Raw genomic sequence first — 56645 nt, forward strand, 5'->3', positions numbered from 1 at the left:
GACCCGGTAACCGGCCAGGTCCGACTCCTTGTTGGCCGTCCACCACAGCGTCACGCTGTTCAAGGACCCGTCGTAAAAGACGACCGGCTTGGCCGGGGCGGCCGGGGCGGTCTTGTCGACCGTCGTGACGTAGACGTCGGTCGAACCAGCGGACTCGTTGCCCGCCTTGTCGACGGCACGGACCTCGTAGCCGAACTTCGCGCCGGTCCGCGGCGCGGACTTGTCGGCGAAGCCGGTCTTGGTGACCAGGCTCGCACCGCTGACCTTCGTCCACGTCGTGCCGGGCGACGGACGCCGGTAGACCCGGTAACCGGCCAGGTCCATCTCCTTGTTGGCCGTCCACGACACCGTCGAGGTGTTCGTGGAGCCGTTGTAGGAGACGCCCGGCTTGGCCGGGGCGAGCGGCTTCACCTTGTCGACGGAGGCGGTGGTGCGGGGGGTGTAGGCGAACTTCACGTTCGCCTTGCCCTTCCACGCCACGAAGTCGACGCGCAGGGTGTGCTTGCCCTTCGGGACGGTGACGTTGACCGACTTCTTCTTGGTGGAGGAGACGTCCTTCCACAGGTCGATCTTGCGCGAGCCGTCCAGGTAGACCCGGATGCCGTCCTGCGTCTCGGCGGCGAAGGTGAAGGGGCCGCCGGAGCCGAAGTCGCGGGTCAGCGACCAGCGGACCGAGAAGTTGTCGTTGGGCAGGCTCACCCCGGACGGGTGGCCATAGCCGTAGTTCTCCGAGATCGCCGCGTCGCAGGCGGTCTTCTTCGGGGTGCCGCTGAACTTCGTGTTGGCGAAGAACTGCACCTTCCACACGGGGGAGTTGCAGGTCACCGTCGCCGCGGCGGCGGGTGCGCCGGCGGCGGTGACGATGCCGGTGGCGGAGACAAGGGTGGCGAGGCCGGCCAGGGCGGCCGGGATCCTCGTCCGGATGGGGGTGTTCACAGGCGTACGAGCCCTTTCCGGGACCGTGGAGGAGACGAACGGACAGGAGGGGCGTGGGGGTGGTGGCGCCTGGTGCGCGGCGGCCGTCGGGGTGGGGCCCTTCGTACGGCTGTGCGACCAAGCCGTACGACTCTACCTGCCGTGATCACCTGTTCGGGGCGATTTATTTACCCGGGCATTGCTCGCGCATTGCCTGGGTGGGGGCCGGGCAGGGGCCGGACCCGCGTGGCCTCGGCCCCCGCCCCGCCCCCGTACGACCGACCCTCCCCCTACGCCCCGCCCCTCAGTACCGCCCCGCCCCTCAGTACCGCCGCGGCGTCCACGTCAGCGTCCGCCCGTCCGCGCACTCGGTGACCCGCGTCCGGGACGATCCGATGAGGAGAAGAGTGCGCATGTCGACCTCGGCGGGGTCCAGGGTCTTCAGGGTCAGCACGCGCACCGACTGCTCCGGCCCGCCGACGTCCCGCGCGACGACCACCGGGGTGTCGGGCGAGCGCACCTCCAGGAGCAGTTCGCGGGCCGCGGCCACCTGGTGGGTACGGCTCCGGGAGCCCGGGTTGTAGAGGGCGAGGACCAGATCGGCCTCGGCGGCGGCGCGCAGTCGGCCGGCGATGACGTCCCAGGACTTGAGGCGGTCGGAGAGGGAGATCGTCGCGTAGTCGTGGCCGAGGGGCGCGCCCGCGGCGGCAGCGGCGGCGTTGGCGGCGGTGACGCCCGGGAGAACCCGTACGGGGACGGAGGCGTACCGTTCCTCCGCCGCGACCTCCAGGACCGCCGTCGCCATCGCGAAGACGCCCGGATCGCCGCCGGAGACGACGGCGACCCGCCGGCCGCGCCGGGCCAAGTCAAGGGCGAACTCGGCGCGTTCGGACTCGACCTTGTTGTCGGAGCCGTGCCGCCGCTGGCCGGGTCGCAGCACCGGGACGCGGTCGAGATAGGTGGTGTAGCCGACGAGGTCGTCCGCCTGGACGAGCGCGCCGCGCGACTCGGGGGTCAGCCAGGGCGCGCCCGCCGGACCGGTGCCGACGACCACGACCTCGCCGTGCTCCCGTACGGCCGGCCGCTCGTCGATCCGGGACGGCAGGACGGCGACGGAGAAGTACGGGACGGTCGACGGGTCGACGTCCGCGAGCCGCCCGGTGCGCTCGCCCGCCATGAACGCCCGTTCCACATAACGGGCTTCGTCCAGTCGCCCGGCCCGCTTCAGGGCGCGGCGCACGGTGGGGAAGGTGCGGCCGAGCTTCATCACGACGGCCGAGTCGGCGCCCGCGAGCCGCGCGGTCAGCTCGTCCTCCGACAGGGTGCCGGGGACGATCGTCAGGGTCTCCTCGGCCTCGCACAGCGGCTCGCCGAGCCGGGCGGCGGCGGCGCTCACGGAGGTGACGCCGGGGATGACGGTGGTGTCGTAGCGGTGCGCGAGCCGCTTGTGCATGTGCTGGTACGAACCGTAGAACAGCGGGTCGCCCTCGGCGAGGACGGCGACCGTGCGGCCCGCGTCGAGGTGCGCGGCGAGCCGGGCGGCGGCCTCCTCGTAGAAGTCGTCGAGCGCGCCCCGGTAGCCGCCGGGGTGGTCGGTGCTCTCCACGGTGAGCGGGTACACCAGCTGTTCCTCGACCTGCTCGGGCCGCAGGTGCGGGGCCGCGATGGAGCGGGCGATGGAACGGCCGTGCCGGGCCGAGTGGTACGCGACCACGTCGGCCTCCGCGATCGCGCGGACCGCCGCGACCGTCATCAGGTCGGGGTCGCCGGGGCCGAGCCCGACCCCGTACAGCTTGCCGGGAGTGGCGGGGGCGTCAGGGATGTCGGCGGGAGTGGTGCTCATGCCTGGATCTCCGCTTCGTGCGCGAGGGCGTTGAGGGCTGCGGCAGTCATGGCGCTGCCGCCGCGCCGGCCCCGCACCACCAGGTATTCGAGGCCGAGTTCGTTGGCGGCGAGCGCGTCCTTGGACTCGGCGGCGCCGATGAAACCGACCGGGATGCCGAGGACGGCGGCGGGCTTCCCGGCGCCGTTCGCGACCATCTCCAGGAGATGGAAGAGGGCGGTGGGCGCGTTGCCGACGGCGACGACCGAACCCGCCAACTTGTCGCGCCACAGCTCCAGGGCGGCGGCCGAACGCGTGGTGCCCAGCTCGGCGGCGAGCGCGGGCACGGACGGGTCGGAGAGCATGCACAGCACGTCGTTGTCGGCGGGCAGCCGCTTGCGGGTGACACCGCTGGCGACCATCCGCGCGTCGCACAGGATGGGCGCCCCGGCGCGCAGCGCGGCGCGCGCGGCGGCGACAACGCCGGGCGAGTGGGCGATGTCCCGGACAAGGTCGGTCATGCCGCAGGCGTGGATCATCCGGACGGCGACCGTGGCGACGTCGTCGGGCAGGCCCGCGAGATCCGCCTCGGCCTCGGACCGGATCGTGGCGAAGGAACGGCGGTAGATCTCCGCGCCGTCCTTCTCGTACTCGAACATCGTGGGGCTCTCGCTCATCTCGTGGGGGTCGGGGAAGCCGCGCGGGCGGTGGGGGCGGGTGGGGCGGTACGCGCGGTGGCGACCGCGCCGGGCAGGGCGGTACGGGGGGTGGGGGCGCCGTCCACCAGGTACGCGCCGCCCTCGGTGGTCGCGGTCCCGGTCTCGGCCCGGGCCCCGGCCTCAGTCCCAGCCCCGGTCGCGAGGACGTCGACCCAGGTGCCGTGCGGGTGACCGCAGCGCCGGGCGCAGCCGGCGACGTGCACGGGCAGCGCGCCGGCGGGTACGGCGAGGGCGCGGGCGGCGTCCGCCCGTACGTCCGCCAGGGACTTGGCGCAGCCGGGCAGACCGGTGCAGGCGGTGACTCCGGCGCCGGGGGCGTCGGGGCGGGTGATCAGGCCGGCCGAGGCGAGGTGGTCGAGGCGCGCGAGCAGTTCGGGCGTGCGCTCGGGAGCGGGCTCCGCCCCCTGCTCCCGCGTCACAACGACGGCCCCGCGCCACGGCGTCAGCCGTACCTCCGCCGCGGGCAGCAGCGCCCGCAACTGCGCGGCGGTCAGCCGCCCGAGGGGGGCGAGGACGGACACGGCGCGCGGGCCGAGCGGGCCGGGTGCGGGCGGGGGACCGGAGGGCAGCGGGGGCGGTACGGGTACGGGCTGCCCGCCCGTACCGCTCAGGTCGACGGCCTCGGCCGCCCCGGCCGGCAACTCGCCGACCCGCCACGCCCCGGTACCGGCCGTCTCGGCGGCGTCGAGGAAGGCGAGGGCGGCGGCGAGCGCGACCCGGGGCGCGTGGCCGGCGGCGATCCGCCGCACCTGGCCGCCGACCCGGAGCAGGGCGGACGCGCCGCCCGGTTCTGCGATCAAGGTCACATCGCCGCCGAGCCCGGCGACATCGCCGCGTCCGTCGTCCAGGACGAACAGGAAACGTCCCGAGAGGGCGGCCGCGCGGGGCTCCGCGCACAGCAGTCCGTCCAGTTCACGGGCCCAGGCGTGCACGTCGGCACGGCCGGTTCCGTCGAGTCCGGCGGCCGGTGAGGCGACGATGTTGCGGACCCGTTCGTGGGTCGGCGAGGGGAGCAGTCCGCCGCGTCCGAGGCGGTCGGCGAGGGTGGTCGCCGAGCCGTCCGACAGGCCGCGCAGCTCCACGTTGCCGCGCGAGGTGATGCTGACGGCGCCGTCCCCGAGGGACTCGGAAACGGAAGCCAACAGCTCGATCTGATCTTGCGTCAACTTGCCTGCGGGCAAGCGCAGTCGGGCGAGGGAACCATCGGCGGCGGCATGCAACCGGAGCGCCCCGGGGCACGCGTCGCCACGGTCCCGTATGGGAGGTTCGCCCGGTTCGGGCGAGGTGTCGGGAGTGGGCGGCATGGCGGCGAGCATACCTATGCGCGATGGCCCGGCAACCGGGGGTGACGGACCGCCCCTCCCGCTCCGCCGACCACTCGTTCTAGGATGCAGACCGGCATGGGGTCCCAGGACCCCGGGGAGGAAGCCCGGTGAGATTCCGGCGCGGTCCCGCCACTGTGAGCCGGCCCCGAGCCTCGGGTGTCCGGTGAGTCAGGAACTCCCGCCATCCAACGACCACCCGGGGCGCGGATACCCCGAGGAAGGGCCGAGCCTCGCCATGCTCGTTCTGCTGTCGCATTCCGACACCGACCTGCTCAGCGCCCGTGCGGCGAACGCCGCCGCGCCCGCCGCGCCCGCGTCCCCGTCCGCCGCCACCCCGGCCGCCGGCCCCGACCCGGCCACCGCCACGGAACCCACCACCCCGGCCACCGCCACCACCGAAACCGCCGCCGCCGACACCTCGGCCACCCCCCTGACGTACCGCTTCGCCAACCCCTCCCGCCTCCCGCTCGCCGACCTCCCGGCGCTCCTCGACGGCGCCACGCTGGTCGTCGTCCGCCTCCTCGGCGGGGTGCGCTCCTGGCAGGAGGGCCTGGACACGGTCCTCGCCAGCGGCCTCCCGGTGGTCGTGCTCAGCGGCGAACAGGCCCCGGACGCCCAGCTCATGGCCGCGTCCACGGTCCCGATCGGCGTCGCCACCGAGGCCCACGCGTATCTCGCGCACGGCGGCCCCGGCAACCTCGCCCAACTGGCCCGGTTCCTCTCCGACACGGTCCTGCTCACCGGCCACGGCTTCGAGGCCCCGGCCCCGGCGCCCGCCTGGGGCCCCCTCGACCGCACCCCCCGCACACCCCTGCCCGAGCTGGTCGGCACAGCCCCCGCCATCGCGGTGCTCTACTACCGCGCCCACCACATGAGCGGCAACACCGCCTTCGTCGGCGCTCTTTGCGACGCGATCGAGGACGCGGGCGGCCGGGCGGTCCCGCTGTACGTGGCCTCCCTGCGCGCCCCCGAGCCCGAACTCCTCGCGGCGCTCGGCGACGTCGACGCGATCGTCACCACGGTCCTCGCGGCGGGCGGCACCCGGCCCGCCGAGGCGCAGGCCGGCGGGGACGAGGAGGCGTGGGACGCGGGCGCGCTCGCCGCGCTCGACGTACCGGTCCTCCAGGCGCTGTGCCTGACCGGCTCCCGGGCGTCCTGGGCGGAGAACGACGAGGGTCTGTCGCCGCTGGACGCAGCGAGCCAGGTCGCCGTCCCGGAGTTCGACGGCCGGCTGATCACCGTCCCGTTCTCCTTCAAGGAGATCGACGAGGACGGTCTGCCCGCGTACGTGGCGGACGCCGAACGCGCCGCCCGGGTCGCGGGGATCGCCGTCCGGCACGCCCGGCTGCGGCACATCCCGAACGCGGAGAAGAGGGTGGCCCTGGTTCTCTCCGCGTACCCGACCAAGCACTCCCGGATCGGCAACGCGGTCGGCCTCGACACCCCCGCCTCGGCCGTCGCGCTGCTGCGCCGGCTGATCGCCGAGGGGTACGACTTCGGGCCCGCCGAGAACATCCCGGGTCTGATCTCCGGCGACGGCGACGAGCTGATCCGCGCGCTGATCGACGCGGGCGGCCACGACCAGGACTGGCTGACCGAGGAGCAGTTGGCCGCGAACCCGGTGCGGATCCCGGCCGCCGACTACCGGCGCTGGTACGCGGCGCTGCCCGCCGAGCTGCGCGCCGGGGTCGAGGAGCACTGGGGCCCGGCGCCCGGCGCGATGTTCCTGGACCGGTCCCGGGCGGCCCAGGGTGGCGACCCCGACGGCGACATCGTGCTCGCCGCGCTGCGGCGCGGGAATCTGCTGGTCCTCATCCAGCCGCCGCGCGGCTTCGGCGAGAACCCGATCGCGATCTATCACGACCCGGATCTGCCGCCCTCGCACCACTATCTCGCCGCCTACCGCTGGATCGCGGCGCGCGCCGACGACGGCGGCTTCGGCGCCGACGCGATGATCCACCTCGGCAAGCACGGCAACCTGGAGTGGCTGCCCGGCAAGAACGCGGGCCTGTCCGCCGCCTGCGGGCCGGACGCGGCGCTCGGCGATCTGCCGCTCGTCTACCCGTTCCTCGTCAACGACCCCGGCGAGGGGACGCAGGCCAAGCGCCGTGCGCACGCCACCCTCGTGGACCATCTCGTGCCGCCGATGGCCCGCGCCGACAGCTACGGCGACATCGCCCGGCTTGAGCAACTCCTCGACGAGTACGCCCAGATCAGCAGCATGGACCCGGCGAAGCTGCCCGCGATCCGGGCCCAGATCTGGACGCTGATCCAGGCCGCGAAGCTCGACCACGACCTGGGCCTCGCCGACCGCCCGGACGACGACGGCTTCGACGACTTCCTGTTGCACGTCGACGGCTGGCTGTGCGAGGTGAAGGACGCGCAGATCCGCGACGGACTGCACGTCCTCGGCGGGGCGCCGGCCGGGCCGGAGCGGGTCAACCTGGTGCTGTCCATTCTGCGGGCCCGCCAGATCTGGGGCGGTACGCAGGCCCTGCCCGGACTGCGCGAGGCGCTCGGCCTGGACGAGTCGGCGACCGACCGGACCCGCACCGACGCCATCGAAGAGCGGGCCCGGCGGGTGGTCGAGGCCATGGAGGCGGCCGGCTGGTCGGTGGACGCGATCGAGGGCGCGATCGAGGACGCGGCCCGACTCGGCCTGGACGACGGCCAGTTGATGGAGGAGGAACGAGAGGGGCGCCTGGAGCAGGTGACGGCGGTACTGCGTTTCGCCTGTGAGCAAGTCGTGCCCCGGCTCGCCGCCACCACCGACGAACTCGCCCACTCCGTCCACGCGTTGAACGGCGGCTTCGTGCCCGCCGGGCCCTCCGGCTCGCCGCTGCGCGGCCTGGTCAACGTGCTGCCGACCGGCCGTAACTTCTACTCCGTCGACCCCAAGGCCGTGCCGTCCCGGCTCGCCTGGGAGACCGGCCAGGCCCTCGCCGACTCCCTGCTCGCCCGCTACCGCGAGGACAACGGCGGCTGGCCCACCTCCGTCGGCCTGTCCCTGTGGGGGACGAGCGCGATGCGCACGGCGGGCGACGACGTCGCCGAGGCGCTGGCGCTGCTCGGCGTCCGGCCGCTGTGGGACGACGCCTCGCGCCGCGTACGCGGACTGGAGCCGATCCCGCTCGCCGAGCTCGGCCGACCCCGGATCGATGTGACCCTGCGCATCTCCGGCTTCTTCCGTGACGCGTTCCCGCACGTCATCGGGCTGCTCGACGACGCCGTCCGGCTGGTCGCGGGGCTCGCGGAGGAGTCCGCCGAGGACAACCACGTCCGCGCTCACGCCCAGGCCGACCTCGCCGAGCACGGCGACGAACGGCGCGCCACCACCCGTATCTTCGGCTCCCGGCCCGGTACGTACGGCGCGGGGCTGCTCCAGCTCATCGACTCCCGCGACTGGCGCACGGACGCCGATCTCGCCGAGGTGTACACGGTGTGGGGCGGCTACGCGTACGGGCGCGGGCTCGAAGGCCGCCCGGCGCGCGCCGAGATGGAGACGGCGTACCGGCGGATCGCGGTCGCCGCGAAGAACACGGACACGCGCGAGCACGACATCGCCGACTCCGACGACTACTTCCAGTACCACGGCGGCATGGTGGCGACCGTGCGCGCGCTGCGCGGCACGGCCCCGGAGGCGTACATCGGCGACTCCACCCGCCCGGAGACCGTCCGCACCCGCACCCTCGTCGAGGAGACCTCGCGGGTCTTCCGCGCCCGGGTCGTCAACCCGCGCTGGATCGCGGCGATGCGGCGGCACGGCTACAAGGGCGCCTTCGAGCTGGCGGCGACCGTCGACTACCTCTTCGGGTACGACGCGACGACGGGCGTGGTCGCCGACTGGATGTACGACAAGCTCACCCAGGAGTATGTGCTCGACCCGGAGAACCAGACCTTCTTGAAGGAGGCCAACCCCTGGGCGCTGCACGGGATCGCGGAGCGGCTGCTGGAGGCGGAGTCGCGCGGGATGTGGGAGAAGCCGGACCCGGGGACGCTGGCGGCGCTGCGGCAGGTGTTCCTGGAGACGGAGGGCGACCTGGAGGCCGGCCCGGAGGACGGCGAGGACGACTGACGGGGGCGACTGGCAGGGCCGGTCCGGCCACCGGGTTACGATCCCCGCCGCACGAACGGCGTGCGGACGACAGGGGTGGGGTGGTGGGCATGCGTGCCCGAGGCGCGGTGACGGCGACGACGACCATGGTGGTGCTGGGGCTGACACTGGTCCTGGGGGCCTGTTCGAGTCCGGGCGGCGGCGCGGACGGGGCGAAGCCGGAGTCGAAGCCGGACTCCTCGGCCTCCTCCTCCCCCGCCTCGGCACCTGCCGCGACCGACTCCCCGGGACCCTCCTCGGCCGCCCCCTCGGCCTCCTCGGCCCCCTCGGCCGCTCCCTCGCCTTCCGCGTCCGAGGAGCCGGCCCGGGCCGACGATTCCCGGGCCGCTCGCCCGGGCCTGGGCAAGGAGGGGGATACGGACGAACCCCGGCGCGCGCCGCAGGGCGGGCCGGGGTCCAAGGCATCGCCCAAGCAGTACGAGCCGGTCACGAAGTCGGAGTGAGCACGGCGGGAGCCGGAGTGAGGCCCAGACGGCGGCCCCGGAATCCCGCTCGCAGCCGCCGGTCGTGGCTGACCACCACGAGCGTCCCCGGGTAGCCGGCGAGTGCCGCGTCCATCTCCTCCACCAGGCCCGGGGCCAGGTGGTTGGTCGGTTCGTCGAGAAGGAGCAGCTCGACGGGCCGGGTCACCAGACGGGCCAGCGCCAGTTTGCGGCGCTGCCCGGCGGACAGCAGGCGGACCGGGACGGCGAGGTCGCGGGCGGCGAACAGACCGAGCGCGAGAAGTTCCTCCTCCCGTCCCGCGCCGAAGGCGACCGCCAGCGGGCGCGGGTCGGCGGCCCCGGCCGTGTCCTGAGGGAGCAGTCCGACCCGTTCGGGTCCTGGGCCGGTCACGGTTCCGGCGTCCGGGACGAGTGCTCCTGCCAGGAGCGCCAACAGGGTTGATTTTCCTGCCCCATTGGGTCCGGTGACGAGGAGTCGTTCACCGGGTTCGAGGTGAAGCGTGTCGACGCTCAGCCGCCCGTCGACCCTAACTCCCTTGAGGTCGACAGTAGTTGTAGGTGATGCGGCCGCGGCCGGCGTGTCGAAGCGGGCGGTGAAGCGCAGGGGGTCCGGGGGCCGGGGCACCGGGTGCTCGTCGAGGACGCGCAGTCGGGTGCGGGCGGTACGGATCCGGCTCATCACCCCATGGGTCCGCGACCGGGCCCGGAACGCGCCGGCGCCGCTGAAGCCGCGCGGTCCCTTGCGGGGGATGGCGGCGAGACGTCCGGCGTCGCGTTCGGCGAGTGCGGCTCCCCGTTCCCGTTCGGCCCGCCACTCCTCGTACTCCCGCTCCCGCCGTGCCCGGTCGGCGGCGCGGCCCGCGAGATAGCCCGGGTAGCCGTTGCCGTACCGGCGCACCGTGCGGGTCTCGTGGTCGACTTCCAGGATCGCGGTGGTGACCCGGTCGAGGAAGGCGCGGTCGTGGGTGACGGCGACGACCGTGCCCCGGTGTCCGCGCAGCCGGTCCTCCAGCCAGGCCACGGCCTCGTCGTCGAGATCGTTGGTCGGCTCGTCGAGGAGGAGCAGTTCGGGATCGGCGGCGAGGGTCGCGGCGAGGGCGAGCCGGGAGCGCAGGCCGCCGGAGAGGGCGGCGAGCGGGCGGGCGCGGTCGAGGGGTTCGCGGGCGCCGAGCCGGCGCAGCACGGTGTCGACCCGCCGGTCGGCGTCCGCGCCGCCGCGTGCCTCGTAGACGGAGGTCAGGGCGGCGTACGCGTCGAGATCCTCGGCCGTGACGGCGTCTCCGGCTGCGGCGAGAGCGGCCTCCGCCGCCCGGATGCGCGCCTCCCACTCCCTTATCTCACCGAGCGCGTGGTCGATGGCGTCACCGACGGTGGCGGTGCCGGGGTCGGTGGCGCCGGGCAGCTCCAAGGTCTGCGGGAGGTAGCCGAGTCCGCCGGGGGACTCGACGGTGACGGTGCCATGGACGGGTGTCTCGCGGCCCGCGAGCAGCCGCAACAGGGTGGACTTTCCGGCTCCGTTGTCCCCGACGACGCCGACACGTTCGCCCGCGTGGAGGGAGAGGGAGACCCGGTCGAGGACGAGCCGGCCGTGGACGTACCGGTCGTCGTAGCACTGGGTGACATCGGTGAGTTGGACGCGGAACAGGGCGGCCTCCGGGGCTGGGCGACAGGGACGTGCGGCGCATGGGACGCATGAGATGCGCGAGGCGTGTGACGAGACGTCTCGTCTCATCACATCCTCACCGTACGCCCACCCCTGCTCCCCCACAAGGGGAAAACCCACCCGCACAACACCTCATTGTTCTAGTAGAGTGCTAACAACTAGAACCGAGGGAGGGTCTTGTGAACCGTCTCCGCGTGCTCGCCGCCGCGCCGTTCGCGCTCGTGCTCGCCGTCTATCTGTCACTCCTCGCCACCTGGTACGACCGTCTGCCGGACCCGCTGGCCACCCACTTCTCCGGGGCCGACGGCCGCCCCGACGGATTCACCGGACTCGGCGCCTACGCCGTCGGCAGCACGGTCGTGCTGCTCGCGTTCGGCGCCGGCTGGGTGCTGTGGGTCCGGCGCTTCTCGCTCTGGGGCGCCTGGGCCACGGCCGGGTTCACCGGCACGCTGGCCCCGCTGCTCCTCCGGGGCAACCTCGACATCGCCGACGCGGCCGGGGCCGACTTCCCGTTCGCCCTGGTCGGCCTCGGCAGCGCCGCCGGCGCTCTCGCCGCGCTCGTGGGCCTCGGCCTGACCCGCCTCGTCCCCAAGGACCCGGCCGCCGGGTCCGCAGACGACTCGGCGGCGGACCGGATCGACCTGGGCACGGGCGAGATCGCGGGCTGGTCGCGCGGCGTCGCCTCCCCCTTCCTGAGCGTGCTCGCGATCGCCTTCATCGTCGCCGGGCTCGGCGCCCTCGTCCTCGTTCCCTGGCCGTCCGCCCTGCTCGGCCTGCTGGGCCCGGTCATCGGTGTGCCCGGGCTCGCCCTGGCCCGGGTCCGGGTGACGGTCGACCGGCGCGGCCTGACGGTCGTCTCCTCCGTGCTCCCCCGGCCCCGGATCCGTGTCCCGCTCTCCGAGATCACCGCGGTGACCGTCCGTGACATCAACCCCGTGGCGGACTACGGGGGTTGGGGCTACCGGGTCCGTCCGCACGGCACGGGCCTCGTGCTGCGCGGCCGCGAAGCGCTGGCCATACGGCGGCCGAGCGGCCGCGAGTTCGCCGTGACGGTGCCGGACGCCGGGACGGCGGCCGCGCTGCTCAACACCCTTCGTGAGCGCGCCGCTTCCGGTGACGGGACGACCGACGGGCCCACGGGCCCATCCGCTCCCGGTGAGAGGATCTGACCGTGCTCTTCAGGGTCGACCCCGCCTCCGCCGTTCCCCTCGGCGACCAGATCGCCGCCTGTGTCCGCGGCGCCCTCGCCGACGGCAGCGCCGAACCCGGCGAACGCCTGCCCGCCGCCCGCGAACTCGCCGACTCGCTGGGCGTCAACGTCCACACCGTGTTGCGCGGCTACCAGCGGCTGCGCGAGGAGGGCCTGATCGAGCTGCGCCGGGGGCGCGGTGCCGTGATCATGCAGGGTGCCGAGGCCCCCGACCGCGCCCATCTCGTGGAGCGGCTGCGGGCCTTGGTCGGCGAGGCTCGCCGACTGGGCGTGACAGACGAGGAGTTTCTGGATCTCACGCGCACCAGCCTGAATTGACAGTCCGTCACACTGCCCTGAAGTCAGACCACTTCGGCATCGAGTTGAAGATTCCACCGGCCGGACCGGCCGGTGAGCGCGACGCGTGAGGCCGGGCGTACATCCAGCCGCCAGAAAGTCTCCTCCGGCGCGCCGAGCGCGTGGGCGATCGCCGCGCGGATCACCTCCGGCTCGACGACCGCCCACACCAGTGCCCCCGGGTCGTTCGCGGCCAGAGCGTCCATCCACTCCGCGACCCGGGCGCGCACCTGGCGCAGCGACTCGCCGCCGTGCGGCGCGGCGCCCGGGTCGCCGAGCCAGGCGGCCACGGCCTCCGGTTCGGCGGCGGCCACCTCGTCGAGCCGGCGGCCCCGCCAGCGCCCCATCGCGCACCCGGCGAGCGCCGGCTCCTCCTCGTACCGCTCCAGACCGAACACGGCGGCCGTCGCCCGGCACCGCCCGGACGGCGAACAGACCACCCGCGCCCTCGGCCCGACGTACAGCGACTGCGCCCGCGTCTCCACCGGTCCCGCGTCGTCGAACCGGGCTTCGCGCAGCGCCGCGTTCATGCCCGGGGCTACCAGAAAGAGCTGTACGGCCATGGGTGATCCATCCCTCAGCGTCCGGCTTCCCGGGGGCTCTTGGCGCACCGTGGCGGGCACGGTACGGTCGGTTGACATTTCCATAGAACGACGACGGCGAGACGGAAGTCCGGTGTGAATCCGGCACGGTCGCGCCACTGTGAGCCGCCCCGGACCACGCGCCCGGCATGCCCCCTCCGGCATCCCGAACCGTGCGCCCGACGGCGGTGAGTCAGACCCGACGACCGTCGTCGCGCACCACCGTATGGGACGCGAGTTCCCGAGGAGGTTCCACCATGGCCGAGGCCATCGCGGCGTCCACCGCCGTTCCGTCCACCCCCGCCGTCACCGTTCCGGTGTCCCTGCCGGTCCGCTCCGTGCTGCCCTGGGCGCTGTTCGGCGGGCTGCTGATGCTCGTCGCGCTCTACTTCGTCGGCGCCGAGCAGGGCGCGACGTCCGTGTTCGCGGGCAGCGACGTGCACGAGTGGGTGCACGACGGACGCCACCTGCTCGGCTTCCCCTGCCACTGACGGGACCTCACGCACATGTCGTCCTCGTCTTCGCCTTCGTCCCCCGCCCCTTCGACCTCTTCCGCCCCGTCCTCCGCCGACGGCGCGAAGACTGGTGCCGGTACCCCGCTGGGCTCCCTCGTCGGGAAGCTGCTGGCCCGCGGCATGCTCGCGGGCCTGCTCGCCGGGCTGTTCGCCTTCGGTGTCGCCTATGTCGCCGGTGAGCCGTCCGTCGACGCCTCCATCGCCGTCGAGGAAGCCGCCTCCGCGCACGAACACGCCGCCGCCGCTCACACCCACGGGGATGCGGCCGCGGAGGAAGCGGGCACCGAGGACGCGGAGGAGGAGATCGTCAGCCGTGACCTCCAGTCCACGGCGGGTCTCGCCACCGGCGTCCTCGTCTACGGTGTCGCCCTCGGCGGCATCGCGTCCCTCGCGTTCTGCTTCGTGCTCGGCAGGGCCGGCCGCTTCGGCCCGAAGGCCACCGCCACGCTCGTCGCGGCGACGGCCTTCACCACGGTCACCCTGGTGCCGTTCCTGAAGTACCCGGCCACCCCGCCCGCCGTCGGCAATCCGGACACCATCGGGCAGCGCACCACGCTGTACTTCCTGATGATCCTGTTGAGCGTGCTGCTCGGCATCGCCGCCGTCGTCGCGGGCCGCCGGCTCGCCCCACGCCTCGGCAACTGGAACGCGACGGTCGTGGCGGGCGCGGGCTTCGTCGCCGCGACCGTGCTCGCCTGTGTGTTCCTGCCCGACAACGGGGACGCGGTCCAGCCGGAGTTCCCCGCTGCGGTGCTGTGGGAGTTCCGGGTCGCAAGCCTCGGCGTCCAGGCGACGCTGTGGGTGGTGTTCGCGCTCGCGTTCGGTCTGCTCGCCGAACGGCTGCTGGCCCCGGCCGGCACCCGTACACCGGACCCGGCACCGACGGCCTGATGGCTTGACGGCCTGATCGGCATCGGCGCGACGGCCCCGGTCGCGTACCCCTTCACGGGTACGGGACCGGGGCCGTCGTGTCATATGCCAGGCCGCGACCGGCTGCGACCCGTCATATGCCGGCCCCACCAGCGCGCGGACGGTCATATGCCGGACCCCGACCGCCCTGCGACCGCCCTGCGACCGCCCCGCGGCCGACATGCGGACGCCAAGCCCCGCACCTACGCTGGCCAGGGGTGGGCCGGGCGGTCCACCCCGCTCATCGTCCGTGGTCCCGACGCAGGGAGGACGCCATGTCGACGCGAGGCAACAAGCGCCGTGCGCGCAAGAAGAAGAAGGCCAACCACGGCAAGCGGCCCAACACCTGAGCCCCGAGCCGGACGCCCGGAAACCCCCTGGCCCCCGGCCCCCTGACCCCCGTATCAGCGCTCCAGGGTCCGGGGGTCAGCAGGTGTGGCGGTCCCGGGCCGGGTCGTACAGGTGGCTGTCGCGGAACTCCGACGCGGCCAGCGTGCGCCCCACCAGAATCACGGCGGTCTTGGTGATCCCGGCCGCCTCCACCTGCTGCGCGATGTCCGCGAGGGTGCCGCGCAGCACGATCTCGTCCGGCCGGCTGGCCATCGCGACGACGGCGGCGGGGCAGTCCGCGCCGTAGTGCGGCAGCAGCTCGGAGACGATCCGCTCCGCGTACCGCGCGCCCAGGTGCAGGACGAGCAGCGCACCGCTCCTGCCGAGGGTGGCCAGGTCCTCGCCCTCGGGCATGGGCGTGGCCTGCTGCGCGATCCGGGTGAGGACGACGGTCTGGCCGACGGTCGGCACGGTCAGTTCCCGCTTGAGCGCCGCCGCGGCGGCGGCGAAGGCCGGGACGCCGGGCACGACCTCGTACGGGATGCCCGCCGCGTCCAGGCGGCGCATCTGCTCGGCCATGGCGCTGAAGACGGACGGGTCGCCGGAGTGCAGCCGGGCCACGTCCAGGCCGGCCGCGTGGGCGGCGGCGATCTCGGCGACGATCTGGTCGAGGTCCATGCGCGCGGTGTCGACGAGCCGCGCGTCCGGCGGGCACTCGGCCAGCAGTTCGCGCGGCACGAGCGAGCCCGCGTACAGGCACACCCCGCACGCCGCGAGGGTCCGCGCGCCGCGCACGGTGATGAGGTCGGCGGCGCCGGGGCCCGCGCCGATGAAGAAGACGGTCATGCTGCGGGGGAACCCTTCGTTACGGACCACTGGGTGACGGGCATCGCCTGGCGCCAGCCGGTGAAGCCGCCGACCGGCACGGCGGCGGCGACCGCGAGCCGGACCAGTTCGCCGCCGAACCGCCGGTAGCGGTCAGCGAGCAGGGCCTCGGACTCCAGGGTGACGGTGTTGGCGACCAGCCGGCCGCCCGCCGGGAGCGCGTCCCAGCAGGCGTCGAGGAGGCCGGGTGCGGTGAGTCCGCCGCCGATGAAGATCGCGTCGGGGGCGGGCAGCCCGGCGAGGGAGGCGGGCGCGGGGCCGGTGACGACCTCCAGCGCCGGTACGCCGAGCGCCGCCGCGTTGCGCGCGATGCGGGCGGCGCGCTCGGGCGACTTCTCGATCGCGATCGCGCGGCAGGAGCGGTGCGCCCGCATCCATTCGACGCCGATGGAGCCGGAGCCGCCGCCGACGTCCCAGAGCAGTTCGCCGGGGGCGGGCGCGAGGGCGGCGAGGGTGGCGGCCCGCACGTACCGCTTGGTGAGCTGCCCGTCGTGCTCGTACGCCTCGTCCGGCAGCCCCGGCACGGCGCCGAGCCGCAGCGCGTCCGGGTCGCGGACGCAGTCGAGGGCGAGGACGTGGAGCGCGTCCACGCGCGCGTACGGCCAGTCGGCGGCAGTGCCGTCGACGATCCGTTCGGCGGGCCCGCCGAGCTGCTCCAGGACCCGGATCCGGGTGCCGCCCCAGCCGCGCTCGCGCAGCAGCGCCGCGACCCGCGCCGGGCTCTCGGGCCCCTCGCCGAGCAGCAGCAGCCGTCGGCCGTCGTGCAGGGCGGCGGTGAGCGCGTCGAGGGGCCTGCCCACCAGGGAGACGGTCTCGGTGGCGTCCAGGGGCCAGCCGAGCCGGGCGCAGGCGTACGACACGGAGGAGGGGTGCGGCTGGATGTACAGCCGGTCGTGGCCGATCAGCTCGGTGAGGGTGCGGCCGATGCCGTGGAAGAACGGGTCGCCACTGGCCAGGACCGCGATCCGGCGGCCCTCGCGCGCGTACCCGTCGATCAGCCCGGGGACGGCGGGGCGCAGCGGGCTGGGCCAGGGGACGCGTTCGCCGGGGCAGGCGTCCTCGGGCAGCAGGTCGAGCTGGCGGGGGCCGCCGATCAGCACGTCGGCGGCGCACAGGATGCGGCGCGCGGGGGCGGCGAGCCCGGGCCAGCCGTCGGCGCCGATGCCGACGACGGCGACGGGTTCGGGGCGGCGGGCGGCGCGGAGCGCGCGGGCCACGGGGGTGAGTGCGGGGGCGGCCGCGGCCGTGGGCACGGGGGCCGAGGGTACGGGGGCCGAGGGTTCGGCAGCGGCTGCGGGTATGGGGGCCGAGGAAGCCGCAGCGGCCGTGGGTACGGGGGCTGCGGGCACGGAGGCCGAGGGCACGGAGGCCGTGGGGGTGGACGCGGGAGCCGTCGCGGGCTTCACCGGGGGCGCGGCGTCCGGCGCCGGTATCTCAGCGTTCACATCCGCGACTCTACGTGAGCCCCGCACCCGCCCGCAGTGCTCCTCCTCACGCCCGGGGGAGGCCATGTTCCGGCCCCCCGGCCCGCGCTACTTCGAGGCGTGGCCGCCGACCCAGAAGAGCAGCCCGATGAACCCCGCGAAGAGATGCGTGGCGAACACGTAGACGAAGACGCGGAGCATCACGCCCCGCTCCTTCCAGCGTTCCAGGTCCTGGGTCATGCCTTCAGGGTACGGCCGGTGCGGGCGGGAACCGGGGCGGCCGGGAATAGGGCCGAAGGGCGCACCGTTGAGCGAGATGGTTTAAGGTTCAACCAAAGCGGGAGCCGGGACGACCGGAGACCGGGAACCACCCAGCAGCCTCCAGGCAGAGAAAGGCGAGAGGTGAGCGCGATGCAGTTCGGGATCTTCACCGTCGGCGACGTCACGACCGACCCCACCACCGGCCGTACCCCCTCCGAGAACCAGCGGATCAAGGACACGGTCGCGATCGCGCTCAAGGCCGAGGAAGTCGGTCTGGACGTCTTCGCGACCGGCGAGCACCACAACCCGCCGTTCGTGCCGTCCTCCCCCACCACCCTCCTCGGGCACATCGCCGCGCGCACCGAGAACCTGATCCTGTCCACCTCCACGACCCTCATCACCACCAACGACCCGGTGAAGATCGCCGAGGACTACGCGACCCTCCAGCACCTCGCCGACGGCCGCGTCGACCTGATGATGGGCCGGGGCAACACCGGCCCGGTCTACCCGTGGTTCGGCCAGGACATCCGCCAGGGAATCCCGCTCGCCATCGAGAACTACGCGCTGCTCCACAGGCTGTGGAGGGAGAACGTGGTCGACTGGGAGGGCAAGTTCCGCAGCGCGCTCCAGGGCTTCACGGCCACCCCGCGCCCGCTCGACGACGTACCGCCGTTCGTGTGGCACGGCTCCATCCGCTCGCCCGAGATCGCCGAGCAGGCGGCCTACTACGGCGACGGCTTCTTCGCCAACCACATCTTCTGGCCCAAGCAGCACACCGAGAAGATGGTCCGGCTCTACCGCCAGCGGTACGCGCACTACGGCCACGGCACCGCCGAGCAGGCCATCGTGGGCCTCGGCGGCCAGGTGTTCATGCGCAAGAACTCGCAGGACGCGGTACGGGAGTTCCGCCCGTACTTCGACAACGCCCCGGTGTACGGCCACGGCCCGTCCCTGGAGGAGTTCACCCGCGAGACCCCGCTGACCGTCGGCTCGCCGCAGGAGGTCATCGAGCGGACCCTGTCCTTCCGCGACTACGTCGGCGACTACCAGCGCCAGCTGTTCCTGATCGACCACGCCGGACTGCCGCTGAAGACGGTCCTGGAGCAGCTCGACATCCTCGGCGAGGAGGTCGTCCCGGTGCTCCGCAAGGAGTTCGAGAGCCTGCGCCCGGCCGGCGTCCCGACCACGGCCCCGCTGCACCCCGCGGTCCAGCGGAAGACCGCCGCCACCGGCGCGGCCGACCCGGCCGGCACAACCGCCACCGACCCGTCCACCGGCCCGTCCGTCACCCAGAAGCAGGAGGCATAACCAGCCATGCGCACCCTCAAGCTGGTCGCCGTCTCGGCCGGCCTCAGCAGCCCCTCCTCCACCCGGCTGCTCGCCGACCGCCTCCTCCAGGCCGCCCGTTACCGGCTGGCCGAGCAGGAGTACGCGGTCGAGGTCGAAGTGATCGAACTGCGCGACCACGCCGTCGACATCGCGAAGAACTTCGTCACCGGCTTCCCGTCGGAATCGCTCGGCAAGGCGATCGACACGGTGACCGGCGCGGACGGGGTCATCGTCGTGACCCCGGTCTTCACGGCCTCCTACAGCGGTCTGTTCAAGTCCTTCTTCGACCTGATCGACCCGGCCGCGCTGACCGGCGTCCCGGTCCTGCTCGGCGCGACCGGCGGCACCGCCCGCCACTCCCTCGTCCTCGACCACGCCCTGCGCCCGCTCTTCGCCTACCTGCGCGCCTTCGTCGCGCCGACCGCCGTCTACGCGGCGTCGGAGGACTGGGGCTCGGGCGGCGACGAGTACACCGACGGGCTGCCGGCCCGGATCACCCGGGCGGGCGTCGAGTTCGCGGAACTCGTCGCGGCCCGGCCGGCCCGCGAGGACGAGGACGACGAGGTCGTCCCGTTCGAGAAGCAATTGGCCGATCTGCGACTTGATTGATCGGTTTGTTACGTTGTCCGGGAAGCCCTTCCGGGGCTCACCGGACAACGAACGGAGGTCGGCCATGGCCGGCGGCAGGATCGTGGTGGGTGTGGACGGATCGGCGCCTTCGCTGAGGGCGCTGAAGTGGGCGGCCCGGCAGGCCGCCGCCACGGGGGACACCGTCCAGGCGGTGATCAGCTGGGAGTACCCCGCGTCCTGGGCGACGCTGATGCCGGGCGTTCCGCCGGGCTTCGACCCGCAGCACCTGGCCGAACAGATCCTCGACGAGACCGTGTCCCAGGCCCTGCCCGCCGACCAGGCGGCGGCCGTCACGCTCACGGTCGTGGGCGGCAATCCCTCCCAGGCCCTGATCGACGCGGCCAAGGACGCCGACCTGCTGGTGGTCGGCGACCGGGGCCGCAGCGGCTTCAAGGCCGCCGTCCTGGGCTCGGTCTCCTCGAACGTCGCCCAGCACGCGCCGTGCCCGGTGGTCGTGGTCCGGGGCTCGATCCCGGGAATCCCGGACGAGGTGGAAGAGGACGGGAAGAAGTAATCCTTCTTCTCCCCTCCCCCTGAACCCTGCTCCTCAAGAGCAACACCCCCACCCCCTCCTCGCCCCAGGCGGGAGCGCCCCCACCCTTTCCCCCTTCAAGGACTGGGGGCGGGGTGAGGCGCGCCGGGCGGGCCCTTCTCCCCCACCACCACGCCGCCCCACCTCACCCCGCGGCCACGACCACCACGTCCGCCACCACACACGCCACGTTGTCCGGCCCCCCGCACCCCCGTGCCGCCTCCACCAGCGCCCGCACCGCCTCCTCCACCCCGACGCCGCCCGACGTCCCACCCAGCGCCGCGCCCAGTGTCTCCGCGTCCACGACCGCCGACAGACCGTCCGTGCACAGCAGCACCCGGTCCCCCGCCCGCACCTCGCGCACCCCGAACTCCGGTTCCGGCGGCACGTCCCCGCCGTCGAGAGCCTTCAGGAGCACGGCCCGGTCGGGGCGCTCCGCCGCCTCGGCCGGGTCGAGTTCGCCCGCGTCGACGAGGGCTTGGACGACGGTGTGGTCGCGGGTCAGCCGCTGAAGGACGCCGTCGCGCAGCAGATAGGCGCGCGAGTCGCCGACGTGCGCGAGGGTGAGCCGGTTGCCGGTGAGCAGCGCGGCGGTCAGCGTGGCCCCCGACCCGGCCCCTGGCCCGGCCGCCGAACCCGCGACCCGCAGGTTCGCCTCCCGTACCCCGTCCTCCAGGGCGTTGAGAGCGTCCCCGGCCCGCACCGGCGCCGCCCCGGGCCCCGGCCCCGGAACGCCCCCCGTCCCGTCCGCCACCGCCACCAGCGCGGCGACCGCCGCGCTCGCGGCCCGCTCGCCCTTCGGCCCGTACCCGTCGGCGACGGCCAGCAGACACGGACCGGCGTACGCGGCGTCCTGCTGGACGGGACGCACCAGGCCGCGGTCGAGCCGTACGGCGGCGGCGAACCGCAGCGGCCCGGTCCCGGCACCGGAAGTGGCGCCGGAAGATGTCGTGGGCGTGTGCGTGGGCGTGTGCGTGTGCGTCATGGTGGAGGGTCCTCCCATCCGATCCGCCAGAGAGACGGCCAGGTCCCGCCGCACCGCCGTCCGCGCCTCGACCTCCGCCCAGTACGCGCGGATCGCCCGGGCCGCACCCGCCGCGTCCGCGGCGTACAGCGCGCAGACCCGTCCGGTGTCGGCGAGCGGCATCCCGATGTGCCGCAGCCAGCGGACGAGACGGGCTTGTTCGACCTGGTCGGGGCTGTAGTAGCGGTAGCCGGTGTACGGGTCGACGCGCGCGGGCGGCAGCAGGCCGGTCTCGTCGTAGCGGCGCAGCGCCTTGGCGGAGAGCCCGGAGGCCCGGGCGAAGTCCCCGATCGTCAGCAACATGGCCGCAAGCCTCCCCGAATCCCCAAGTCCCGAGCCCCGAGCACCGAGCACCGAGCCCCGAGCCCCGATCGACTCTCTGGACCGGGCGCGTCGCCCGGCACGGCCGATGCTCGGCCTTCCCGTCGGGGGAAGGTCAAGGAGGACTGGAGGGTACGCGGGCGGGGACCCGTTCCCCCGCGCGGCGGAGCGGCCCGGACCGCCGGAAGGACGCGCGGCGCGGGGCTGTACGGCGAGCCTGGACGCATGCCGATGTCCCCACCGCTGCCCCCACCGCCGACCTCGCCCCCGAGCCCGTTCCCAGGCCCGTTCCCGAAGCTCCTGCCGAAGCTGAACGCGCTTCCCACCGTGCCCCGTTGGGCGGCCGTCGCCGCGCACACCGTGCCGTACGCGGTGCTGCCCTCCGGCCTGTGGCGGCTCGCGCTGGTCGCCGGGCTGCCGGTCACCCGGGACGCGGGCATGCGCGCGCTGGGGCTCGGGACGTCCGCGTACGCGGTGGGTCTGACGCTCGTGTCCGAGCTGCTCGCGCTTCTGACGCTCGGGCTCGTCCGCCCGTGGGGCGAGGTGTTCCCGCGCCGGCTGCCGCTGCTCGGCGGACGCCGGGTCGCCCCGGCGGGCGCGACGGGGGCCGCGCTGGCCGGAGCGGTGGCGTTGTGCGGGATCGCGGCCTGGGGTGCGTACGCCTCGTACGCGGGGCTCGGGCCGCACATCCCCGCCTCACCGCCACAGCGGGCGGTCCTGGTGGCCTGCTACGCGCCGCTCCTGGCCTGGCCGCCGCTGCTCGCGGCGGTGGCCGTGGCGTACCACCGGCGCCGAGGGTCCGAGCGGACCCCGGCGCCGGGGTAGGGGGGAGCTGGGGGGCGGGAGGTCAGTAGGGCGCGGAGTGTCCGGCCGCGTCCTCGTGTGTGTAGAAGAGGTAGAACGCGGCGGCGAACGCGCTGAGGCCGACCATCAGCCCGAGGATCACCGAGGCGGTGATGCTGGCGTGGGAGAGGCTGTAGAGGAAGCCGACCGCGCAGCCGGCGAGCGCGCCCCAGGCGAACGCGCGCAGTTCGCGTGGGAGCACGTGGCCGAAACGCTGGAGCGCGTAGATGGCGACGGCGACGGCGAGGCCGCTGATGATGCCGAGCCAGAGCTGGCCCCAGGTCGGTGCGCCGCCCCGGCGGACGATCGTGGGGGCGTACAGCCCGTAGGCGATGCCGAAGAGGACCGGGACGACCCAGCCCCCCTTGTGGCTGCCCGTCCGGTGCTCGTGCCGGTGCTCTTGCCGGTGTTCCTGCCGGGTGGTGTGCCGGCCGAAGGGTGCCGCTGAGTGTGGTGCGGCCATGGCGGAGACTCCTTTCCCGCGCCTTCTGCTGCACCCTCCAGCGCACACCTCCCCTTTCGGCCCCGCAAGTGGATCAGCCGACCCCGGTTCCGCCCCGTCCTTCTCCCATACGCCCCTCACCCGAATGAACCAATAAAACGTCGTGGCCGGGACGATCGCTCCGACGATGGGTCCCATGAGCCAGAACACCGCACCGCAGGAGCCGCGGCCCCCTTCGGCCGCCCACACTTCCCACTCCTCCCACGCCTCCCACACGTCGGACTGGGCCTCGGGGGGAAGCCTCTTCGCCGGTGTCCTCATGGTGGTCACCGGCATCATCGACATCTTCGAGGGCATCGCCGGCATCTCCCACAACGTCGTCTACGCGCGCGTGGGCGACTACATCTACCGCTTCAACACCACGACATGGGGCTGGATCCACCTCTGCCTCGGCGGCCTCATCGCGATCACCGGTTACGCGATCCTCAAGCGGTCCGCCTGGGGCCGGATCATCGGCATGACGCTCGTCGGCCTGAACATCGTGGTGCAGTTCCTCTTCCTGCCGTACCAGCCGTGGTGGGCACTGTTCTCCATGGCCGTCTCCGTCTTCATCATCTGGGCGCTGGCCACGGACACGTCGTTCGGGAAGCACGGGAAGCACCACGGATGAGCGCGAAGCGGCGCTCCCCCGCCCCCTCCCCCTCCCCCGCTCGCGGCGCCGGTGTCGTCACCGGCGCCGCCGCGCTGTCCGCCCTCGGGCCGCTCGCGACCCTCCTGGCTCTCGTCACGCTCGTCGCGCTCGTGGCCCTGCTCACGGGGTGCGAACAGGCCAAGCAGAAGGCGAGCGACATCTCGGCGTCCGCGCAGCAGCGGATGCGGGAGGTCGCCCACGGCGTCGACGCCACCGACGACGTGAAGGCCGGCCCGACCAGTACAGATGCCGATGGGCGGACGATCGCGACCATCACCGTGTCCAACCGGGGTGACAAGACGGCCGACTTCACGGCCTGGGTCAACTTCCGCGACAAGGGCGGAAATCTGCTCGACGCGGTGGTGCTGAACATCGGCGGCGTCGGCCCGGGCGCGTTCAAGTCGGCCACGGCCCGGAGCAATCGCAAACTGTCCGGCGCGACGAAGGCCGAGGTCGCCCAGGCCCTGCGCCACTGACCACTCGCCGCCCGCCGCTCGCCGCCCGCCGCTCACCGCTCACCACCGGCCCCGGACCGGAACGGGCGCCCCGAACTGCGCGTTCGGCGGGAATCGGCCACGCTGGAAAACATGGACAACGACGAGATCCTTCAGGACATCGGCTCCCTCGTCGAGGAGGAACGGGCCCTGCGGCAGCGCGCCGGCGGACTGCTGGACGAGGAGCGGTCGCGGCTTTCCGAGCTGGAAGTACGGCTCGACCAGTGCTGGGACCTGCTGCGGCAGCGCAGGGCGAAGACGGAGTACGGGGAGGACCCGGACTCGGCGGCGGTCCGCCCCGCGGGCGAGGTCGAGAACTACCGCAGTTAGGAGCACCGCAGCCCGCGCCCACCGGGGCCCGGCATCCGGTTCAGGCCATCCTCGGGGTCACCCCTGACCTTCCCCGGGCTTGTCGTGGGCTTGCTCCAAACCTCGCCAAAGGGTGCGTACGGACGCGTGGAGGCGACGGTCGCGCGAGGGAACCCTCCCGTCACCGTTACCGAAATCCACGGAGACGACTACGATGCGCTCGAATTCACCGTGATCCACACCGCTTTCACGTCCCGCTCGGCGTTCGGCACGGACACGGTCACTTCGCCCTCTTCACCTCGCGCTCCGCTCTCCCGCCCGTCCCCCCACCACGCGCCCCGAGGACAACGTCATGCGCACCACTTCCGGCAGGCGCCCCGGCCGCGGCCCCGCGAAGGGCCCGGGCAGGGGTCTGCAGCCCAATGCCCTCGGCACGTTCGACACGACCCTGATGGCCATCGCCGGCAGCGCCCCCGCGTACTCGCTCGCCGCGACGACCGCCGTCCTCTTCGGCACGGCCGGCCTGGCCGGCCCCGCGGCGCTGCTCTACTGCGCGATACCCATGCTCGGCATCGTCCTCGCGTACGCGCGCCTCGGCCGGATCGACGTCAACGCGGGCGCCGCGTACTCGTGGGTCGGCCGTACCCTGCACCCGTTCCTCGGCTTCCTGTCCGGCTGGGCGCTGGCCTTCGCCGCCACCGTCTTCATGGTCGCCGGTTCGCTGCCCGCCGGCTCCCTCACGCTCTCCCTCGTCGACCCCGCGCTCGCCGACGACACGCTGCTGTCCTGCGCGGTGGGCGCGGGCTGGTTCGTGGTGATGCTGCTGATCGTGCTGGGCGGTGCGCGGCTCACCGTACGCGCCCAACTCCTGATGTCCGGCGTCGAGATGGCGATCCTGCTCGTCTTCATCGTGGGCATCCTCGCCCACCGCGGCCACGCCACCGCCTTCGACTGGTCCTGGTTCGGCTTCGGCCACTTCGGCGGTGCCTCCGGCTTCGCGTCGAGCGCGCTGATCGCCGCGTTCTACTACTGGGGCTGGGACGTCACCAGCAACCTGAGCGAGGAGACCCGCGACAGCCGCCGTACCGCCGGACTCGCCGCGCTCGTCGGCACCGGCGTGGTCTTCCTCCTCTTCGTGGCGTTCACGGTGGCGGTCAACGTGCTGCTGAGCGCGGACCGCATCGAGGGGAGCGGCACGAACGTGCTCGCCGTGCTCGGCGAGGAGGTCTGGCCGGGCGTCGGCGGCAAGCTGCTGGTCCTTGCGGCGCTGCTGTCGACCGTCGCGACGCTGGAGACCACCCTGCTCCAGGCCACCCGCTCGTTGTTCGCGATGGGCCGCGACCGCACCCTGCCGTCGGCCCTGGGCACCGTGCACCGCCGCTGGAACACCCCGTGGGTCGCGATCGTCACCGTCGGCGTCGTCGCGCTCGGCATGTTCGCGGCCGCGGCGATGGCCGCCGGGTCGGTCACCGAGGCGCTGCAGACCGGTGTGAGCGCCATTGGCCTTCAGATCGCGCTCTATTACGCCCTCGCGGGCTTCGCGGCCGTGGTGGCGTACCGGAAGCTGGTGCTGACCTCCGTACGGGAGTTCGTGCTCGGCGCGGCCTGGCCGCTGCTCGGCTCGGCGTTCATGCTGTGGGTCTTCTTCCAGTCGCTGGGCGAACTGTCGGGCGCCGCCCTGGTGGTCGGCCTCGGCGGGCTCGCGGCGGGAGTGCCGCTGATGCTCCTGTACTGGCGCAAGGGCAGCTCGTACTACCGGCCGGCCCGGCTCGACGCGGTCGACGTGCTCGCGGCGGCGGAATCCTCCGGCGCACCGCACTCGCCCCGCGCGCGCCGCGAGGAGCAGTCGCTCGCGACCGACTTCTGAGCCGCCGCCGGCCCTTGGACCGGCCCCGTCACCTGGTCCTGGGGCCCGGCGGAACCCGCCGGGTGGTTTCCCCCTCTTGCCAGAACACCGGCCCCTCGTGATCCGATGACCGAGGGCGGGGAGTCGCCCCAAGGCTTCCACAACAGGCTTCTTCCATAAGGCATTCGACGCAGGCATCGGATCACCAGCCCTCTTTCACCGCCCACTTGCCCGCCGACCTCGACCGCCTTCCGCCGACCTCCACCGACTGCCCACCGCACGCACCCGATTCCGACGATCCGACGGGCCGCTCTCACACGGTTCCGTCCCCGAGGGGGGATCCGGATGGCCGCTCTCCGCCGCCCATCGCGCACGGCCCGACAGAGCCGTTTCGTCCCGGACTTCGACCCGGACTTCGGCGACCGGCCGCTCACCCAGGCCCGGCACGACCTGGTCATCGGCCGCTGGCAGGGCATCCGCGACCTGCTCGCCGCCACCGGGAACGACTGGGCCCGCCGGACCCACCGGGTGCGCCTGCTCTCGCACGCCGCCGCCGGCACCTCGGCCGTCGAGGCGTGGCGGGCGGCCGAACCGGGGAACCCGGACATGACGGTGCTGCGCGCCGCTACCGAGGTGGTGCGGGTCTTCGACACGGCCATCGCCGCGGGCCGGGGCGCGAAGGTCGACCGCGGCCGGATCGACGCCGCCGCCGACATCTGTCTGGCGGCGACGAAGGCGGCGCCCGCCGACCCCATGCCGTGGGCGTCGCTGCTGTCGGTCGCGCGACTGTACGAGGGCGGGGTGCCGCGCCGCGAACTGCGCTGCTGGTTCGACGAGTTGCGCCGCCGCGACCCGTACCACCTGGAAGGCCACACCCAGTTGCTGCGCTACTGGTCGGCCCGCTGGCACGGCACCCACGGCGCCATGTACGACTTCGCGCGGGACGCGGCGGGCGTGGCCCCGCCCGGATCGCCGCTGCCGGTCCTCGTCCAGATCGCCCGGGTCGAGGAGTACCGCTACATCGTGGACGGGGCCCTCGGCCGGGGCCCGGTGCGCGGGTTCGACCAGCACTGGAAACACGAGCTGGCGGTGACGGAGCTGCGCCGGACGTACGCCCGCTGGGTCGGCGGCCGCCCACCGGGCGCACCGGCGGCCCCGGAGGAGGTGGCGGAGCTCAACTACCTTGCCCATGCGGCCTGTTACGCGGGCCAGGCGGACGTGGCGTGGAACGTCCTGGGGCTGCTCGGCAAGCAGGCGGCCTGGGTGCCGTGGGTGTACACGGGCGAACCGGAGGAGCAGCTCGTACGGTTCCGGGAAAGCCTGAGGACGGGAGCGGGCGGGGGCGCGGGCGGGGATCCCGGGCCGTGGAGCGCGGGCTGAGGCCGGCCCCGGAAGACTCCGGTACGGGCGGAATGCGACGCGATCGTACGAACAGGCCACGCGCGGCGCCCGGACGGCACAGAGGCGGGTCGCGGGGCGGGTCGTAGGGGCGGGCCGAGGTGGCCGATAACCTTACGTGTCCGCCCTGGCCATGGATGCCCGGGACGAGGACGCACACCGCACCCGACTCATCCGAAGGGGTACGCCCATGGGTATCCGGAGCTTGCTGCGCAAGGTTTTCGGCCGCGACCGCACGACCGACACCACCCCGGCCGCCCTTGTACCGGCCCAGGCGGATCCCCCGGAGACGGAGACGACGACGGAGGCGCCGACCGAGGCGACGGCGGAGCCGGGGGCTGAGCCGAAGGGCACGGCCCCCGAGACGACCATGGCTCCGGAGGCGAAGACGGTCGCCGAGTCGACGGAGCCGGCCGCGCCGGCCGAGGCACCCGCGTCGCCTGAGAAGTCCGAGCAGCCGGAGCAGCCCGAGGCGACGGAGCAGGTGACGGAGCAGGCGGCGGCGAAGACCGCCGAGGCGCCCGTCGAAGAGCCGGCCGAGGCGCCGACGACGGCCGCCCCCGCCACCCCGGAGCCGGAGCACCGCGCCGAGCCCGAGACCCCCGCGGAGCCGGAGGCTCCTGCCGAGCCCACGAAGCCGGTGGTGGTCCCCGCCCAGTCCGCCGCCGAGCGCGCCGCCGCGGACCTGGTGGCGGCGTCCTTCGACAACCCCCAGATCCCCCGCGCCCGCCAGGAGACGCCGGAGCCGGACCCGGAGCCGGTGGTCGAGTCGGAGCCGGAAACGGAGCAGCCGGCCGTCGAGGCGTCCCTGCCCGAGCCCGAGCCCGAGGCCACTGAGCAGGCGGCCCCGGCCGAGGAGCCCGAGGCCACCAAGCCCCAGGCCGAGACCGAGCCCGCACCCGAGCCGCAGCCGGAGCCGGAGCCGGAGTCCGAGCCGGAACCCCTCGCGGCCGCCGAGGCCGCCGAGCCCGAGCCGACCGAGCCGGAGGCCACCAAGCCCGAGATCGTCGAGCCCGAGGCCACCGAGCCCGAGCCGACCGAGCCGGAGATCACCGAGCCCCAGGCCACCGAGGAGTCGGCTTCCCTCACCCCCGAGGAGCCGCAGGCCCGTCCCGCCGTTTCCCTCGCGCGGGTGAAGGCGGCGGCGCCGCATCTCACCGACGCGTACAAGGCGGCCGGCACGGTCCTGAAGAAGCAGGGTCTGACGGGCGCGCGGGCGGCGGTGTACCTGGTGGTCGACCGTTCCGGCTCGATGCGTCCGTACTTCAAGGACGGCTCGGTCCAGCGGCTGGCCGAGCAGACGGTCGCGCTGGCGGCCCATCTGTCCGAGGACGCGACGGCGACCGCCGTCTTCTTCTCCACCGACATCGACGGCACCGCCGAGCTGCGTCCGGCCGACCTCACCCCGACCCGGGTGGACGAGCTGAACGCGACGTACGGCCGGATGGGCCGCACCACGTACCACCGCGCCGTGGAGGAGGTCCTGGCCCTGCACGAGAAGAGCGCGGACCCGGCCCGGCCGGCCCTGGTCGTGTTCCAGACGGACGGCGCGCCCGAGTCGAAGACCGCGGCCGCCCAGGCGCTGGCGGAGGCGGCGGAACGCCCGTACGAGGTGCACTGGCGGTTCACGGTGTGGGGCGAGGAGGAGACGAAGGCGTTCGACTACCACCGCAAGCTGGCCGCGCCCCGTACCGCCGTCCACTTCGCGGGCCCGGCGCCGGCCGAGACCGCGCACACCGCCTTCTACCGCGGCCTGCTCGCCGACTGGTCCCTCTGATCCTGACCGGACCCGGCTGACCCGCCTGACCTGACCGACCCGACCCGTCTGACCCGACCCGGCCGGCCCTGACCACCCCGTCAGGGTCGGCCGGATCCGTCTCCGCCCCTCCTGAGCCACCCCCGACCCACCCCCGACCCGTCCCTGAGCCACCCCTGAGCCACCCCCGACCCGTCCCGGATCGGAACCCCGGATCGGACCCGGATCAGGGGCCGATGGCCGTACCCGCCCGGCCCTGGACTTAAGCATGTGAGAAGGGCACGATCCGGCCGTTAAAATTCGCAGCATGGCGGCCACTGGATCCGAGAAGCAGGGCTCGAAGGCGTTCTACGTCACGACCCCCATTTACTACGTCAACGACGCTCCTCACCTGGGCCACGCCTATACGACCGTCGCAGGCGACGTGCTCACCCGCTGGCACCGCCAGCGTGGTGAGAAGGTGTGGTACCTCACCGGCACGGACGAGCACGGTCAGAAGATCATGCGCACCGCGGAGGCGAACGGCGTCAGCCCCCAGGAGTGGTGCGACAAGCTCGTCGAGGAGGCGTGGAAGCCCCTCTGGGAGCACCTGAACATCGCCAACGACGACTTCATCCGCACCACCCAGAAGCGTCACACGGACCGCGTCCAGGAGTTCGTGCAGGACCTGTACGACAAGGGCGAGATCTACAAGGGCGGCTACGAGGGCCCGTACTGCGTGGGCTGCGAGGAGTACAAGCTCCCCGGCGACCTCATCGAGGCCGAGGACGGCACCAAGCTGTGCTCCGTCCACAAGAAGCCGGTGGAGATCCTCAAGGAGGAGAACTACTTCTTCAAGCTGAGCGAGTACGGCCCGAAGCTGATCGAGTTCTACGAGTCGAACCCGGGCTTCATCCAGCCGGAGAGCGCCCGCAACGAGGTCGTGAACTTCGTCAAGCAGGGTCTCCAGGACCTGTCGATCTCGCGTTCGACGTTCGACTGGGGCGTGCCGATCCCGTGGGACGACAAGCACGTCATCTACGTGTGGGTCGACGCGCTCCTGAACTACGCGACGGCCGTCGGCTACAACGAGAACCCGGCGAAGTTCGAGGAGACGTTCCCGGCGGACGTCCACCTCATCGGCAAGGACATCCTGCGCTTCCACGCGGTGATCTGGCCGGCGATGCTGATGGCGCAGGGTCTGCCGGTGCCCGGGCGGGTCGCGGCGAACGGCTGGCTGATGGTCGGCGGCGAGAAGATGTCGAAGTCGAACCTGACCGGCATCAAGCCGCAGGACCTGACCTCGCACTTCGGCGTGGACGCGTACCGCTGGTACTTCCTGCGCGCGATCGCGTTCGGCCAGGACGGCTCGTTCTCGTGGGAGGACTTCTCCGCCCGCTACACCTCCGAGCTCGCCAACGACTACGGCAACCTCGCCTCGCGCGTGGCGGCCATGGTCGGCAAGTACTTCGGCGGCGCGCTGCCGGCGGCCACGGCCGACGGCGACGCGGAGAAGGCGGTCCAGGAGGGCCTCGCGCGGGCCGTGGCCCTGGCCGACGCCAAGATCGGCGAGGAGCTGGACTTCCAGGCCGGCATCCTGGCGATCTTCGACTTCGTGAAGCAGGTCAACGGCTACATCACCGAGCAGGAGCCCTGGAAGGTCGCGAAGGACGAGTCGGAGGCGGGCCAGGCCCGGCTGGCGACCATCCTGTACACGGCCGCCGAGGCGCTGCGCGGGGTCGCGGTCCTGCTGAACCCGATCATGCCGGAGACCTCCCAGAAGCTCTGGGACTCGCTCGGCGCCGAGGCCGCCCTGGGCGCCCTGGCGGCCCAGCCGGTCCAGGACGCGGGCAACTGGGGCCTGCTCCCGGCAGGCGCGACGGTGACGAAGGGCGCGGTGCTCTTCCCGCGCCTGGAGGACCCGAAGAAGGACTGACGTCCCCCGGACGTCCCGGTGGCCGCCGCTCTCCCTCGGGAGACCGGCGGCCACCGCCGTTTCCGGCCCCTGCCTCCGGGTGGCCGAACCCGGCCGTCCGGCACCACGCGGTCCGTACGGTGCGTGCCATGTCGACTCCGCCCCCGGAAACGCCCCCGGGAACGCAGCCTCCACACCCCGCCTACGGCCCGCCGCCGGGCCCGGTTCCACCCCCGCCCCCACCCGGGTACGGGCAGCAGCCGCCCGCGCCACCGCAACCGTCTCCGTACGGCTACCCGGCCCCGCCTCCCGCCCCGGCCCCGGCCCCAGCCCCGTACGGGCCCCCGTACCCCTCCCCGTACGCGCCCTCGGCACCGAACCCCTACGGGTACGGCTACCCGCCTCCCCCGCCTCCCGGCCCACCACTGAAGAACCGCAAGGCCCGTGACCTCGCGATCGCGGGCGCGGCCGTTCTCGTCCTGATGCTGCTCTCCTGGATCGGCAGCCATGTCGTGCGCGGCGCCGGTGCCCCTTCTTCCGGCTCGGCCCCGGCGGCGACCCACCGTCTCGCTCTCCCCCCGACCCTCCTCGGCGGCCACTACACCCTCGCCGACGACCTGTCCGAGCAGGCGAACTCGGGAATCGCGAACGCGGACGAGTCCAACATCCAAGACCCCAAAGGCGTGGTGGCCCAGTACACGGCGACCGGCAAGACCGACACGGGTGTCCTCGTCGTCTCCGGTCTGTACGGGCGCATCAGCGACCCGGCCCTCGCTCGCGACAAGATGCTCAAGGGCGGGGGCGAGGCGAACGGAGTCACGGTGGTCGTCCCTCCGGAGAACTTCACCCCGGCCGGCGCTGACACCGAGGTGAGCTGCCAGATCCTCTCCCGGACCCAGTCGGGCGGCGGATCCCCGATCGTCTTCCCCGTGTGCGTCTGGGCCGACGACAACACCAGCGCCTCCGTCAGCGAGGTGACGGCCCGCTCCGCCGGGCAGGACCCGTTCACCGTCGACCTGGAAAAGGCCGCGCGCACCACGCTCAAGATCCGCGACGAAATGCGCCGCCCGCTGAGCTGACGGACAATCCCTCGTTTTTCAGCCAAGGAAATCCGAATCGATCGCAATCGGAAACGCGCGCGTGCCACGATCACGCGAGGGGGGATCACATGACATCGACTGTTGCGATCAACGCGGCCCGGCGCCGATTCGCGGCTTTATTAGGGGAGTTCAGGCGCATGGCCGTCCTCGTTCCCATCGACCCGCACGGCAGCCTGTGGACGGCCGAGTACGGCGGCGTGCGGTGGATCTGCGCGTTCTCGGGCGAGCAGGAGCTGGCCCGGTTCGCTCACGCACAGGGTGACGCCGGCCGTCCGTGGGAGTACCGCACGCTTCTCGGGGCCCGGCTTCTCGACGTACTGGTTCCGCAGCTGGTCGAATCCGGCACACCGGCAGGCGTGGCCCTGGACCCGGGCAGCGACGACGGGGTGCTGTTCCCTCCTGTCGAAGGAGTCGTACCGGAGTCGGCGGCCATGGATCTCGGGCCGGGCCCCGGAAGCGACCCGGGAACGGGGCGCCGGGCTCAGGCCCGGACGGAACACGGGAGTGAGCGATGAGCGGACCCGACCCGGATCTCCAGGCAAGCGACAACGCGCTCAAGATGATCGCCCAAGGGCTCGATCGGGCCCACGGGGAACTGAAGGATCTGATGCCCGGGCAGACCGCGGTCACCGGGCGCGGCTTCTCGCAACTCTCCTTGACCGGAATACAGGTGGGACACCAGGGGCTGGCCCATCAGTTCGAGACATTCTGCGAACGGTGGGGCTGGGGCGTACGAGATCTCATGCAGCGGGCGAACACGCTCGCCGCGGCGATCGGGCTGACCGGCGGAGCGGTCCACGAGCAGGAGCAGTACGTCAAGGACACGCTCAAGATCGTGGGCAACGGGATCAATGGAAACCCGCACCTGTCCGAGGACGAAGCCAAGAAGAGAAGCTGGGACGAGCTCCTCCAGCCGTCTTTCAGCGACCCGGACTGGAGTTCGCGGTCTCTCCTCGCCGCCAAGGAACATGTCGACCAGACCTGGCAGGACACGGGATACGACCTCGGCGAGAGCTCGCTCGACCAATTCACCGCCACCGGCATGATCGATCCAAAGACGCGCGAAGAGATGGACGCGAAGCTGCGCGACAAGCTGAACCCCAGCCAGGGGGCGATCCAGCAGGCGCAGGAACCGTTCTGGGGGGATCGCTGACCCATGGCGGGTTTCGGAGAGATATTCGACAAGGGCGCCGACATCGTCGGCCGGGGCATCGACTGGGGTATGCGCAAGGCCGGCGAGGGCGTCGACGCCGCCACCGATGCCCTCGGGGACCGCCTCAAGAACGCGGGCGCCGGCGCCTTCGGCGAAGCCCTCCAGGACTGGGGCGACGGTGCGGCCTCCTGGCTCGGAGCGGAGGTCCGCGAAGCGGAGCTCGGTACGACCACCGACCCGCACGAACTGATCCACGGGAAGGCCGGGGACATCACCGACACGGTGACGAACCTCCGCGATTTCCAATCCGCCTTCACCGGTGTGGGCAGGGGTCTGAACGCCCTGGGCAGCGAAGGCTGGAGGGGCAAGGCGGAGCAGGCATTCGCCAAGAAGCTCCATCTCCTCCCCCAGGAGTGGCAACGCGCCTCCGACGCCTTCGAGTCCGCGGCGAACGCGCTGGAGGCGTACGCGCACACGGTGACCTGGGCACAGGGCAAGGCGTACGAGGCGATCGAGCTCTACCGGCAGGGCGACGAGGCGACCCGCCAGGCGGCAAAGGAGCATGCCGAACATCCGTCGCAGTTGAACGTCGCGTCCGCCGGCGAGCCCGTCGACCCGGGCGACCGGCAGCGCGCCCATGCGCGCGAGCTTCTGGCGGACGTCCGCCGTCAGCGCGACGAGGCCGCCGAACGGGCGAAGGGAGCGATCGCCTCGGCCCTCGCACATGCCCCGGCCACCCCGTCCGCGCGGGACCGGCTGGGGATGGCCGCCGGAGACACGGCCATCGCGGCGGGGACGGAGTTGCTGCACGTCGGCGGTGGTGTCTTGAAGGGCGCCATCGGCACGACCAACTTCGTCCGCGCGATCAACCCCATGGACGCGTACAACCTCACGCACCCGGCCGCCTTCCTTGACGGCACCAGCATGACCCTGGCCGGGATCGCCTCCACCGTCGCGCACCCGGACCGGGTCCTGACGGGTGCCTGGGAAGCGCTGAAGAGCGACCCGAGCGAATTTCTCGGCCGTCTGCTGCCCGACATACTCGGCTCGAAGGGTGCCGGCGCGGCGAAGTCCCTGAGCGCCGCCCGGCAGGCCCGTCGGCTGGAGGACATCAAGGCGCCGGCCCGCGGGTCCTATGGCGAGAGTCCTCATGCGTCGAGCCGCGAACCCGGGCAGTGCCACACCGGCAACGACCCGGTCGACATGGCCACCGGCCGGTTCCTCCTGCCCCAGACAGACCTGTCCCTGCCCGCCTCGCTCCCGCTCGTCCTCAACCGCACCTTCGAGTCCGCCTACCGCTCGGGCCGATGGTTCGGTCCGAGCTGGGCGAGCACGCTCGATCAGCGCCTGGAGATCGACTCGGAGGGCGTGCTCCTGCTCCGCGAGGACGGCGGCGTCCTCGCGTTCCCTCATCCGGCACCGGGCGTACCGGTACTGCCGACGCACGGCATCAGCCGCTGGTCACTGGACCGGGAGGGAGAGGGCGGCGCGTACACGGTCACCGATCCGCGGTCCGGTGTCGTCCGCCGCTTCGCCGTCTCCGAGGACGGCACGGAAGCCGTGCTCGTCCAGATCGACGACCGCAACGGCAACTGGATCACCTTCGGGTACGACGAACACGGCACGCCCACCGACATCGCGCACCACGCCGGATACCGGCTGCGTCTGGCGACGGACGGGTCCCGGATCACCGCCCTGTACCTGGGCACCCAGGAGGTACGGCACTACGGCTACACCGACAGTCATCTGACGTCCGTCGCGGACTCCTCCGGCCTGGCGACACTCTTCGGCTACGACGAGCTCGGCCGGATGACCTCCTGGACCGACAGCAACGGCGTCCACTACGAGAACGTCTACGACGACCGGCACCGTTGTGTGTTCCAGTCGGGCCGCGACGGCGTCATGGCCGGCCACTTCACGTGGCCCGCCGGGGAGGGGGCGGCGGGCGAGACGACGTTGACGGACGCCCTCGGCCGCACGACCCGCTACGAGGTGGACGACCGTGCCCTGGTCACCGCGGTGACCGAGCCCGATGGCGCGGTCACCCGGTACACGCACGATGCCCGGGGCCGGGAACTCTCGCGCACCGACCCGCTCGGCCACGTCACCCGATTCGCCTACGACCGCGAGGGCCGGCTGACCACCGTCACCCGCCCCGACGGCCGGACCACCGGCGCCGAGTACGACGAGCTGGGACTACCGGTACGCATCACCGGCCCCGACGGCAACAGGCTCCGGCAGACGTACGACGAACGTGGCAACCGGACCTCCGTGACGAGCCCTTCGGGCGCGCGCACCGCGTTCACGTACGACGACCGCGGGCGCATCACCGCCGTCACGGATCCGCTGGGCGCGGTCACCCGCGTCCACAGCGACCCGGCTGGTCTGCCCATGGCGGTCACCGACCCTCTGGGTGCGACGAGTCACTACGAACGAGACCCCTTCGGTCGAACGATCCGCTTCACGGATCCGCTGGGCGCCCGGACCGAACTGGAGTGGACGGTCGAAGGCCGTCTGGCCCGCCGGACCACCCCGGACGGGGCCGTGGAGTCGTGGACGTACGACGGCGAGGGCAACTGCCTTGTCCACACCGATCCCATCGGCGGCACGACCCGCTTCACCTATGGCGCCTTCGATCTCCCGACCTCCCGCACCGACCCGGACGGGACGCGCCACACCTTCACGCACGATGCCGCGCTTCAGCTCACCTCGGTCACCAACCCGCAGGGAATGAGCTGGAGTTACTCCTATGACGGAGGCGGCCGCACCGCGTCGGAGACGGACTTCGACGGCCGCACGCTGAGCTACACCTACGACGCGGCCGGGCGGCTGGCCTCCCGCACCAACACGCTCGGCCGGCGGGTGAGCTACGAGCGGAACGTGCTCGGGCAGGTGGTTCGCAAGGACGCGGACGGCGCGGTCACGACGTACGACTACGACATCTTCGACGAACTCGCCGTCGCCGCCGGCCCGGACGCGACACTGACACGATTACGGGACCGGTACGGGCGTCTTCTGTCGGAGACCGTCGACGGCCGGACCCTGTCCTTCACCTACGACACGGCGGGGCGCCGGACCGGCCGGACCACACCGGGCGGAGCGGTGAGCACTTGGTCCTACGACGCGGCCGGGCGATGCGGCGAACTGACCGCTTCCGGACGGAAGATCTCCTTCGAACACGATCCGGCTGGGCGCGAACTCACCCGCACATTAGGCGACTTCACTTCCCTGATCTCTTCCTTCGACGAGGCGGGACGACTCGCCTCCCACGAAGTGACGGGCCGGGGCCGCCGTCTTCAGCACCGCGCCTACCACTACCGTCCCGACGGCGGCCTTGTCGGCATCGACGACGAGCTCGCCGGCCCGCGCCGCTTCGACCTGGACGCGGCGGGCCGGGTGACAGCGGTCCACGCGGACCGCTGGACCGAGCGCTACGTCTACGACGAGGCCGGCAACCAGACGGACGCAGCCTGGCCCGGCCCCGGCTCCGACGCCACCGGCACGCGCTCCTACACCGGCACCCGGATCACCCGGGCGGGTGCGGTCCGCTACGAGCACGACGCCCTGGGCCGGGTCACCTCCCGCCGCAAAACGCGCCTCTCCCGTAAGCCCGACACCTGGCACTACACCTGGGACGCCGAGGACCGTCTCACCTCGGTGACCACTCCGGACGGCACCGAGTGGCGCTACGCCTACGACCCGCTCGGCCGCCGTGTCTCCAAGCATTCGCCCACGGAGACCGTCCATTTCACCTGGGACGGCACCACACTGTGCGAGCAGTCCACCGAGAGCGTGACCCTCACCTGGGACCATGCGGGCCTGCGCCCCTTGTCCCAGACGGAACGCCGCCGCGACACCGAAGAGACCCGCTTCTTCGCCATCGTCACCGACCTCGTCGGTACCCCGACCGAACTCGTCGACGAGTCCGGCGAACTGGCCTGGCGCGCCCGCAGCACCCTCTGGGGCACCACCGCCTGGACCCGCGCGGCGACCGCGTACACGCCGCTGCGCTTCCCGGGCCAGTACTTCGACCCCGAATCGGGCCTGCACTACAACTTCTTCCGCTACTACGACCCCGAACCGGCCCGCTACCTCACCCCGGACCCCCTGGGCCTGGCCCCGGCCCCGAACCCGGCGACGTACGTCCACAATCCGCACACGTGGAGCGACCCGCTGGGGCTGATGGCATGCCCCATCGGCGGACCTGAGAAGCATATCCCCCTGAACAAGGCCAGGGGCGATGTACATTTCCCCGATCACGAATCGGCCTGGCAAGAGATACTTCGACGATTCGACATCGAGGATTCTTCATATACACACCGCGAAAATATGCATGGAAAGAACGACAACCTGAAGGGACCTAAAGGCGAATCCTGGGAGGAAATAAGCGCGATCGACAGAAATGGGAATCCGGTGGAATTCCATCACCACTCCAACGGCCACTACTTCCGGGAAAAGGAACCTGCCCTGGAGACATGGTCCCTCCCCCACTACCATGGACCCAATGGAGAGCATGTGTACTATGGCGACATGAACTCTGGATGGGGCCTGAAAGGAGTTCCTCGAAGTGCGGAATGAAAAGTACACCGCAGTCGGCCTTCAACACTGGGCGCCAGATGAGATCGGATCCTCGATCTCATCCCTTAACAGCCCTTTGCCAAACGTAGGCACGATCTGGGTTTTCTGCCCGCCTGAGAGGGAGACGGACACATGGTCCACCGTCCTTCCCGCTCTCGGACAGAGCGAAGCCTTCACCTGGAAAGCTGCCATGCGTCCGCAACGCGGCGGCGATCCGGACGCAACCGGAAAGAAGGAGGGGACAATCGCCCGACGGGACATAGAGCGCCTCTCCCTGCAGACCTTCCCCATGCTCCCTTACATGGAATCCACCTTCGCCAGAGAGCCACTCCTCCCCGAAACCGCGGGACGCTTCATCAGCAGCCTCTCCGCTCGCTCGTCAGGGTTCGCCCTGGCCATCGGATCAAGGCGCACGGAATCAAGTTCCTGGCTGCAGGCAAGCGCAATAATGGAGTCACATTTCTCACTGCATCGCGACTTCAGCAACAGTGAAGAACTTGAGGGAATTCGGCGCGACATAGTTTCGACCTATGTGCAGGCGTGTACAACCATGGACCTGCTTCCCGTGATCCCATTGAACAAGCATCCCGACGCAGGCTTTGCCGTCTTCTGCCCCTCCCGCCAATACAGTTCGATTCTCACACGCATTTCTCATGCATGTGATGTACTGGGGGGGAAATCCGCGCAGGACCGAATCAGTCAGTTCATCGGCTACGGAGGCGACCTCTCCTACCTGTGAACGGCGAATGGGCCCTTGCACATTCCTGGCAGAAACCGGAGTCACGGACCGGTGCTGTCAAGCCCAGGGGAGGTTGAGCCAGGGGCTGGTGGGGTCCGTGGTGAGGAGGTGGTGGGTGGCGAGGATGGTGTCGTACCACTTGCCGAATTCGCCCTCGTCGAAGTGGAGACAGCGGCCGAGGGCGTAGGACGCGGAGAAGTCGGCCCAGGAGTCGTAGGTCGAGTGGACGAGGCGGCCGGCGCGGTGGACTGCTGCCTCGGCCTCGGCGAGGGTGCCGAGGCGGGTGGAGACGCCCCAGCGGGCCATGCCGGACGCGCGGCCGTAGTCCCATGCCTTGACCGTACGGACGATCGCGTCGCCCGCGAGGAAGCCGTCGGCGCGGAAGCGGGTCTCGTAGGTGACGATGCTGTCGATGGTCCGGTGGAGGTACGCGGCGGACGCGCCCACGTGGCGGACCTGGAGGGCGCGGTCGGCGGCCTCGTGCCACTCGTCGGGGGTGAGAGGGCCGGTGGTGTGGCGCAGGCCGAGGGCGTACTCCCAGAGTTCGCTCACCATGTCGGCCCGCAGCAACTGGTCCACATACTCCAGCCACTTGGTCCGCGTGGTGACGCCCCACCACTCCTCGAGCATCTCCTTCTCGCGGGTGTAGCCGGCGCCGTGGTACGCCATCGAGTTCCAGAACTCGGCGTTGTTCACGAAGATGTGCGCGCCGGCGGCCAGACCGAAGGCGACCTCTCCGTGGAGGGCGCCGCCCACCATCAGGGTGTGGACGCCGGGCTGGGGCATGCCGACCGGGCGTTGGCGCCGCGCGTCCGACGCCAGCCAGTGGGCCCGGCCCTCCGGTCCGGCGTGCAGGACGCCCTCGCACGGACTGCCCGGGTTCACGATGAGGTACGGGGGATCGCCGGAGTCCCAGACCTCCGCGAACCAGGCGAGGCTGTGGGCCTTGAACACCGGGTCCGGTACGGGCAGCGGAAGCATTCCGGCGGTGTAGACGTCGATGCACATCGTCCGCGTCCGCGGATTCCAACGAGGCGCGAACTGCGACGAGTCGGGGTTCGCGTCGGCGTAGGCGCGCGGCTGCGCGAGGTACAGGTCCGCCTGGGCGACCAGGTCGTAGTAGGCGGACACGTCCCCGCGCAGCCGTGCCTGGTGGAGGCCGTGCTCGATGGAGCTCGGCGGATACCAGGCGGGGGGTATCGGGCTCGGCGACTTCGTCAACGTGCGGAGGCGTACGAGACGAAGTCCGACCAGGCGGCGGGTGCGAGGGCAAGCTGCGGGCCCGGGAGGTTCTTCGAGTCGCGGATGTGGATCGCGGCGGCGGTGGTGGCGACCTCCACGCAGGAGTCGCCCTCGCTGCCACTGCTGTAGCTGCTCTTGAACCAAGCGGGTTCGGAAACTTCCCCGGCCGAGAGGTTGTCGATCACGTCTCTCCTAGCAGTTGCTCGATGACGAGGGCGGACTCCCGAGGGCTGAGAGCCTGCGCCCGGATGATGCCATAGCGCAGTTCCAGGATACGGAGCTGGCGAGGCTCAGTCACTGGCCGGCCGTTGGAGACGACGGGTGAACGCCCCATCGCCGAGCCGTCGAAGAACTTCAGCACCTCAATGCTGCCGTCCACGCCCGCGTGTTCCTCGCGGTCCATACCCATGAGTTGAAGCTCGACGTTCGGCAACTCGGCGATGACAAGCAGATGTTCGAGCTGCTTGCGTAGCAGCTCTCTTCCGCCCAGGGGGCGCCGAAGCGTCCACTCCTCCAGTACGAAACTGAGTTCGGGCAATGGGTCTCGTCGTTCGAAGATCGCCTGCCGGTTGACGCGGGCAGACACGTACCGATCGACCTCGTTCCGCGTGTACGCCGGCCGCCGCATCCGCAGCAACCCGCGCGCGTAGTCGGGGGTCTGGAGCAGACCGTGGATGTTGAGCGGGTCGTAGAGATTCATCTCCACCGCCCGCGCCTCCAACTTGGTGAGGTCGCGGACCTTCTTGGGGTAGAAGACCTTCGCCACGTCCGCCTTCATGGCCTTCACCAGCCCGTCGGCGCGCAGGATGTCGTCGGCCTCGTCCAGGAACTCGGGGCGGGGGATCCGCCGGCCGCCCTCGATCTTGTAGATCATGTCCTCGCTGTAGCCGACCTCCGATCCGAAGTCCGCGGCCCGCATGCCCAGCGCCTCCCGGCGCAGTTTCAGTTGCCTGCCCACGGTCGTGATGACGGCCACGCCCCAGTCGTCGTCCGGGTCCACTTCCCAGCCGGGCTCTTCCGCTGTCATGCCGCACCCTCTCTTCCGTCCTGTCCGACGCAACGGCCCTACCCACACCAACGGTTCGGGCGACCGAGACAACCGGGACAAGGGCAGGACAGTCACTCGGGAGCCCGCCGCACGCGGAGTGGAACGGGGCATTCACCGGAGCACGGTGCGCCGTGCTCCGGTGGCTCGGGCGCCTACCAACCAAAGAACCACGGAGGGAAAGAACCCCAACCAAACCCACCCTTTCCCTCCGCCAGGGGCTGATCACTCGCAGGGGTGAAATATGCCGACACAGCTGGCGCTTGGGCGGGTCCCTTGTTCTACGCTCACGCCAGAACGACCCCAGACATACGTCGGCCCTCGCCGGGAGTTGCGATCCCAGGGCGAGGGCCTGACCAACGAGGAAGAACAGCTTCCCGATGGATAGCAAGAACCCTAGCCTGCGCGCGGGCCGCACGTCCCGTGGCACGCGGAAAAACCACTCCTCCGGGGCCGGAGGAATCCAGCACGACAACTTCCGGCACGACGACGGCTTCGTCATGGTCGGCAACCACCTCGCTCAGCATGGGGAGTTGTCGCTGGTGGCCATCGGCCTCTCCACGCACCTCCAGTCGCTGCCCGCCGGTGCTCCCGCCGACATCAAGCACCTCGCCAAGCGGTTCCCCGAGGGTGCGATCGTCATCGCCGACGCTCTGCGCGAGCTGGAAGCCCACGGCTACATGAACCGACCCCGTCTGCGTGGGGCCAAGGGACAGGTCGCCACCCACCTGATCTCCTGCAACAACCCGGCCCGCCGCCGCGCCCTCGACGCCGCCTGTCACGACCGGTCGGCGGGAGGGGCGGAGCCCGGGGCGGGCGGGGCAAGTCGCGGGGATGGCACGGCGGTTGAGGCGGTGGGGCCGCCCGTACCGCCCCCGCGGGAGCCCGAGCGGGTCCCCGAGTCGATCCCTGAGTCGATCCCTGAGTGGATCCCGGAGTGGATCCCCGAGCCTGCGCCGGAGCCGGTCCCTGAGCCGGAGGTCTCGGCGCCCGCGCCCGAGCCCCGGCCCGTACCTGACCCCGTACCTGGCCCCGTGCCCCAGCCCGCGCCTGGCGTCACCCCCGTAGCGGCGCCCGATCCCGCATCCGGGCCCGTACCCGTACCCGCACCCGTACCCGCGTCCGCGCCGGAAGCCGTGCGTCCGCCCCGCCACCGGTCACGGCCGGAGGCCCGGCGCCGCGCGCTGCCCGACGTACCGGCTCCGTCCTCCCTCCCGCCCGAACTCCTCCTGACAGCAGCGGAGATCCTCGCCCGTCTCGCACGCGTGAACCCCCGCCTGCTGCTCTCCGGGACCGACACCGAACACCTCACCCCCGGTGTCATCGCCTGGCTGGAGCGGGACGCCTCGGCCGACGCCGTCGTCCACGCCCTGACCGACCGCCTCCCGTACCCCCTGCACCGCCCCGCGGCCCTGCTCGCCCACCGACTCACCGCGAACCTCCCCCCACCACCACCCTTCCGGCCCGTCAGGGCGAAACAGCTCCCGCTCCTCCCGCTCCAGAACTGCGAACGCTGCGACCGCGCGTTCCGCGGCGCGGAGCCCGGATGCTGCCCCGGCTGCCAACACAAGGACACCCATGGTCAGCTCGACTCATGAAGCGATGCACCGCATCTTCCAGCACGATCTGAGGCTGTTCAGCCGCCTGTCGAGGATGCTCGGCTTTCCCCTTCCCCCACCCGTCGAAGTGACGGTCCTGCCCACCGACCTCACCGAGTCCGCCCCCGTCGAACGCCGTGTGGACACCCTCCTGCGCCTCGACAGCGCGGACGACGGCTCGCTGCTCCTCGCCATCGAGGCGCAGGGGAAGAAGGACACGGCAAAGCCGGCGAGCTGGGCGTACTACACGGCGTATCTGTGGACGAAGTACCGGCTGCCGACCGCCCTGCTCGTCGTCTGCCAGGACCGCACCACCGCCGAATGGGCCGGACGAGCGGTGCACAGCGGGCCGCCCCACATGCCCACCCTCACCATCCGGCCGGTGGTCGTCGGCCCCCACAACATGCCGGTCATCACCGACCCCGCCGAGGCGCGGGCGGACCTGGCGCTGGCCACTCTGTCGGCCATCACGCACGCGGGCGATCCGGACATTGATGCCATACTGAAAACCCTCTCCACCGCTCTGCAAGGCGTCCCCGAAGAGGTCGCCGACCCGATCATCGAATTCACCGCGCAGGGGCTGGGCAACCGCCCGGCCAGAGAGTTCTGGAGGAAGCTGGTGGCCGTGGACCTGTCCTTCTACAAGTCGTTCATCTCGGAAGAGATCCGGGACGAGGGGCGCGCCCAGGGGCGTGCCGAGGGGCGTGCCCAGGGGCGTGCCCAGCAGGGGGCCAAATTCATCCTGGCCGTCCTTGACGCACGCGGCATCGCCGTCCCCACTGATGCCCGTGAGCGGATCACCACCTGCGACGACCTCGGCCTACTGGACCAGTGGGTCCGGCGCGCCGCCACGGTCACCTCAGTCGAGGGAATCTTCACCCTCGAGGACGACTAGTCCCCCGCACAACAAAGGGCCCGGCCCCGTACGTCTCGCGTACGGGCCCGGGCCCTTCGAACACCTACCGCCGGTGCCTTACCAGCGCCTCCCGGCGCCTACACCGGCGTCAGCCACTTCAAGCAGCCGGCTTCAGCCGCGCGCGGCGTCCGGGTGGACCGACTCCGTGACCGGGCGGCCGCCGTCGACGACCTTCGACTCGACCGGCTTGCGCAGGGCGATGTTCAGCTCCTTGAGGCGGGACTCGTCGAGTTCCGTCGGGGCGCCCATCATCAGGTCCTGCGCGTTGCCGTTGAGCGGGAAGGCGATGGTCTCGCGGATGTTCGGCTCGTCGGCGAGGAGCATGACGATCCGGTCGACACCCGGGGCGATGCCACCGTGCGGCGGGGCGCCGAACTGGAAGGCGCGCAGCATGCCCGCGAACTCGGTCTCGACGACCTCGCGCGGGTAGCCCGCGATCTCGAACGCCTTGAACATGATGGCGGGCTCGTGGTTCCGGATCGCGCCGGACGACAGCTCGATGCCGTTGCAGACGATGTCGTACTGCCAGCCGAGGATGTCCAGCGGGTCCTGGGTCTCCAGGGCCTCAAGGCCGCCCTGCGGCATCGAGAAGGGGTTGTGCGAGAAGTCGATCTTGCCGGTCTCCTCGTCCTTCTCGTACATCGGGAAGTCGACGATCCACGCGAAGCGGAAGACGTTCTCCTCGAAGCGGCCGGCGCGCTTGGCGGCCTCGACCCGGACCGGGCCCATGATCTTGGAGACCTCGTCGAACTCGCCCGCGCCGAAGAAGACGGCGTGGCCGGGCGCGAGGCCCAGGCGCTCGGTGAGGACCTTGACGTTGTCCTCGGTGAGGAACTTGGCGATCGGGCCGGTCAGGGCGTTGCCTTCGCCGACGCGGACCCAGGCCAGGCCCTTGGCGCCGAGGGAGACGGCGAAGTCGCCGAGGCCGTCGAAGAACTTCCGCGGCTGGTCACCGGTGTCCGGGACGGCCAGCGCACGGACGTGCTTGCCGGCGAACGCCTTGAACTCCGAGTCCGCGAAGACGTCGGTGATGTCGACGAGTTCGAGGTCGGTGCGCAGGTCCGGCTTGTCGTTGCCGTACTTGAGCATGGACTCGCGGAACGGGATCCGCGGGAACGGGCTGCTGACCGGACGGCCGCCGCCGAACTCCTCGAAGAGCTCGGTCATGAGCTTCTCGATCGGCTGGAAGACGTCCTCCTGCTCGACGAAGCTCATCTCGACGTCGAGCTGGTAGAACTCGCCCGGCGAGCGGTCGGCGCGGGCGTCCTCGTCGCGGAAGCAGGGCGCGATCTGGAAGTAGCGGTCGAAGCCCGAGATCATCAGCAGCTGCTTGAACTGCTGCGGGGCCTGCGGCAGCGCGTAGAACTTGCCCGGGTTCAGACGGGACGGGACCACGAAGTCACGCGCGCCCTCGGGGGAGGTGGCGGTGAGAATCGGGGTCGCCATCTCGTTGAAGCCGAGGGCCACCATCTTGGAGCGGATCGAGGCGATGACCGCCGACCGCAGCATGATGTTCTTGTGCATGCGCTCGCGGCGCAGGTCGAGGAAGCGGTACTCCAGGCGCCGCTCCTCGTTCACACCGTCGTCGGTGTTGATGGTGAACGGGATCTGCTGGGCCGCGCCGAGCACCTCGATGTCGGCGGCCTCGATCTCGATCTCGCCGGTGGCCAGCTCCGGGTTGATGTTCTCGGCGCCACGCGAGACGACCTTGCCGTCAACGCGGACGACCGTCTCCTTCGTCAGCTTGTCGAGGACCTCGGCCGCCGGCGTGCCGGGGCGGGCGACCAGCTGGGTGATGCCGTAGTGGTCGCGCAGATCGATGAAGAGGATGCCGCCCAGGTCGCGCCGATTGTGCAGCCAGCCGCTCAGCCGGACGTCGGTGCCGACGTCAGAGGCGCGGAGCTCGCCGCAGGTGTGGGACCTGTACCGATGCATCGTCGTTCATCCAGTCTTCGGGATCGGAGGGTGCGACTTACGAGATAAGTCAAGGGTCAGCCTACCGGGACGCCCCCGATCGCGATTCGAATACCGGCGGTGGCACCGCCGTCTCCGGAATTCGTAAAGTGGGGCAATGCGTACCGAGGATGTCCTGTCCGCCCTCGCCACCGGTCTGTGGCGGTGGGACAAAGCCTCCGGGATCGTCACGCTCGACGCCGAGGCGGCCCGGCTGGTCGGGCTGCCCGCGGAGCCCGTACGGCTCGGTGAGGCCGCCACCCGCTCCCGCTTCCACCCGGTCGACTGGAACGAGATCGACGGGGTCGTGGCCCTCGCCCTCGCCGAGGGGACCCTGGCCGAGTCCCGGCTGCGGGTCATGGACGAGTCCGGTCGGGTGATCCGTACCGTACGCGCCAGGTCCAAGCCCCTGCTCCAGAGCGACAACGGCCACGGCGCGGGTGCAGGGACCGGCACCGGCGGGGGCGCGACCCCCAACGACAGCGTCAGCGCGAACGGCTCGGCCCGGGCGCGCTACCAACTGGTCGGCACCCTCCAGGAGGTCACCGAGCCGCCGCCCGGCGCCGCCGCCCGCTCGCCCGTCACCGGCGACTGGCGGCGCTCGCGCGAGGCGTTCCTGCTCGACGCCGGGCGCGCGCTCGCGGAGGCGCGGTCCACGGCCGAGGTGCTGCGGGTGGCGGCCTCGCTGTCCATGCCCGGCTTCTCGCCGGACGGACTCGCGGTCTTCGGGCTGTCGGGCGAGCGGCTGACGGTCGTCGGTCACCACGGGCACGGCGAGGGTGACGACGGACCGTTCTCGTCGATGACGAGGGACACCGACTACCCGGCGGCCGAAGTCGTACGGACAGGGCGGGCGATCTATCTGCCGTCCCCGCAGGAGTACGCGCACCGCTTCCCCATGACCTGGCCGCTGGCCGAGCCGTTCGGGCGCCGCTCGTGGGCGTTCGTACCGCTGGTCGTCGCGGGACGGACGACGGGCGCGTGGATGGCGGCGTTCAAGCATCCGGTGGCGTTCACGCCGGACGAGCGGTCGGTCCTGACGACGGTGGCCCGGATGCTCGCCCAGGCGCTGACCCGCGCCGGCACCGCCGAATCGGAACGGGAACTCTCCCTCGGCCTCCAGCGCACGATGCTGCCGCTGCTCGGGCCGGGCATCCCGGGGATCCGGCTCGCGGCACGGTACGTGCCGACGGGCGGCGGGCTCCAGGTCGGCGGCGACTGGTACGACGTGATCCGGCTGCCCGGCGGGCCGGGCCCGGGACGGATCGCGCTGGTCATCGGCGACGTCCAGGGGCACGACGTCCGGGCCGCCGCGCTGATGGGACAACTGCGGATCGCCCTGCGGGCGTACGCCTCCGAGGGGCACCGGCCGGACGCGGTGCTGGCCCGGGCCTCGCGCTTCCTGTGCGGAATCAACGACGGGATCGCGGATGTCGGAATCACGGGAGACGGGATCGCGGGAGTCGGGACCGCGGGAGTCGGGATCACGGGAGTCGGGACCGGGGAAACAAGCGGCGATGGACCCGGCGGGGACCACGCTCCCCGGTTCGCGACCTGCCTCTATCTGGAGGTCGACCTGGAGACCGGGGTCGTCGACGTCGCGCGGGCCGGGCATCCGGATCCGGCGGTACGGATGAACGACGGCACCGTCCTGCTGCGGCCCACGGCCGGCGGCCTGCCCCTCGGCATCGACCCCGACACCGACTACCCCACCACCCGGCTCACCCTGGAGCCCGGCGAGACCCTGATGATCTGCACCGACGGGCTCCTGGAAACCGGCGGCCACGACCTCGACAGCGGCTGGGAACGGATCCGCCGCGTCCTGGAGGCCGAGATCGCCGAAACCACCGCATACACCGAAGGCGGCGGGTCCGGCGGGTCCGGCGGGGACCTCCGGGGCGGTCAGGATCTGGAAGCGCTCGCCGACCGGCTCGTGGAGGCCGTCCACGGGCCCGGCTCGCACCACACCACCGGACCGCTCGCCGAACGCCGCGAGGACGACATCGCCCTCGTCCTCCTCTCCCGCCGCCCGGCCGGCCCCGCCGTGCGCGAGGTACGGGAGCGGCCGCGGCGCACTCTGATGACGATCGCCCAGGCCGAACCGGAGCGCATCGCCGCCGCCCGCGCGCAGGTGCGCCAGCTGCTGCACGACTGGAAGGACGAGGACCAGCGCGACTCCGCCGTCCTGATGGTGTCGGAGATGGTCACCAACGTCCTCGTCCACACGGACGGCGACGCGCTCCTCGTCGCCGAGGTGGTCTGCCGGGCCGACGGCCGCCGGCTGCGGGTAGAGGTCTCCGACTCGAGCGACGAACTGCCGCACCGGCGCGACCCGGGCGAGATGGCCTCGAACGGGCGCGGGCTGGTGCTGATGGAGATGCTGGCGGAGACGTGGGGCGTGGATCCGCGGGGCGAGGGCAAGGCGATCTGGTTCGAGTTCCAGGAGCCGACAGGCTGACGGGCTGATCAGCCCGCCCCGGGCCCGCCTCCCGGACCGGCTCCAGACCCGCCCCCAGCCCCCTCCCCCGGCGGCTCGGATTCGGATTCGGGTGGCGGCGTGCCGTACCGGCCCCGCAGCTCCCCGACGACCCCGAAGAACGCCGCCGTCAGCGGTACGGCCAGCAGCATGCCCAGGATCCCGGCGACCGACGCTCCGGCCGTGATCGCCAGCATGACCAGCGCCGGATGCATCTGCACGGTGCGGCTCTGCACCACCGGCTGGAGTACGTGCCCCTCGATGACCTGCACCGCGAGGACGACGCCGAGCACCCACAGCGCGATGATCACCCCCCGGTCGGCGAGCGCGACGAGCACAGCGACGGCGCCGGACAGGAAGGCGCCGAGGTACGGGATGTACGCGCCGACGAAGACGAGCGCGGCGAGGCCGATCGCGCCCGGCACCCCGAGCACCAGCAGGCCGACGCCGATGAGGCAGGCGTCGACGGCCGCGATGAGCGTCGTCCCGCGCATGAACCCCTCGACGGCCTCGAAGGCGCGCCGCGCCATCGCCTCCACCATGTCGCCGGTGGACCGGGGCGCGAGCGTGCGCAGCGCGGCGAGCGCGCGGTCGGAGTCGCGCAGGAAGAAGAAGATGAGCAGCAGGGCGAGGACGGCGGTGGCGACCATCTGGGCGACGACGCTGAGCCCGGAGATCACCCCGGAGGCGGCGGTGCCGCCGAACTTCTCCAGGAGCTGCCGGGCGTTCTTGGCCAGGTCGTCGAGGGAGGTGCCGGCGGCGCCGAAGTGCCGGGCGATGCTCTCGCCCGCCTGCCGCAGCGAGGAGACGATCTCGTCGCCGGTGTCGACGAGGGCGGCGACCACGATGTACGTGATCCCGCCGACCACCACGAGCACGGCGAACACCGTCAGCCCGGCCGCGAGCGAACGCTGCACCCGCATCCGCAGCAGCCGCCGGTAGAGGGGCCCGAGCAGCCCGGTGCCGAGCAGCGCGAGCAGTACCGGGGTGACCGCCGTCTTGAAGACCACGACCAGCCAGACGACGACGCCCGCGACCCCGGCGACGAGCAGCGCGACGCCGCACCACGCGGCGGTACGGCGCGCGCCCTCGGGCAGCAGGGGCCGGGCCCCGGGCGGCTGCCGGTACGGCGGGGGCGGCGGCGCGGCGGACATACCCCCACCGGACCACGCCACCGGCCCCGCCGTCGCGCGCTGGACGCCGTACGGGTGACACGGCGTCAGGGCCATCGGGCCTCCCGCCCCGGGCCTGGCCCCATCCCGGGCCACGGCTTTCCGGGCGCCCGGCACCCTTACCGCGCGCGGGCGGTGATCAGAAGAGTGGTCGGCCAGGGGTCGAGGCGCGGGTGCCGCAGTTCGACGGCGGAGGTGAGTCGCAGGCCGGCCCGAGTGAGGTGGGCGGCCCAGCGGCTCGCGTCGAACTCCCAACGGGTGAGCGAAAGTCTGGTGTGGTCGGGCAAGGTGAGGTAGTCCTCGCGCGGGCGGTCGTCCGGCAGGGGATGCCTCCCGGCCCGTGCGGGGTGGGGCACGGAGAAGGCGAGGACGCCGCGGGGCGCCAGGCGACGGCGGATCGCCGGGAGCAGCAGTTCCGGCGCGACCAGACCGACGGCGCCGAAAACGGAGTAGACGGCGTCGAAGATCTGGTGGGTGGCCCGGAGGTGGTGCAGGGCGTGGCCTGCGGCGAAGGTGACACCGTCGATGCGGCCGTAGTGCGAGCGTGCCCGGCGTACCTGAAGTCCGACCAGATCGACGCCGGTGACGCGAGCCCGGTGGTACCGGGCCAGGTGGGCGGCGTTGTGTCCGGAGCCGCATCCCAGTTCCAGCAGGTGTTTGCCGGCCAGATCCCGGCCGATGATCTCGGCGCCGGGGCCCAGACCGGGGTGAGTGCTCCACTCCATCCGCGCGGGAGGGGTGAGGGCGTGGGCCGGGCCGGCGGCCAGCCGCTGGACGGCATGGGCGTACCAAGGGGATACCTGGGCACTCACCTGAGCCTCCTGGAACAGAGTTCGTCGGGGAAGCGGCGGCGGAGAACGGTGGTCGGGCTCTGTTCCAGTTCCATCAGGGCTCCAGCAGGGCGGCGATGGGCGGCAACGGATCGAAGACAGAAGACAACGGAGCCGCGCGGGATTCCGTGGAAACCAGCGCTTGGAGCGCACCTTAAGCGCTATCCACCTTAAGCGGCAAGCACTTAAGGTTTTCCATGAGGACCGGCCGCCATGAGGACGTAAGGTCGGACGCGAACCGTGAGCTTGGAGGTACGCCGATGTCGGGCGAGGCGTGGATCAGCGAGACGGCGCCCTATCTGGCTCCGCGCGAGCACGGACAGGCGGACGCGTGGACCGACGAGGCCGGACGCCGGGGGCGGCGTGGCGGGCAGCGCATGCTGAAGGTCGGCGAGGTGACGGCCCCGGAGACGATCCGGCGGGCACTGAACCTCGGACAGGGCCAACAGGCCGTCACCCGGGTCAGGTTGATCCTGCTGGACGAGCGACCTGTCGAGATCGCGAGCTCCTACTACCCGCCCGGGATCGCGCGGGGAACCCGCCTCGCCGACCCGCGCAAGATCCCCGGAGGCGCGGTCACCCTCCTGCGCGAGCTGGGCTGCACGGCGGGCACCGTCACCGAGGACGTGAGCGCCGGTCTGGCCGACCCGGAGGAGTGCGGCCATCTGGAACTCCCGCCCGGGAGCGCGGTCCTCCGTCTGCTCCGTACGACCAGCACCGCGGACGGGATCCCCTTCGAAGCCTCCTTGATGACCATGCCGGCCGGCCGGCACCTCACCTACCGACTCGGGAAGTAGAACGGATGCCAAGGGAGTTCAAAGACCCCAGATCCGCCCACCAGAAGATCGCCGCCGAAATCCGGCGGCGGATCACCCGGGGAGATCTCGCGCCCGGAAGCAAACTGGGGTCCACGGCGGAGCTGATGGAGCGGTACGGCAACGTCGCCAACACCACGGTCCAGAAAGCGCTGCAGATGCTCAAGGCAGAGGGCCTCGTGGAGGGCATGCCCGGCAAGGGCGTCTTCGTCCGCCCGCACGCGCAGCAGCCGATCGAGCCGATCGCCTTCATGAAGCCGGCCGAGGCCGGTGAGCCGTACCCGTGGGTGACGGAGGCGGCCAAGCGGCGGCAGACCGGCCGGTCCGAGCTGCTCGACGTCTCGGTGGTCCACCCTCCGAAGGAGGTCGCGGACGCGCTCGGACTGGCCGACGGCGATCAGGCCGTCCTGCGCAAACAGATCCTCTTCCTGGACGACGAGCCCACCGAACTCACCTGCTCGTACTACCCGCTCGGGCTGGCCGAAGGCACCCGGATGCTGGAGAAGAAGCGCATCCGCGGAGGCACCCCGGCCCTCCTCGCGTCGCTCGGGTTCCCGCCGCGCGAGTTCGTCGACGAGCTGTCGTCGGAGATCCCCACCGAGGAAGAGGTGGCCGCATTGGAGCTCCCCAAGGACATGCCCGTCCTGGTCGCGTTCCGGGTGGTCTACTCCGACGGCCGGCGCCCCATCGAGGCGACACTGATGACCAAGGCCGCGCACCGCTACCGCATGCGGTACCGGATGCCGGTCGAGTAGCGGCCCACACCGATCCACACCGATCCACACCGGCCCACACCGGCCCACACCGATGGCGTGCGCACGGGGCCCGGCAACCGGATCCACTGCCTCGCCAAGGGCCGGTACGCCGATGACATACGCGCGCGGGGCCCGGTCCGCCGTACGGACCGGGCCCCGCGGTGCCACCGCTGCCGAGGTCCACCGGAACCTCAGGGGCCGGTGAGACCCGCGCCGGGGATCACCCGCCGCGTCACGCCGTCGGCGGCTCCTGCTCGTTCATGCCGTGGACCGCCGGGATCGAGCCGAGCCGGCCCGCCTGGTAGTCCTCGAAGGCCTGGCGCAGTTCGGCCTGGTTGTTCATGACGAACGGGCCGTAGTGCGCCATCGGCTCGCGGATCGGCTGCCCGCCGAGGAGGACGACCTCCAGCTCCGGGGTGTTGCCGTCCTGCTTCTCGTCGGCGCGGATGACGAGCTTGCCGCCGCTGCCGAACACGGCGGTCTGGCCCATGTGGACCGGGCGCCGCTCCTCGCCGGCCGTGCCCCGGCCGGCCAGCACGTACGCGAGGCCGTTGAAGTCCTCGCGCCACGGCAGGGCGATCTCGGCGCCCGGCCGCAGGGTGGCGTGGATCATCGTGATCGGGGTGTGGGTGACGCCGGGGCCCTGGTGGCCGTCGAGCTCGCCCGCGATCACGCGGAGCAGCGCGCCGCCGTCGGGGCTGGTGAGGAGCTGGACCTGGCCGCCGCGGATGTCCTGGTAGCGGGGGGCCATCATCTTGTCGGCGGCCGGGAGGTTCACCCACAGCTGGAGGCCGTGGAAGAGACCGCCGCTGACCACCAGGCTCTCCGGCGGCGCCTCGATGTGCAGCAGGCCCGAGCCCGCGGTCATCCACTGGGTGTCGCCGTTGGTGATGGTGCCGCCACCGCCGTGCGAGTCCTGGTGGTCGAAGATGCCGTCGATGATGTAGGTGACGGTCTCGAAGCCGCGGTGGGGGTGCCAGGGGGTGCCCTTCGGCTCGCCCGGCGCGTACTCCACCTCACCCATCTGGTCCATCATGATGAACGGGTCGAGGTACTTGTAGTTGATGCCCGCGAAGGCGCGGCGCACCGGGAAGCCCTCGCCCTCGAATCCCGAGGGCGCCGTGGTCACGGCGAGTACGGGACGGGCGACAGCGTCCGCGGAAGCGGTGACGCGGGGCAGAGTGAGCGGGTTCTCGACAGTCACGGCAGGCATGGGATGACCTCCTTGTGCCTTCACTTTAGTTGAACGATGAACTTTCTGCCACCAGGAACGCGGAACGCCCGGGAGGAATTCCTCCCGGGCGTTCCCTCACCTGCTTCCAGGGTCCGTCAGCCGTACATCCTGCGCATCGCGTAGTCGACCATCTGCTCCACGGCCTTCGCGTCGAAGACCATGCGGTGCTCGCCCTCCATGTCGAGCACGAAGCCGTAGCCGGTCGGCAGCAGGTCGATCACCTCGGCACCCGTGATCACGAAGTACTTGGACTCCTTGCCCGCGTACCGCCGCAGCTCCTTGAGCGAGGTGAACATGGGGATCACCGGCTGCTGGGTGTTGTGCAGCGCCAGGAAGCCCGGGTTGTCACCGCGCGGGCAGTAGACCTTCGAGGTCGCGAAGATCTGCTGGAAGTCCTCGGCCGCCAGGGTGCCGGTCGTGAAGGCGCGCACCGCGTCGGCCAGCGACGGGGGCGAGGGTTCCGGATAGAGCGGGGGCTGCTGTCCGTAGCCGCCCTGCATGCCCCCCGGCATCCCCCCTTGCATCCCCGTCTGCATGCCCGGCTGCTGCTGCATGCCGGGGTGCATGCCCTGCTGCGGAGGCGGGCCGTACTGCTGCTGCGCGCCCGGATTCTGCTCGTAGCCGTACATGGGGCCGAAGCCTACTGCGTCACAGTTCCGGCGAAGGGGGTTGCTCTTATTACCGGTGGGTAGCATCATCGTAGAGAACGTGCGCTACTCGTGAGTAGCCCAAGCGGTACGTGAGTCTCCCGCGCGAAAAGCGCGTGAACGGCACGGACGGCGGGCCCGCGGAGTGCGTACGTACGCGTGTGTACGAGGAACCCGCCGAGGAACCTGCCTCCCCGAGCCTTACGGAGCCGTCGCCATGGGGCACTACAAGTCGAATCTCCGCGACATCGAGTTCAACCTCTTCGAGGTGCTCGGCCGCGACAAGGTGTACGGCACCGGTCCGTTCGAGGAGATGGACGTCGACACCGCGAAGAGCATCCTCGACGAGATCCGCCGTCTCGCCGAGAACGAGCTCGCCGAGTCGTTCACCGACGCCGACCGCAACCCGCCGGTCTTCGACCCGGAGACCAACACCGCCCCGGTCCCGGCCTCCTTCAAGAACTCGTACAACGCGTTCATGGAGTCCGAGTACTGGCGCCTCGGCATCCCCGAGGGCATCGGCGGCACCCCGTCCCCGCGCTCCCTCATCTGGGCCTACGCGGAGCTGCTCCTCGGCGCCAACCCGGCCATCTGGATGTACGCCTCCGGCCCGGCCTTCGCCGGCATCCTCTACAACGAGGGCAACGAGGCGCAGAAGAAGGTCGCCGAGATCGCCGTCGACCGCCGCTGGGGCTCCACCATGGTCCTCACCGAGCCCGACGCCGGCTCCGACGTCGGCGCCGGCCGCACCAAGGCCGTCCAGCAGGAGGACGGCTCCTGGCACATCGAGGGCGTCAAGCGCTTCATCACCTCCGGTGAGCACGACATGGAGGAGAACATCCTCCACTACGTCCTCGCCCGCCCCGAGGGTGCCGGCCCCGGCACCAAGGGCCTCTCCCTCTTCCTCGTCCCGAAGTTCGAGTTCGACTGGGAGACCGGCGAGCTGGGCGCCCGCAACGGCGTCTACGCCACCAACGTCGAGCACAAGATGGGCCTCAAGGCCTCCAACACGTGCGAGATGACCTTCGGCGACAAGCACCCCGCCAAGGGCTGGCTCATCGGCGACAAGCACGACGGCATCCGCCAGATGTTCCTCATCATCGAGTTCGCCCGCATGATGGTCGGCACGAAGGCGATCTCCACCCTCTCCACGGGCTACCTCAACGCCCTGGAGTACGCCAAGGAGCGCGTCCAGGGCACCGACCTGGCCGACTTCATGGACAAGGCCGCGCCCAAGGTCACCATCACGCACCACCCCGACGTCCGCCGCTCGCTGATGACGCAGAAGGCGTACGCCGAGGGCATGCGCTCCCTCGTCCTCTACACGGCCTCCGTGCAGGACGAGATCGCGATGAAGGAAGCCGCGGGCGAGGACGCCAAGGCCCTGCACGGCCTGAACGACCTGCTGCTCCCGATCGTCAAGGGCTACGGCTCCGAGAAGGGCTACGAGCAGCTCGCGCAGTCGCTCCAGACCTTCGGCGGCTCCGGCTTCCTGCAGGAGTACCCGATCGAGCAGTACATCCGCGACTCCAAGATCGACACCCTGTACGAGGGCACCACCGCCATCCAGGGCCAGGACTTCTTCTTCCGCAAGATCGTCCGCGACCAGGGTGCCTCCCTGAACGCGCTCGCCGAGGAGATCAAGAAGTTCCTCGCCGTCGGCACCGGCGGCGACGACCTGGCCGGCGCCCGCGACGCGCTCGCCAAGGCCGCCGTCGACCTCGAGGCCATCGTCGGCACGATGATCACCGACCTCACCGCCACCGGCGAGGACGTCAAGAACATCTACAAGGTCGGCCTCAACACCACCCGCCTGCTGCTCGCCGCCGGTGACGTCGTCGTCGGCTACCTGCTGGTGCGCGGCGCGGCCGTCGCCGCCGACAAGCTCGCGGCCGGCGCCACGGGCAAGGACGTCGCCTTCTACCAGGGCAAGATCGCCGCCGCGAAGTTCTTCGCCGCGAACATCCTGCCGGGCGTCTCCGCCGAGCGTCTCCTCGCCGAGGGCGTCGACCGCTCGCTGATGGACCTGGACGAGGCCGCGTTCTAACCACGCACAGGTACGCGCCTGAGTCCACAAAAGAACGGCTCGCTCCCGGGGAGGGGAGCGGGCCGTTCGCTTTTTTTGGGGGCGGGCGCACGAGAAAGGGTTCCCTCATCCGATTACGGAACGGGGGAACCCTTTTCGTTTGACCGGCGGCCGAGAAGACGGCTACACCGGGGAACTGACGGCTACACCAGGGAACTCCCGGAGTCGCCTTCGCTCCTGCCGCGCCTGTGGTGGCGCACCACGAAGAAGAGGGACGCGACGAGCGCCACGAACCACACCACGATCTCAAGGTCGCCGAAGTTCGTACCCAGCGCCACGAGAACAAGGAGGAACAGAAGGACAACGGCGACGATTGACCCGATGAGCGATTTCACTTGTCCACTCTCAGACCCTGACCTGGAGCCACGGGTGGGGCTCCTTCGGAGCCCCGGCGGATTCGGACACTACACAGAACATCCCGGCCCACGCGAGAGGATCGGGATTTACCTGAGGAACATCTGAGGTCCACCGGAACCTGGAATCAGACTTATGAATGCAAACCAGAAGCATCCATTCCCTGGCCGAAGCCGCGATTCAGGCGCCGGGACGGCTCGATGGAATTCCCGCCGACTCGTCCCGAGTACGTCAGAATTCCCGCCCGGAAAAGGGAATTGCCGATTCCGATTTCGCTCGCACGCGGCACGGCCGGCGCAGGCGCGGGGAAGAGGAACGTGGTCGTCCGCGGGGCGTCCGAGACGAGGGGAGACGGGGGACGAGACGGGGGCAAGACGGGAGTCGAGACGGGAGGAAAGTCGGAGGCCTCTCGCCGTCACCGCGCCGCGCGCCGGCCCCTTCCCCCGAGGTGTGACAACACCTCACGTCCACATACCGAGACCTGCGTAAGGTGAACGGCATGAGTAGCGCACCCGTCCGCTTCGACCGCGGCCACACCGATGACCTCATGACCTTCCTCGCGGCCTCGCCCTCGCCGTACCACGTGGTGGCGAGCACCGCCGCGCGGCTGGAGGAGGCCGGCTTCCGCAAGGTCGAGGAGACCGATGCCTGGGACGGGACGGCCGGCGGGAAGTATGTGGTCCGCGGCGGCGCGATCATCGCCTGGTACGTGCCCGAGGGCGCCGCCCCGCACACCCCGTTCCGCATCATCGGCGCCCACACCGACTCCCCCAACCTGCGGGTCAAGCCCCGGCCCGACTTCGGCCGCGAGGGCTGGCGCCAGGTCGCCGTCGAGGTCTACGGCGGGCCGCTGATGAACAGCTGGCTCGACCGCGACCTCGGCATCGCCGGCCGGCTGACCCTGCGCGACGGCAGCCACCACCTGGTGAACGTCGACCGGCCGCTGCTGCGCGTCCCCCAGCTCGCCATCCACCTGGACCGGGGCGCCAAC

49 protein-coding genes and 1 riboswitch (2 of these 50 running past the window's edge) are annotated in these 56645 nt (G+C 71.7%); of the genes, 29 read left to right on the forward strand and 20 right to left on the reverse strand.

Features of this window, described 5'->3' with window-relative positions; genetic code table 11:
* From ABZ990_RS11565 to ABZ990_RS11580, 4 genes are all read right to left on the reverse strand, one after another.
* Positions 1-936: the 5' portion of a PA14 domain-containing protein gene (locus ABZ990_RS11565; RefSeq protein WP_361228983.1), read on the reverse strand. The gene continues 1137 nt to the left of window position 1, outside the view; 936 of the gene's 2073 nt are visible here — the first part of the coding sequence; its start codon is at positions 934-936; its stop codon lies off the left edge, out of view.
* A gap of 301 nt (positions 937-1237) precedes the next feature.
* A complete protein-coding gene (locus ABZ990_RS11570) occupies positions 1238-2758 on the reverse strand; it encodes a precorrin-2 C(20)-methyltransferase (RefSeq protein ID WP_361228986.1) in 1521 nt (506 codons plus the stop codon).
* Positions 2755-3414: a precorrin-8X methylmutase gene (locus ABZ990_RS11575; RefSeq protein ID WP_361228989.1), complete on the reverse strand. Its 660-nt coding sequence runs from the start codon at positions 3412-3414 to the stop codon at positions 2755-2757. Before ABZ990_RS11575 ends, ABZ990_RS11570 begins: the two co-directional genes overlap by 4 nt.
* The gene (locus ABZ990_RS11580) at positions 3411-4772 is read right to left on the reverse strand and encodes a cobalamin biosynthesis protein CobG (protein ID WP_361228992.1); all 1362 of its coding nucleotides are present in this window, start codon (positions 4770-4772) and stop codon (positions 3411-3413) included. Before ABZ990_RS11580 ends, ABZ990_RS11575 begins: the two co-directional genes overlap by 4 nt.
* A 69-nt stretch (positions 4773-4841) precedes the next feature.
* Positions 4842-4978, forward strand: a riboswitch (cobalamin riboswitch).
* A 38-nt stretch (positions 4979-5016) separates the two neighbouring features.
* Between ABZ990_RS11580 and cobN the strand changes: the two genes are divergently transcribed.
* On the forward strand, positions 5017-8856 hold the full coding sequence (cobN, locus tag ABZ990_RS11585) for a cobaltochelatase subunit CobN (RefSeq protein WP_361228995.1): 3840 nt from the start codon (positions 5017-5019) through the stop codon (positions 8854-8856).
* Positions 8857-8945: 89 nt separating this feature from the next.
* Positions 8946-9338, forward strand: a complete 393-nt coding sequence (locus tag ABZ990_RS11590) for a hypothetical protein (RefSeq protein WP_361228997.1) — start codon at positions 8946-8948, stop codon at positions 9336-9338.
* Here the strand turns inward: ABZ990_RS11590 and ABZ990_RS11595 are convergent.
* Positions 9322-10983 carry an ATP-binding cassette domain-containing protein gene (locus ABZ990_RS11595; protein ID WP_361229164.1) on the reverse strand — a complete coding sequence of 554 codons (1662 nt, stop codon included), beginning with the start codon at positions 10981-10983 and terminating at the stop codon, positions 9322-9324. The two genes, ABZ990_RS11590 and ABZ990_RS11595, sit on opposite strands and share 17 nt — an antisense overlap.
* 197 nt (positions 10984-11180) lie before the next feature.
* On the opposite strand from ABZ990_RS11595, the gene ABZ990_RS11600 reads away from it, so the two are divergent.
* Positions 11181-12170 (forward strand): DUF1648 domain-containing protein, encoded by a 990-nt coding sequence (locus tag ABZ990_RS11600; RefSeq protein ID WP_361229000.1) that lies wholly within the window; start codon positions 11181-11183, stop codon positions 12168-12170.
* 2 nt (positions 12171-12172) lie between these two features.
* Positions 12173-12529, forward strand: a complete 357-nt coding sequence (locus tag ABZ990_RS11605) for a GntR family transcriptional regulator (protein WP_361229003.1) — start codon at positions 12173-12175, stop codon at positions 12527-12529.
* A 23-nt stretch (positions 12530-12552) separates the two neighbouring features.
* On the opposite strand, the gene ABZ990_RS11610 is transcribed toward ABZ990_RS11605, so the two are convergent.
* Positions 12553-13110 (reverse strand): histidine phosphatase family protein, encoded by a 558-nt coding sequence (locus ABZ990_RS11610; protein WP_361229005.1) that lies wholly within the window; start codon positions 13108-13110, stop codon positions 12553-12555.
* Positions 13111-13385: 275 nt separating this feature from the next.
* Here ABZ990_RS11610 and ABZ990_RS11615 point away from each other — a divergent pair, with 275 nt between their 5' ends.
* The gene (locus ABZ990_RS11615) at positions 13386-13619 is read left to right on the forward strand and encodes a CbtB-domain containing protein (protein WP_361229008.1); all 234 of its coding nucleotides are present in this window, start codon (positions 13386-13388) and stop codon (positions 13617-13619) included.
* Between the two features lie 108 nt (positions 13620-13727).
* Positions 13728-14534: a CbtA family protein gene (locus ABZ990_RS11620; protein ID WP_361229167.1), complete on the forward strand. Its 807-nt coding sequence runs from the start codon at positions 13728-13730 to the stop codon at positions 14532-14534.
* A gap of 444 nt (positions 14535-14978) precedes the next feature.
* Here ABZ990_RS11620 and cobM read toward each other — a convergent pair whose 3' ends face one another.
* The 3 genes from cobM to ABZ990_RS11635 form a co-directional block, all read right to left on the reverse strand.
* Entirely contained in the window at positions 14979-15728 is a 750-nt protein-coding gene (gene cobM, locus ABZ990_RS11625; protein WP_361229011.1) for a precorrin-4 C(11)-methyltransferase, read from the reverse strand.
* On the reverse strand, positions 15725-16984 hold the full coding sequence (cbiE, locus tag ABZ990_RS11630) for a precorrin-6y C5,15-methyltransferase (decarboxylating) subunit CbiE (protein WP_361229170.1): 1260 nt from the start codon (positions 16982-16984) through the stop codon (positions 15725-15727). Before cbiE ends, cobM begins: the two co-directional genes overlap by 4 nt.
* Positions 16985-17299: 315 nt before the next feature.
* The gene (locus ABZ990_RS11635) at positions 17300-17431 is read right to left on the reverse strand and encodes a DUF6126 family protein (RefSeq protein WP_361229012.1); all 132 of its coding nucleotides are present in this window, start codon (positions 17429-17431) and stop codon (positions 17300-17302) included.
* 171 nt (positions 17432-17602) lie between these two features.
* Between ABZ990_RS11635 and ABZ990_RS11640 the strand changes: the two genes are divergently transcribed.
* The 3 genes from ABZ990_RS11640 to ABZ990_RS11650 all read left to right on the forward strand — a co-directional run bounded on the left by ABZ990_RS11640 (position 17603) and on the right by ABZ990_RS11650 (position 19925).
* Positions 17603-18760 carry an LLM class flavin-dependent oxidoreductase gene (locus ABZ990_RS11640; RefSeq protein WP_361229015.1) on the forward strand — a complete coding sequence of 386 codons (1158 nt, stop codon included), beginning with the start codon at positions 17603-17605 and terminating at the stop codon, positions 18758-18760.
* 6 nt (positions 18761-18766) lie between these two features.
* Complete coding sequence (locus tag ABZ990_RS11645) at positions 18767-19390, forward strand: FMN reductase (RefSeq protein WP_361229018.1); 624 nt, start codon at positions 18767-18769, stop codon at positions 19388-19390.
* A 64-nt stretch (positions 19391-19454) separates the two neighbouring features.
* Complete coding sequence (locus ABZ990_RS11650; protein ID WP_361229021.1) at positions 19455-19925, forward strand: universal stress protein; 471 nt, start codon at positions 19455-19457, stop codon at positions 19923-19925.
* 163 nt (positions 19926-20088) lie between these two features.
* On the opposite strand, the gene ABZ990_RS11655 is transcribed toward ABZ990_RS11650, so the two are convergent.
* Positions 20089-21270 (reverse strand): MerR family transcriptional regulator, encoded by a 1182-nt coding sequence (locus ABZ990_RS11655; RefSeq protein WP_361229023.1) that lies wholly within the window; start codon positions 21268-21270, stop codon positions 20089-20091.
* 243 nt (positions 21271-21513) lie between these two features.
* Between ABZ990_RS11655 and ABZ990_RS11660 the strand changes: the two genes are divergently transcribed.
* The gene (locus ABZ990_RS11660) at positions 21514-22113 is read left to right on the forward strand and encodes a hypothetical protein (RefSeq protein WP_361229026.1); all 600 of its coding nucleotides are present in this window, start codon (positions 21514-21516) and stop codon (positions 22111-22113) included.
* A 22-nt stretch (positions 22114-22135) separates the two neighbouring features.
* On the opposite strand, the gene ABZ990_RS11665 is transcribed toward ABZ990_RS11660, so the two are convergent.
* Positions 22136-22594 (reverse strand): hypothetical protein, encoded by a 459-nt coding sequence (locus tag ABZ990_RS11665; RefSeq protein ID WP_361229029.1) that lies wholly within the window; start codon positions 22592-22594, stop codon positions 22136-22138.
* Positions 22595-22769: 175 nt separating this feature from the next.
* On the opposite strand from ABZ990_RS11665, the gene ABZ990_RS11670 reads away from it, so the two are divergent.
* From ABZ990_RS11670 to ABZ990_RS11725, 12 genes are all read left to right on the forward strand, one after another.
* A complete protein-coding gene (locus ABZ990_RS11670; RefSeq protein ID WP_361229032.1) occupies positions 22770-23243 on the forward strand; it encodes a hypothetical protein in 474 nt (157 codons plus the stop codon).
* Positions 23240-23740, forward strand: a complete 501-nt coding sequence (locus tag ABZ990_RS11675; RefSeq protein ID WP_361229035.1) for a hypothetical protein — start codon at positions 23240-23242, stop codon at positions 23738-23740. Before ABZ990_RS11670 ends, ABZ990_RS11675 begins: the two co-directional genes overlap by 4 nt.
* A gap of 111 nt (positions 23741-23851) precedes the next feature.
* Complete coding sequence (locus ABZ990_RS11680; protein WP_361229038.1) at positions 23852-24088, forward strand: DUF2630 family protein; 237 nt, start codon at positions 23852-23854, stop codon at positions 24086-24088.
* 331 nt (positions 24089-24419) lie between these two features.
* Positions 24420-25934 (forward strand): APC family permease, encoded by a 1515-nt coding sequence (locus ABZ990_RS11685; RefSeq protein ID WP_361229041.1) that lies wholly within the window; start codon positions 24420-24422, stop codon positions 25932-25934.
* 324 nt (positions 25935-26258) lie between these two features.
* Positions 26259-27293, forward strand: coding sequence for a hypothetical protein (locus tag ABZ990_RS11690; RefSeq protein WP_361229044.1), 1035 nt, complete (start codon positions 26259-26261; stop codon positions 27291-27293).
* A gap of 208 nt (positions 27294-27501) precedes the next feature.
* Positions 27502-29088: a VWA domain-containing protein gene (locus ABZ990_RS11695; RefSeq protein WP_361229047.1), complete on the forward strand. Its 1587-nt coding sequence runs from the start codon at positions 27502-27504 to the stop codon at positions 29086-29088.
* 286 nt (positions 29089-29374) lie between these two features.
* Positions 29375-30982, forward strand: coding sequence for a methionine--tRNA ligase (gene metG, locus ABZ990_RS11700; RefSeq protein ID WP_361229050.1), 1608 nt, complete (start codon positions 29375-29377; stop codon positions 30980-30982).
* A 461-nt stretch (positions 30983-31443) separates the two neighbouring features.
* Positions 31444-32040: a hypothetical protein gene (locus tag ABZ990_RS11705; protein WP_361229053.1), complete on the forward strand. Its 597-nt coding sequence runs from the start codon at positions 31444-31446 to the stop codon at positions 32038-32040.
* A gap of 89 nt (positions 32041-32129) precedes the next feature.
* Positions 32130-32576: an SseB family protein gene (locus ABZ990_RS11710; protein WP_361229056.1), complete on the forward strand. Its 447-nt coding sequence runs from the start codon at positions 32130-32132 to the stop codon at positions 32574-32576.
* Entirely contained in the window at positions 32573-33214 is a 642-nt protein-coding gene (locus ABZ990_RS11715) for a hypothetical protein (protein WP_361229059.1), read from the forward strand. The genes ABZ990_RS11710 and ABZ990_RS11715 overlap by 4 nt, the downstream gene beginning before the upstream one ends.
* A gap of 3 nt (positions 33215-33217) precedes the next feature.
* Complete coding sequence (locus ABZ990_RS11720; RefSeq protein ID WP_361229062.1) at positions 33218-37792, forward strand: putative T7SS-secreted protein; 4575 nt, start codon at positions 33218-33220, stop codon at positions 37790-37792.
* Positions 37782-38531, forward strand: coding sequence for a hypothetical protein (locus tag ABZ990_RS11725; protein ID WP_361229065.1), 750 nt, complete (start codon positions 37782-37784; stop codon positions 38529-38531). The genes ABZ990_RS11720 and ABZ990_RS11725 overlap by 11 nt, the downstream gene beginning before the upstream one ends.
* Positions 38532-38588: 57 nt before the next feature.
* On the opposite strand, the gene ABZ990_RS11730 is transcribed toward ABZ990_RS11725, so the two are convergent.
* The 3 genes from ABZ990_RS11730 to ABZ990_RS11740 are packed head-to-tail and all read right to left on the reverse strand — an operon-like array spanning position 38589 to position 40800.
* The gene (locus ABZ990_RS11730) at positions 38589-39752 is read right to left on the reverse strand and encodes a DUF1266 domain-containing protein (RefSeq protein ID WP_361229068.1); all 1164 of its coding nucleotides are present in this window, start codon (positions 39750-39752) and stop codon (positions 38589-38591) included.
* Positions 39749-39958, reverse strand: a complete 210-nt coding sequence (locus tag ABZ990_RS11735; protein ID WP_361229070.1) for a DUF397 domain-containing protein — start codon at positions 39956-39958, stop codon at positions 39749-39751. The genes ABZ990_RS11730 and ABZ990_RS11735 overlap by 4 nt, the downstream gene beginning before the upstream one ends.
* Positions 39955-40800, reverse strand: coding sequence for a helix-turn-helix transcriptional regulator (locus tag ABZ990_RS11740; protein ID WP_361229073.1), 846 nt, complete (start codon positions 40798-40800; stop codon positions 39955-39957). Before ABZ990_RS11740 ends, ABZ990_RS11735 begins: the two co-directional genes overlap by 4 nt.
* A 398-nt stretch (positions 40801-41198) precedes the next feature.
* On the opposite strand from ABZ990_RS11740, the gene ABZ990_RS11745 reads away from it, so the two are divergent.
* Together ABZ990_RS11745 and ABZ990_RS11750 are read left to right on the forward strand one after the other, a co-directional pair.
* Entirely contained in the window at positions 41199-42416 is a 1218-nt protein-coding gene (locus tag ABZ990_RS11745; RefSeq protein ID WP_361229075.1) for a helix-turn-helix domain-containing protein, read from the forward strand.
* Positions 42397-43311 carry a hypothetical protein gene (locus ABZ990_RS11750; protein ID WP_361229078.1) on the forward strand — a complete coding sequence of 305 codons (915 nt, stop codon included), beginning with the start codon at positions 42397-42399 and terminating at the stop codon, positions 43309-43311. The genes ABZ990_RS11745 and ABZ990_RS11750 overlap by 20 nt, the downstream gene beginning before the upstream one ends.
* A gap of 132 nt (positions 43312-43443) precedes the next feature.
* On the opposite strand, the gene aspS is transcribed toward ABZ990_RS11750, so the two are convergent.
* Positions 43444-45267, reverse strand: coding sequence for an aspartate--tRNA ligase (gene aspS, locus ABZ990_RS11755; RefSeq protein ID WP_361229081.1), 1824 nt, complete (start codon positions 45265-45267; stop codon positions 43444-43446).
* A 136-nt stretch (positions 45268-45403) separates the two neighbouring features.
* Between aspS and ABZ990_RS11760 the strand changes: the two genes are divergently transcribed.
* Complete coding sequence (locus ABZ990_RS11760; RefSeq protein WP_361229083.1) at positions 45404-47743, forward strand: SpoIIE family protein phosphatase; 2340 nt, start codon at positions 45404-45406, stop codon at positions 47741-47743.
* 8 nt (positions 47744-47751) lie between these two features.
* Here ABZ990_RS11760 and ABZ990_RS11765 read toward each other — a convergent pair whose 3' ends face one another.
* Positions 47752-48915 carry an AI-2E family transporter gene (locus ABZ990_RS11765; RefSeq protein WP_361229172.1) on the reverse strand — a complete coding sequence of 388 codons (1164 nt, stop codon included), beginning with the start codon at positions 48913-48915 and terminating at the stop codon, positions 47752-47754.
* A gap of 137 nt (positions 48916-49052) precedes the next feature.
* A complete protein-coding gene (locus ABZ990_RS11770) occupies positions 49053-49745 on the reverse strand; it encodes a class I SAM-dependent methyltransferase (protein WP_361229085.1) in 693 nt (230 codons plus the stop codon).
* A gap of 278 nt (positions 49746-50023) precedes the next feature.
* Between ABZ990_RS11770 and ABZ990_RS11775 the strand changes: the two genes are divergently transcribed.
* Both ABZ990_RS11775 and ABZ990_RS11780 read left to right on the forward strand, forming a co-directional pair.
* A complete protein-coding gene (locus tag ABZ990_RS11775; protein WP_361229088.1) occupies positions 50024-50560 on the forward strand; it encodes a UTRA domain-containing protein in 537 nt (178 codons plus the stop codon).
* Positions 50561-50565: 5 nt separating this feature from the next.
* A complete protein-coding gene (locus ABZ990_RS11780) occupies positions 50566-51333 on the forward strand; it encodes a GntR family transcriptional regulator (RefSeq protein WP_361229091.1) in 768 nt (255 codons plus the stop codon).
* Between the two features lie 232 nt (positions 51334-51565).
* Here the strand turns inward: ABZ990_RS11780 and ABZ990_RS11785 are convergent, their stop codons facing one another.
* Positions 51566-52546, reverse strand: a complete 981-nt coding sequence (locus ABZ990_RS11785; RefSeq protein WP_361229094.1) for a pirin family protein — start codon at positions 52544-52546, stop codon at positions 51566-51568.
* A 116-nt stretch (positions 52547-52662) separates the two neighbouring features.
* On the reverse strand, positions 52663-53196 hold the full coding sequence (locus ABZ990_RS11790) for an SseB family protein (RefSeq protein ID WP_361229095.1): 534 nt from the start codon (positions 53194-53196) through the stop codon (positions 52663-52665).
* A gap of 235 nt (positions 53197-53431) precedes the next feature.
* Between ABZ990_RS11790 and ABZ990_RS11795 the strand changes: the two genes are divergently transcribed.
* Positions 53432-55261 (forward strand): acyl-CoA dehydrogenase, encoded by a 1830-nt coding sequence (locus ABZ990_RS11795; RefSeq protein WP_361229098.1) that lies wholly within the window; start codon positions 53432-53434, stop codon positions 55259-55261.
* A gap of 182 nt (positions 55262-55443) precedes the next feature.
* Here ABZ990_RS11795 and ABZ990_RS11800 read toward each other — a convergent pair whose 3' ends face one another.
* Positions 55444-55635 (reverse strand): hypothetical protein, encoded by a 192-nt coding sequence (locus tag ABZ990_RS11800; RefSeq protein ID WP_361229101.1) that lies wholly within the window; start codon positions 55633-55635, stop codon positions 55444-55446.
* 518 nt (positions 55636-56153) lie between these two features.
* On the opposite strand from ABZ990_RS11800, the gene ABZ990_RS11805 reads away from it, so the two are divergent.
* Positions 56154-56645, forward strand: partial view of a M18 family aminopeptidase gene (locus tag ABZ990_RS11805; protein WP_361229104.1) — the beginning only. The gene runs 816 nt beyond the window's last position; the window shows 492 of its 1308 coding nt (coding positions 1-492); it begins with the start codon at positions 56154-56156; its stop codon lies off the right edge, out of view.

The organism is Streptomyces sp. NPDC046203 (assembly GCF_040646255.1).
Lineage (GTDB): Bacteria > Actinomycetota > Actinomycetes > Streptomycetales > Streptomycetaceae > Streptomyces.

What these genes read in the sequence shown, in the direction of transcription:
- ABZ990_RS11570 (WP_361228986.1), bottom strand. Translation starts at nt 2,758, where the DNA reads ATGAGCACCACTCCCGCCGACATCCCTGACGCCCCCGCCACTCCCGGC.
- ABZ990_RS11575 (WP_361228989.1), bottom strand. Translation starts at nt 3,414, where the DNA reads ATGAGCGAGAGCCCCACGATGTTCGAGTACGAGAAGGACGGCGCGGAG.
- ABZ990_RS11580 (WP_361228992.1), bottom strand. Translation starts at nt 4,772, where the DNA reads ATGCTCGCCGCCATGCCGCCCACTCCCGACACCTCGCCCGAACCGGGC.
- cobN (WP_361228995.1), top strand. Translation starts at nt 5,017, where the DNA reads ATGCTCGTTCTGCTGTCGCATTCCGACACCGACCTGCTCAGCGCCCGT.
- ABZ990_RS11590 (WP_361228997.1), top strand. Translation starts at nt 8,946, where the DNA reads ATGCGTGCCCGAGGCGCGGTGACGGCGACGACGACCATGGTGGTGCTG.
- ABZ990_RS11610 (WP_361229005.1), bottom strand. Translation starts at nt 13,110, where the DNA reads ATGGCCGTACAGCTCTTTCTGGTAGCCCCGGGCATGAACGCGGCGCTG.
- ABZ990_RS11615 (WP_361229008.1), top strand. Translation starts at nt 13,386, where the DNA reads ATGGCCGAGGCCATCGCGGCGTCCACCGCCGTTCCGTCCACCCCCGCC.
- cobM (WP_361229011.1), bottom strand. Translation starts at nt 15,728, where the DNA reads ATGACCGTCTTCTTCATCGGCGCGGGCCCCGGCGCCGCCGACCTCATC.
- ABZ990_RS11635 (WP_361229012.1), bottom strand. Translation starts at nt 17,431, where the DNA reads ATGACCCAGGACCTGGAACGCTGGAAGGAGCGGGGCGTGATGCTCCGC.
- ABZ990_RS11640 (WP_361229015.1), top strand. Translation starts at nt 17,603, where the DNA reads ATGCAGTTCGGGATCTTCACCGTCGGCGACGTCACGACCGACCCCACC.
- ABZ990_RS11645 (WP_361229018.1), top strand. Translation starts at nt 18,767, where the DNA reads ATGCGCACCCTCAAGCTGGTCGCCGTCTCGGCCGGCCTCAGCAGCCCC.
- ABZ990_RS11650 (WP_361229021.1), top strand. Translation starts at nt 19,455, where the DNA reads ATGGCCGGCGGCAGGATCGTGGTGGGTGTGGACGGATCGGCGCCTTCG.
- ABZ990_RS11655 (WP_361229023.1), bottom strand. Translation starts at nt 21,270, where the DNA reads ATGTTGCTGACGATCGGGGACTTCGCCCGGGCCTCCGGGCTCTCCGCC.
- ABZ990_RS11660 (WP_361229026.1), top strand. Translation starts at nt 21,514, where the DNA reads ATGCCGATGTCCCCACCGCTGCCCCCACCGCCGACCTCGCCCCCGAGC.
- ABZ990_RS11665 (WP_361229029.1), bottom strand. Translation starts at nt 22,594, where the DNA reads ATGGCCGCACCACACTCAGCGGCACCCTTCGGCCGGCACACCACCCGG.
- ABZ990_RS11670 (WP_361229032.1), top strand. Translation starts at nt 22,770, where the DNA reads ATGAGCCAGAACACCGCACCGCAGGAGCCGCGGCCCCCTTCGGCCGCC.
- ABZ990_RS11675 (WP_361229035.1), top strand. Translation starts at nt 23,240, where the DNA reads ATGAGCGCGAAGCGGCGCTCCCCCGCCCCCTCCCCCTCCCCCGCTCGC.
- ABZ990_RS11680 (WP_361229038.1), top strand. Translation starts at nt 23,852, where the DNA reads ATGGACAACGACGAGATCCTTCAGGACATCGGCTCCCTCGTCGAGGAG.
- ABZ990_RS11685 (WP_361229041.1), top strand. Translation starts at nt 24,420, where the DNA reads ATGCGCACCACTTCCGGCAGGCGCCCCGGCCGCGGCCCCGCGAAGGGC.
- ABZ990_RS11690 (WP_361229044.1), top strand. Translation starts at nt 26,259, where the DNA reads ATGGCCGCTCTCCGCCGCCCATCGCGCACGGCCCGACAGAGCCGTTTC.
- ABZ990_RS11695 (WP_361229047.1), top strand. Translation starts at nt 27,502, where the DNA reads ATGGGTATCCGGAGCTTGCTGCGCAAGGTTTTCGGCCGCGACCGCACG.
- metG (WP_361229050.1), top strand. Translation starts at nt 29,375, where the DNA reads ATGGCGGCCACTGGATCCGAGAAGCAGGGCTCGAAGGCGTTCTACGTC.
- ABZ990_RS11705 (WP_361229053.1), top strand. Translation starts at nt 31,444, where the DNA reads ATGCTGCTCTCCTGGATCGGCAGCCATGTCGTGCGCGGCGCCGGTGCC.
- ABZ990_RS11710 (WP_361229056.1), top strand. Translation starts at nt 32,130, where the DNA reads ATGACATCGACTGTTGCGATCAACGCGGCCCGGCGCCGATTCGCGGCT.
- ABZ990_RS11715 (WP_361229059.1), top strand. Translation starts at nt 32,573, where the DNA reads ATGAGCGGACCCGACCCGGATCTCCAGGCAAGCGACAACGCGCTCAAG.
- ABZ990_RS11720 (WP_361229062.1), top strand. Translation starts at nt 33,218, where the DNA reads ATGGCGGGTTTCGGAGAGATATTCGACAAGGGCGCCGACATCGTCGGC.
- ABZ990_RS11740 (WP_361229073.1), bottom strand. Translation starts at nt 40,800, where the DNA reads ATGACAGCGGAAGAGCCCGGCTGGGAAGTGGACCCGGACGACGACTGG.
- ABZ990_RS11745 (WP_361229075.1), top strand. Translation starts at nt 41,199, where the DNA reads ATGGATAGCAAGAACCCTAGCCTGCGCGCGGGCCGCACGTCCCGTGGC.
- ABZ990_RS11750 (WP_361229078.1), top strand. Translation starts at nt 42,397, where the DNA reads ATGGTCAGCTCGACTCATGAAGCGATGCACCGCATCTTCCAGCACGAT.
- aspS (WP_361229081.1), bottom strand. Translation starts at nt 45,267, where the DNA reads ATGCATCGGTACAGGTCCCACACCTGCGGCGAGCTCCGCGCCTCTGAC.
- ABZ990_RS11760 (WP_361229083.1), top strand. Translation starts at nt 45,404, where the DNA reads ATGCGTACCGAGGATGTCCTGTCCGCCCTCGCCACCGGTCTGTGGCGG.
- ABZ990_RS11765 (WP_361229172.1), bottom strand. Translation starts at nt 48,915, where the DNA reads ATGTCCGCCGCGCCGCCGCCCCCGCCGTACCGGCAGCCGCCCGGGGCC.
- ABZ990_RS11775 (WP_361229088.1), top strand. Translation starts at nt 50,024, where the DNA reads ATGTCGGGCGAGGCGTGGATCAGCGAGACGGCGCCCTATCTGGCTCCG.
- ABZ990_RS11780 (WP_361229091.1), top strand. Translation starts at nt 50,566, where the DNA reads ATGCCAAGGGAGTTCAAAGACCCCAGATCCGCCCACCAGAAGATCGCC.
- ABZ990_RS11785 (WP_361229094.1), bottom strand. Translation starts at nt 52,546, where the DNA reads ATGCCTGCCGTGACTGTCGAGAACCCGCTCACTCTGCCCCGCGTCACC.
- ABZ990_RS11790 (WP_361229095.1), bottom strand. Translation starts at nt 53,196, where the DNA reads ATGTACGGCTACGAGCAGAATCCGGGCGCGCAGCAGCAGTACGGCCCG.
- ABZ990_RS11795 (WP_361229098.1), top strand. Translation starts at nt 53,432, where the DNA reads ATGGGGCACTACAAGTCGAATCTCCGCGACATCGAGTTCAACCTCTTC.